This is a genomic window from Allosphingosinicella sp. (genome assembly GCF_036570505.1).
In the GTDB taxonomy this organism is placed as follows: Bacteria; Pseudomonadota; Alphaproteobacteria; order Sphingomonadales; family Sphingomonadaceae; genus Allosphingosinicella.
In genome coordinates, this window is the sequence record NZ_DATCYB010000042.1 from 1 (window position 1) to 43534 (window position 43534).

The following is a 43534-nucleotide window of genomic DNA, read 5'->3' on the forward strand; positions in this document are numbered from 1 at the left end:
GCGGCAGGGTCGTCGATCCGGGCGACATCCTGACGCTCGAAGCGGACGTGCTCAGCCCCTGCGCATTGGGCGCGATCCTGACCGAGGAGAGCATCGCGGCGCTCAACGTGCCCGTTGTCGCCGGCGCGGCCAACAACCAACTCGCCACCCCTGAAGACGGTGACCGGATCGCGGCGCGCGGCATCCTCTACGCGCCCGATTACGTCATTAACGCGGGCGGCATCATCAACGTCTCGTCCGAGCATCTGGGCGACGCCGACGAGGCGGGGGTCAAGGCGCGGATCGAGAAGATCCCGGGCCGGCTCGAATCGATCTGGGAGGAGAGCGCCTCGTCGGGCCGCAACCCTGCCGAAGTCGCCGACGCCATGGCCCAGCGGCTCATCGGGCGGGGCGAGTAGCCCCACCGAAGGTTACATTGGGGGAATCCACTCCATCATCATCGCAAAAGTCATTGCGACAAGCAGTAAAAGAGCTGAGACCGCGACAACTCCCGCTCCAGCAAGAACTCTAATAGCGAGCGCGCTGTTTGGCAGGAAATACCACGGAATAGCTACTGCCAACGCCAAGATGAGAGTGGGCACGAAGAGGTATGGGTCAGCCACATTGCGAGATTGAACGCCACTGAGGGCATTCGCAAGTTCTCCTGATCGTCGTTCAAAGCGCCTCGGCCCGTGGCTTCTCGCGCCCGAGTTTGTGCTCGCGATAGAGGGTGTAGAGTCCGCTGGAGATGATCACGGCGGCGCCGATCCAGGTGCTGGCCGGCGGCCGGGTTTCCCAGATGATCCAGCCGAGCAGCACGGCCCAGAGGAGCTGAACATAGTCGAACGGCACGATCACCGGCACCGGCGCGAAGCGTAGGGCGGCGGTGAGGAGAAGCTGGGCGATCCCGCCAAAGGATCCGAGCGCGAGCAGGATGGCCCAGACTTTCAGGGTGTGGGCTTCCGCGAAGAACGGCATCAGCGCGCCGACGGCGAGCATGGACAGTCCCGTGAACCAGAGGACGGTTGTCTGGGTCGATTCCGTCCGCCCGATCTGGCGGATGGTGATGGTGACCGAGGCGACGCCGAAGGCCGACAGCCCGGCGATGGCAAGACCGATCGCCGGCAGGCCGCCGCCCTGCGGCTGCATCACGATCAGAACGCCGAGGAAGCCGACCGCGACCGCGCTCCAGCGGTGCCGTCCGACATCCTCCTTCAGGACGAGCGCGGACAGGATGACGGCGAAGAGGGGTGCGGCGAAGCCGATGGTCGTCGCCTCCGCCAGCGGCAGGTAGCTCAAGGCGGTAAAGGCGAGGACCATGGTAGTGAGGCCGAGGGCGCCGCGGACGACATGGGCGAGAGGGCGTCGGGTGCGCCACGCTCCGAAATTGCCGGACCAGGCGATCCAGGCGAGCAGCGGCGGCAGGCCGAAGGCGAAGCGGTAGAAAACCAGCTCGGGCGTGCTGACCCCGGCTTCATAGCCGAGCTTGATCATCGCCGCCATGAACCCGAAGCAGGTGGTCGCGCCGAGGCGCAGGCCGATGCCCAGGAGGCGGTTCTGCTGTGGGCGGCGGGAGTCGTGCATGTTTGCGGCCGCCTTAGGCGAACCGCGGTTGTTTGTCCTCCCCGCCGCTTTGGGCCGTCATTGCGAGGAGCGGAGCGACGCGGCAATCCAGTCGCGTGCGCTGGATTGCTTCGCTACGCTCGCAATGACGAGGGAGATTAACGCGGCGGAGGCACCGCCTCGGGCGTTGTTCCTTCCGCCGCGGCGCGCATGTTGGCGAGGCCTTTTTCGAAATCCTTGCCGACCATCTTGTCCATACCGCCGAACAGGCTCATCGCCTTGGTCATGAACGGGCTGGGGCCGTACATTTCCCAATTCACCTCGGTCGCCCTGTCTTTCGGCTCCAGCGTGAATTCGGTCGTGTTGTGGGATTCAAACGGCTTCAAGAAGTCGAGCTTGATGAGAATCTTGGAGGGCGCGAAGGAATCGACGATCTCCATTCTCCCCTGACCGACCTTCTTGTTGCCCTGCCACTCGTAGATAGAGCCTTTGCCCGATTCCGGTCCGCTGAACCGGCGCTGGAGGGCGGGATCGAGCTTCTCCCAGGGGGACCAGACCTCCCAGCGGTGGAAGTCGTTGATCAGCGGGAAGACTTTTTCTGGCGGCGCGTCGATCATCGCGGAACGCCTGACCCGGAACGTGTTCGGCCGGGTCATGATGTAGATGAGCAACGCGGCCAGGATGACGAGGACGATGAGGATGATCTCTGTCATGGTTTCCTCCAACGCATGCGGCGCCAAATCTGCTTACGTCGTTCCCGCCCGTTTTACCATGTCGGCTTAGGTCTTTGCCGCGCGCTCGCGCTCGGCTAGAGCGGATTCCTCCATGCACGCTCTCGCTAACCCGGCCCGCTTCCTGAAGATCGCTCGTCCGCTTACTCCCTGGCTGGGCTGGGGCGGAGCGGCGCTGATCCTGTTCGCGCTCGCGTTCGGTCTTTTCATCGCCCCGAGCGACTATCTCCAGGGAGAGAGCGTCAGGATCATGTACGTGCATGTGCCCGCCGCCTGGCTCGGCATGGGCGGTTGGACCGGCATCGCCGTCGCCAGCTTGATGCAGCTCGTCTGGCGCCACCCGCTGGCGAACGTGGCGGCGCGGGCGATCGCGGTGCCCGGCGCGCTGTTCACGGCGATCTGCCTCGCCACCGGCTCGCTGTGGGGGCGCCCGACCTGGGGCACCTATTGGGAATGGGACGGGCGGATGACGTCGATGCTCGTCCTCCTCTTCCTCTATATTGCCTATATCGCGCTGGCCGACGCCGACCGGGAACGGGGCGGGGAGGGGCGGATCACCGCCATCTTCGGCCTGCTGGGAGCGATCAACATTCCGATCATCCATTATTCGGTGCTGTGGTGGAACACGCTCCACCAGGGGCAGAGCATCAGCTTCGTGCGCGGCTCCTCGACGATCGACGCGTCGATGCTGTGGCCGTTGATGGGCTCGGCGCTCGGTTTCTCGCTGCTGTTCGGCGCGATCGTGCTGATGCGGATGCGCGCCATCCTCGCCCGTCAGAAGGTCGAGGCGCGGCTGAGGAGGATGGGATCGTGAACCATTGGTCCTTCATCATCGCGGCCTATGCGCTGACGATCGTCGGGACACTCGGCGTCACCTTGTGGAGCTTCGCCGCGATGCGCCGCGCCGAAGCGGAAGCCGATGCGCTGAGAGGCAAGCGATGAAGGCCAAGAACCAGCGCCTGACCCTGCTCATCCTCGCCGTCGCCGCCGTGCTGGGGGCGGTGCTGCTGGGCATGTCCGCGCTGAAGGACCAGGCCGCCTATTTCTACGCGCCGGCCGATGTGACGCGCAAAGGCGTCCCGCTCGATCAGGCGGTGCGGATCGGCGGCATGGTCGAGGAAGGCTCGATCCGGCACGCGGAGGATGGAGTCACGATAGACTTCGTCGTCGGCGACGAGACGGAGGCGACCATTCCGGTCCGCTTCACCGGCATCGTGCCGGACCTCTTCAAGGAGGGTAGCGGCGTCGTCGCCGAAGGGCGGTTCCTGCCGAGCGGACTGTTCGTCGCCAGCGAGATACTCGCCAAGCATGACGAGAATTACATGCCGCCCGAGCTGGCCGGCGACAAGCACAAGATCGAGACACTGGAATGATCGCGGAAGGGGGGCTTGCGGCGCTCTGGCTCGCGGCGGCGCTGTCGCTGCTTCAGCTCTGCTTCGGCGTGTTCGCGCTGCGGCCGGGCGGCGAGGTGCTGTTGCGCACGGTGCGACCGGTGGCGGCGGCGCAGGCGGTGCTGGTGGCGATTGCCTTCCTGTGCCTGATACTCCTGTTCCTGCGCACCGACCTTTCGGTGGCACTGGTCGCGGCGAATAGTCATGCGGCCAAGCCCTGGCTCTACAAATTCGCCGGCGCCTGGGGGAATCATGAGGGCTCGATGCTGCTCTGGGTGACCGTGCTCGGCATCGCCGGCGGCGCGGTGGCGCTGTTCGAGCGGAAGCTGGAGCAGCGGACCCTGATCGCGACCCTGGCGGCGCAGGCGGCGATCGGGCTCGGCTTCTACGCCTTCCTCCTCTTCGCCTCCAATCCGTTCGAGCGCCTCAATCCGGCGCCGGCGGTGGGGCAGGGACTTAACCCGCTGCTCCAGGACCCGGGCCTCGCCTTCCATCCGCCGACGCTCTACTTCGGCTATGTCGGCATCTCGATCGCTTTTTCCTTCGCGGTCGGCGCGCTCGTCACCCGCGACGTCGGCGCAGCTTTCGCGCGGGCGATGCGGCCCTGGGTGCTCGCCGCCTGGATCTTCCTCACGCTCGGCATCACGGCGGGCAGCTACTGGGCCTATTATGAGCTCGGCTGGGGCGGGTGGTGGTTCTGGGATCCGGTCGAAAACGCCTCGCTCATGCCCTGGCTGGCGGCGACGGCTTTGCTTCATTCGGTGACGGTGCTGGCGACGCGCGACGCGCTGAGGGCCTGGACCGTGATGCTGGCCGTGGTCGCATTTTCCATGTCGATGGTCGGCACCTTCCTAGTGCGCTCGGGCATCCTCACCAGCGTTCACGCGTTTGCAGTCGATCCGCAGCGCGGCTTCTTCATCCTCATTCTGCTCACCCTTTATATCGGCGGTGCGCTGGCCCTGTTCGGCCTCCGCGTCGGCACCGTGCGGGAAGGTGCGACCTTCGAGCCGGTGAGCCGTGAGGGCGCGCTGGTGCTCAACAACCTCCTCCTCTCGGCCATTCTCGGCATCGTGCTCGTGGGAACGCTCTATCCACTCGGGGTGGAGGCCGTGACGGGGGAGAAATTGTCCGTGGGCCCGCCTTATTTCAACAGCGCCGCCGGACCGATCGTACTGGTGCTGGTCGCCGCCATGGCGATAGGGCCGCTCATCAAGTGGCGGCGCGACAAGGCGCGCGAAGTGCTGAACCGCGTCGCTATCCCGATCCTGATTTCGGCCATGGCGCTGTTCGCCCTTATTCTCTTCGCGCCCGGCATCGGCCTCTTTCCCCTCCTCGGGCTCACCTTGGCGGCGGGCGTGGCGGCGGCGAGCGTCGCGCCGCTCTGGAACCGCAACCTGCGCCGCACGCCGCTCTTCACCTGGGGCATGGTGATCGCCCATCTCGGCATCGCCGTCAGCCTTGCCGGCATGGCGTCGGAGACGGCGTTCACCGAAGAGACGCTGGTCGCGGTGCCCGTCGGGGAGACGGTCGAGGTCGGCCCCTATTCGATCAGGTTCGATGCGGTGCGGCCGATCGCCGGACCCAACTGGACGGCGATCGAGGCGACGCTCACCGCCCGCCGCGGCGACGGCGATCCCTTCATCCTCCGACCGCAGGCGCGCATGTTCAGCTCGCCGCCGACCGAGACGAGCGAGGCGGCCATAGAAACGCAACTCGACGGCCAGCTCTACACGGTGCTGGGCAAGGGCGACGCGCAAGGACGCTGGCAGCTCCGCCTCTGGTGGAAGCCGTTCGTGACGCTCATCTGGTTCGGCGGCGCCCTGATCGCGCTTGGCGGATTGTTGTCGCTGATCGGCCGTGTCCGGCGCGAGCGGAAGGTCCAGCTTCAGGAGGCCTGGGCATGAAACGCCTCATCCTCTGGGTGCCGCTGGTGGTTTTCCTCGTATTCCTGGTGACGGTCGCGGTCGGTCTCTACGCCCCGTCGGATCGCAAGATCCAGTCGCAGATGGTGGGCAAGTCCGTCCCCGCTTTCTCGCTGCCGCCGATGCTGCCCGACCGCCCCGGGCTCGACAGCGCCGATTATGCCACGGGCGAGCCGCGCATCGTCAACGTCTTCGCGAGCTGGTGCGTCCCCTGCATCGCCGAAGCGCCGCAGCTCGAAGCGATCGCCGAACGCGGCATTCCGATCGATGCCGTCGCCGTGCGCGACCGGCCGCAGGACGTGGCCGAATTTCTCCGCCGCTGGGGCGACCCCTACGCCCGCATCGGCTCGGACGCGAACAGCCGGGTGCAGATCGCGCTCGGCGCCTCGGGCGTGCCGGAAACCTTCATCGTCGATGGCGACGGGATTATCCGATATTATCATTTCGGGCCGATCAATCCGCTGGACGTGCCCGACGTCGTCGCGGCCTATGAGGCGCTGAAGTGATCCGCAACTCGCCACCGAGGTTGTTCGTGGCTTTGGCGCTGCTCATTCCCGCTCCAGCCGTTGCCGACTCCCTCCTGCCACCCGCCGAATATGCCTACACGCAGCTTCCCGATCCGGAACAGGAGGAGAAGGCGCTGGCGTTGATGGAGACGCTGCGCTGTCTCGTCTGCCAGGGCCAGTCTATCGCCGACAGCGATGCCGAGATGGCGGGCGACATGCGCGCCCTCGTGCGGCAGCGCATCGCCGCGGGTGAGGAGCCGGACGCGATCCGGGCCTGGCTGATCGAACGCTACGGCAATTGGGTTAGCTATGCGCCGCCGCTGGAGCCGGTGACGTGGCCGCTCTGGGCGGCGCCGATCCTGCTGCTCGCCGCCGGTCTCTGGCTCGCGCGCGGGCGTTTCAGGCGGAGGAAGCGCTGATGGGCTGGGTGCTGATCGTCCTGATGGCGGCGTTGGTGTTCGTCGCGCTATGGCGCTTCGGCCGGTTCGACAAGGCGGCGCTACAGTTTCTCGGGGCCGCGCTGCTGATCGCGCTCGCCGGTTACGCCTGGCAGGGCCGCCCTGGTTTGGAGGGCAAGCCAGTACCGCCGCCCGTGCGCGAAAAGCTGCCGGATACCGCCTTCGCCGAGGTGCGGGGCGACATGCTGGGTGAATTCGACGTCGCGGCGCACTGGCTCACCATCGCCGACAGCTATCATCGGAGGGGCGATACGCTGAACGCGGCGGGCGTCATCGGTTCCGCCCTCCGGGAGCATCCGAACAATGCCGACCTCTGGGTCGGTCTTGGCAATGCGCTAGTCCTCCACGCCGACGGCATGATGACGCCAGCGGCCGAACTCGCTTTCCAGCACGCCGCCGCGATCGCGCCGGACCATCCCGGCCCCAAATTCTTCTACGGCCTCGCGCTGGCCCAGGGCGGCAAGTTCGACGAAGCCGAGGCGATCTGGCGCAATATCCTAGCCACCGCGCCGCCGGGCGTGTCGTGGCGGCCGATGATCGAGGAACGGCTGATGATGCTGGATCAGGCGCGGGCGATGGGGATGGTGCCGTAATCTCCCCTCCCGTAAACGGGAGGGGAGGCTGGTCAGAACGCGACATATTCCTCGCCGAGCGCCTCGGCGACGGCCCGGTGGCGGATCTTGCCGCCCATCACGTTGAGGCCGTTGGCGAGGTGCGGGTCGGCCTTCATCGCGGCTTCGGCGCCTAGGTTCGCGAGCTTCAGCGCGAAGGGGAGGGTGGCGTTGTTCAGCGCGAAGGTCGACGTGCGCGCGACGGCGCCCGGCATGTTGGCGACGCAATAGTGGATGACGCCGCCGATTTCGAACACCGGATCGTCGTGGGTGGTGGGCCGCGAGGTCTCGAAGCAGCCGCCCTGATCGATGGCGATGTCGACCAGCACACTGCCGCGCTTCATCGTCTGAAGCATGTCGCGGGTGACGAGCTTGGGCGCGGCCGCGCCGGGGACGAGCACCGCTCCGATGACAAGGTGCGCGTTCGCCACCGCGTGGACGATGGCGGCCTTGCTGGCATAGGCCGTCTTGATCTGGCTGGAGAAGAACATGTCCAACTCGGCCAGCCGCGCATTGTTGATGTCGTAGATGGTGACGTCGGCGCGCATGCCGACCGCCATCTGCGCGGCGTTGATGCCCGAGACGCCGCCGCCGAGGATCGCGACCTTGGCCGGCGCCACGCCCGGAACCCCGCCCAGCAGAACACCGCGGCCGCCCTGTTCCTTTTCGAGATAATGGGCGCCGACCTGCACCGACATGCGGCCCGCAACCTCGCTCATCGGCTTCAGGAGCGGCAGCGAACGGTCGTTCGCCGTCACCGTCTCATAGGCGATGCAGGTCGCGCCGGACTTCATCAGGCCCTTGGCCTGCTCCGGATCGGGCGCGAGGTGGAGATAGGTGAAGAGGAGGTGGCGCGGCTCGAGCAGGGCGATCTCCTGCGGCTGCGGCTCCTTCACCTTCACGATCATGTCGGCCTGGGCGAAAGTCGAGGCGGCGTCCGGCGCGATGCGGGCGCCGGCGTCGATATAATCCTGGTCTTCGAAGTCGATGCCGCCGCCGGCCTTCGTCTCGACGATGACCTCATGGCCGGCCGCCACCAGTTCCGTCACCGAAGGCGGGGTGAGGCCGACGCGATATTCGTGATTCTTGATTTCCTTAGGCACGCCGACGCGCATCTCAAGACTCCATGGAGAAGGTTGATCGCGGGTCTATAGTGCGGCCGAAACGCTTTGTCGCCATTGCGGTGCGGATGGGCGCCATGCTAAGCGCCGCGGCTTCCGGCCGTGCCGGCGAAGTTGAACAAGGGATCAAGGGGCGTTCCTCGCCCGCCTGGAAATGACCGACACCGCCGCAGCATCGGAGCTCCCTGACTCGCGTCCCGCCAGTCACGGGCACACACAGGGCAGCCTGGCCAAGCTGACCCTCGGCGCCATCGGCGTCGTGTTCGGCGATATCGGCACCAGTCCGCTTTACGCCTTTCGCGAGACGTTCGCGGGCCATCACCCGCTGACACTCGACGAGATCCACATCTACGGCGTCTTGTCGCTCGTCTTCTGGTCGATGATGCTGGTCGTGACGCTCAAATACGTCATGATCCTCATGCGCGCCGACAACAAGGGCGAGGGCGGCAGCCTCGCTCTCCTGGCGCTCATCTCCAGAAGCGGAAGCGGCGGTAGCGGCGGCAAGAGACGATGGACGGCGGGAATCGTCCTCCTCGGCGTCTTCGCCTGCGCGCTCTTCTACGGCGACAGCATGATCACGCCGGCCATTTCGGTGCTGGGCGCCGTCGAGGGCCTGATGGTCATAGAAACGAGCCTTGAGCCGCTGGTCGTTCCGATCGCCGTGGTGATCCTGGTCGGCCTGTTCCTCATCCAGAAGGCAGGGACCGCCCGCGTCGGCATCCTGTTCGGGCCCGTCGTCACCATCTATTTCGCGACCATCGCCGTGCTCGGCACGATGAGCATCATGCGCGATCCAACGGTCCTGTGGGCGCTCAACCCCTATTATGCGGTGAACTTCTTCTTCATCGACGGGTGGAAGGCGTTCCTGGCGCTGGGCTCGGTCGTTCTGGCGGTTACTGGCGCGGAGGCGCTTTATGCCGACATGGGGCATTTCGGCCGCCGCCCGATCCGCACAGCCTGGATCTACTTCGTCCTGCCGGCGCTGATGCTGAACTATCTTGGGCAGGGGGTGTTGCTGATCGGCGACCCGGAGGCCATCCAGAACCCCTTCTACAGGCTCGCGCCCGACTGGTTCCGCCTGCCGCTGGTGATCGTCGCCACGCTGGCCGCCATCATCGCCAGCCAGGCGGTGATATCGGGTGCCTTCTCGGTGACGCAGCAGGCGATCCAGCTTGGCTTCATCCCACGGCTCAGCATCCAGCACACCAGCGCTGCCGCAGCGGGGCAGATCTACATCCCCGTCATCAACTGGGCGCTGATGGTGATGGTGATCCTGCTGGTCCTCTTCTTCCAGAATTCGAGCAACCTTGCCGCCGCCTACGGCATCGCCGTCACCGGCGCGATGCTGATCGACACCTGCCTCCTGACGGTCGTCCTCTTCTCGCTATGGAAGTGGAAGCCTTGGATCGCCGTGCCGCTGCTCGCCCTGTTCTACGTCGTGGACACGGCCTATTTCGCGGCGAACCTGACCAAGGTGCCCGACGGAGGCTGGTTCCCGCTGTTGATCGGCCTCGTCGCCTTCACCTTGCTCACCACCTGGGCGCGGGGGCGGCAGCTGATGCTGGCCCGGATGCGCGAAGCCTCGATGCCGGTCGAAATCTTCGTCAAATCGGCCGCCAACAGCGCCACGCGAGTCCCCGGCACCGCCGTGTTCATGACCACCTCGCCCGACGGCGTGCCGCACTCGCTGCTTCACAATCTCAAGCACAACAAGGTCCTGCACGAGCGGGTGATGCTGCTCACGGTGCGGATCGAGGACGAGCCCTTCATTCCCGACAATGAGCGCGCCGAGATGACCAGCCTTGGCAGCGGTTTCTACCGGCTCGTGCTGCGCTACGGCTTCATGCAGGATTCGGACGTTCCGGCGGCGCTGAAGCAGGTCGAAAGTTGCGGGCCCGAATTCAAGATGATGGACACCAGCTTCTTCCTCGCCCGCCAGACCCTTCTCACCGGCGGATCGAAGCCCGGCATGGCGCTGTGGCGTGAAAAGCTTTTCTCCTGGATGCTGCGCAACGCCGAAAGCGCGATGGAGTTCTTCAAGCTCCCGCCCAACCGGGTGGTCGAGCTCGGCAGCCAGGTGGAAATCTGAGCGGCCCAAGCGCTCCGATCATCGTCACCGCGCTGTTCGGCGACGGCGACAATGGCTGGCTGCAGGACTTGCGGCGCACGCATTATCCGCCCGAGCGCAATCAGGTTCCCGCGCATCTTACCCTGTTTCACCATCTGCCGCCGACGGTCGAGGCGGAGCTGGGCGCGCGCCTAGCCGCCTATGCCGCCCTGCCGCCCCCAAGGGCGCGGTTGTCAGGAGTCATCGATCTGGGGGAGGGCACGGCCTTTCGCGTGGAAAGCGAGGACATGGAGGACATCCGCCATGATCTCGCCGAAGCGTTTCGCGGCCTGCTAACGCCGCAGGACCAGGCGCCCTGGCGACCCCATGTCACCATCCAGAACAAGGTCGAACCGCGCGAGGCGAAGCGGCTGCAGCAGCAAATCCGCGCCACGTTCCAGCCGCGCCCGCTCGCCGTCAAGGGGCTGGCGTCATGGCGCTATCTCGGGGGTCCCTGGGAGCCCATCCGGAGATACAGCTTCCGCGGCTAGTCGATCTGCCCGACGCCCTCGCAGCTGTAATCGAAGGCGGCGAGGCCCGATTCGAGGTGCGCGGCGACGAGCGGCATGTCCATCAGCTCGTCGATCGCCCCCTCGCTGTCCTCCTCTACGCTGTCGGCAGCTTCCTGGAAGGCGTCATCCCATTCGCTCGCATCATAGGTGCCGCGCCCCACCCAGGCGAGGGCCAGCGCCTCGGCCAGCTGGTCGTCGGCCAGATCGTCCAGGGTGGCGCGGATCTCCTCCTCGACACCCGTGTTGAGCTCGTCCTCCAGGGCGGAGAGCGCCTCACCGCTCTCGTCGTCGTCCAGATCGTCGACATTGTCGGCATCCTCATCCGGATCGGTGGCGGGCACCTGCGCCTCATTTTCGCGGGCGCGCAGGATGAGCCTGCACAGCGTATCAAGCGGGGTCAGCAATTCCATCTGTCGTCTCCGTGGGCCGTCGACCCTTGTCTCGTGAACGACAGGAAAGGCAGCGGGTTCCGGCCGACATTCCGGGCCAGTTGACCGGTGCGGCGTCGCTGCCTATAGGCCCGGCACGCCCGCGCACCTGCGCCGGCGTCCGCGCCATGGGGCGGAGTAGCTCAGCTGGTTAGAGCAGCGGAATCATAATCCGCGTGTCGGGGGTTCAAGTCCCTCCTCCGCTACCAACTCTCTTGGTGACTCAACGACCGAGCAACATGCGCAAATGGCCTAGCACGTCTGATCTACGCTGGATCAGTCCGTAATCGGTTCACGGCTTCTTTCCGGAAGGAAGAAGAGGCCGATGACGACCGTCAGCGCGGCGACAACGACCGGATACCAGAGGCCGTAATAGATATTGCCCTGTGCCGCGACGAGCGCGAAGGCGGTGGTCGGCAGGAAGCCGCCGAACCAGCCATTGCCGATATGGTACGGCAGCGACATCGATGTGTAGCGGATGCGCGTCGGGAAGAGCTCGACCAGCAGCGCCGCGATCGGGCCGTAGACCATGGTCACATAGACCACGAGCAAGGTGAGGATGGCGACGACCAGCGGCTTGTCGATCGCTGCCGGGTCGGCCTTGGGTGGATAGCCGGCCGCGGCGACTTCGGCGGCAAGCGTGTCCTGGAACGTCCTGATCGCGGCCGCGCGATCGTCCGTGGCGATTTGCGCGGGATCAGGCACCGCGATGGCCTGGCCGCCGATGATCACGCGTGCCGCCGAGCCAGCCGGCGCTTCGACATTGTTGTAGGAGACGCCCGAGCGCGCGAGCCAGGCCTTGGCGACGTCGCAGCTCGTCCGATCGAAGCGGCTTCGGCCGAGCGGATCGAACTGGACCGAGCAGGTGTCGGGATCGGCGACGACCGAGACGGGCGCGGCCTGCTGGGCGGCGTAGAGCGCCGGGTTGGCGGCCTTGGTGAGCGCGCCGAACAACGGGAAATAGGTCGCGGCGGCCAGCGCGCAGCCGGCGAGGATGATGGGTTTCCTTCCGATCCTGTCCGAAAGCCAGCCGAACAGGATGAAGCCGGGCGTCGCGATCGCGAGCGCGATGGCGATCATGATGTTGGCGGTGGCGCCGTCCACGCGCAGCGTCTTTTCGAGGAAGAAGAGCGCGTAGAACTGCCCCGCATACCAGACCACCGCCTGCCCGGCGACCGCGCCGAACAGGGCGATGAGGACGATCTTCAGATTGCCCCACTCGCCGAACGCCTCGCGGATCGGTGCCTTGGACCGACGCCCTTCCGCCTTCATCTTTAGGAAGGCGGGGCTTTCGGCGAGCTGCAGGCGGATCCAGAGCGAGACGCCGAGCAGCACGATCGAGATCAGGAAGGGAATGCGCCAGCCCCAGGCGGCAAAGGCTTGCTCGCCCATCGCCGTGCGGATTCCGATGACGACGAGCAGCGCCGCGAACAGGCCTAGCGTCGCCGTCGTCTGGATGAAGCTTGTGTAGAGGCCGCGCCGGCCCTCGGGCGCATGCTCGGCGACATAGGTGGCCGCTCCGCCATATTCGCCGCCGAGCGCCAGTCCCTGCACGAGACGCAGCAGCACCAGCAGGATCGGCGCGGCGACGCCGACGGCGGCGTAGGAGGGGAGGAGGCCGACGGCGAAGGTGGAGGCGCCCATCAGCCCCATCGTCACCAGGAAGGTGTTCTTGCGGCCGACAAGGTCGCCGAGCCGGCCGAAGACCAGCGCGCCGAACGGCCTTACCGCGAATCCTGCGGCGAAGGCGGCGAGCGCAAAGATGAAGCCGGTGGTCTCGTTGACGCCGGAAAAGAATTGCGCGGAGATGATCGTCGCGAGGAGGCCGTAGAGGTAGAAGTCATACCATTCGAACACCGTCCCCAGCGACGAGGCGGCGATGACCAGCCAGTCCTTCTGCCGTACCTCTTCGGCCTCCGCCTCCGCTGCTATCGTGCTCACCGACATTTCTCCCCTTGCGCCTTCTGTTGAGGCATGGGGCGATCTAAGCAGAGTGACGCCATGAGGGCCAGCCGGGAGCGCGAACGGACATGAAGATAGGGATATTGGAGACGGGCGGGCCGCCCGGCGGGCTGGCGGAGCGGTTCGGCGACTATCCGGACATGGTGAGGAGGCTGCTCGGCGACGGCCATGCTTTCACAACCTATGATGTGGCGAGAGACGAGCCCCCGGCCATTCCGGAGACGCAGGATGCCTATGTCATCACCGGGTCGCCGGCGGGGGTTTATGATGGCCTGCCCTGGATCATGCGCCTCATCGAGTGGCTGCGGGAGGCCAAGGGGAGGACGAAGCTCGTCGGCATCTGCTTCGGGCACCAGGTCATGGCGCAGGCGTTCGGCGGAAACGTCGCGAAGGCCGACAAGGGCTGGGGGATCGGTCTCCATCGCTATGACGTGCACGAGCGGGCCTCCTGGATGGACGATGCCGCTTCCTTCGCCATCCCCGTTTCCCACCAGGACCAGATCGTCGAGCCGCCGCCCGGCATCCGTTTGCTCGCCGGCAGCGACTTCTGCCGCTTCGGCCTGATCGCCTACGAGGATCAGCCGGCGATCTCGCTCCAGTGCCATCCGGAATTCGAGCCCGCCTTCGCCCAAGCCTTGATCGAGGCCCGCCGCGACCGGCTGCCCGATCCCGACGCGGCGATCGCCTCGCTCGATCAGCCGAACGATCGGGCGCGGCTCGGTCGGTGGATCGGCGGCTTCCTCGCCGGCTAGCCGGCTTCGGAACAGGAACGAGCGCGCGGGCGTCTTGTCTCTTTCCGGAGACCGCCATGCCGCTCACCGCCATCGCCCTCAATTGCAGCCTCAAGAGCAAGAGTGACGAGCATTCCTCCACCGACAAGATGATCGAGGTCATCGCGAAGGCGCTCAGGCGTCATGACGTCACGTTGAGCGAGACGATCCGCATGGTCGACCATGACGTGAAGGCGGGCGTGACGTCGGACGAGGGGGAGGGCGATGCCTGGCCACCCATCCGCGGCCGCATCCTGGAGGCGGATATCCTTATTTTCGGAACGCCCGTCTGGCTCGGCCAGATGTCGAGCGTCGCCAAACGGGTGCTGGAGCGGATGGACGCCTTCCTGAGCGAGACCGACGACAAGGGCCGGATGCCGAGCTTCTCGAAGATCGCCGTCGTCGGAATAGTCGGCAACGAGGACGGCGCCCACGCCATCACCGCCTCGCTCTACCAGGGGCTCGGCGACATGGGCTGGACGATCCCGGGCGGCGGCGCCTGCTATTGGGTGGGCGAGGCGATGGGCAACATCGATTTCAAGGACTTGCCGCAGGTCCCCGAAAAGGTTCAGCAAACGGCCGACATGCTCGCGTCCAATGCCGCCCACCTCGCGGGGCTGCTCAAGAAGCAGCCCTATCCGGGCGTTTCCAAATAACCCAGCGAGAAGGTCAGGCTGCCAATCCGACGGCATCGCACACGAGCATCTTCGCATAGCTCGTCCTCCGCTCGCAATGACCGGCACCTAACTCAGTTCCACGCGCTAGCGGCGATTTGATAGGCGAGCGCGCTCGCTGTCTGCAGGATGGGAAGAGCTGTTTCTCCGACCCGAGTCTCGGCGACGGCAAACGCGACAGCCCCTGGCACGGCGAGCGCCAGCAGAAGATGCTTCCATCGATCGGAACGCTGCGCGCGCCAACCATCCTCAACGGCGCCTCGCTCCTGCGGCCGGAGATAATTTAGATATTTGAGCATGTTCTTGCCGAAAATCGAATCGGGAGTAGGGCTCGCCGCCAACTCTTTCGCAAGACCCTTGGCGATCCTGGCATCGCCCCTCGTGTAGAATCGAAGCGCGCTGTTCCAGAGCAGCAGGGTGTCGCCGCCTGGCGGACGCACGCCGCCCCGCGCATTTCGGACGATCGCCATCGGCGTCAGGATCAGGCCCGGCAAGCTCCACCATCCGAAACAGGCGGAAATCAGCGTTGCCCGCAGCGAGGCTTGTCTTGCGCATGGCGTGCAAAACATGCCCGATTTCGGGTGTCGGCTGGCGTAGACCAGATTCGAGACAACGCTCCAGTAGATGGTGAAGCGCGGTCGAACGGTCGGCTTGCGACAGAACTGGCAGCGCAGCGGGCTGGCATTTGGTCGGGATCCAAACTCCGGAAATGTCGTGAAGGTCTGCATAACCCCGACCTTCGAGGCATCATAGGCGAGCCGTAGATGAGGATTCCGGAGAACCCGGTAGGCTTCGTTGAGGCGCTGGAACTCGCGAGTAGAGTCGCTCGATGGGTTCGCGTCGGGATGAAGTTTTTTGGCCTGTCGTCGATAAGCGCGTCTGATGTCGCCCAGTGGGGCATTGGGCTCGATGCCCAACGCGGAATAAGGGTCGAGACTCATACTGGCTCTCTGACTGGCGCCGCTTTAACTACGCATGGCGCGCATCTTCATGCAACTCCGCGCCAGAAATTCGAGAGGCAGCTTGAAAGAGAGCGCGTACGGGTGGCCCGATCCTTTTATCAGACTTGCCCCTCATGCCTCCGCCTTCGCCGGGAGGACGCCGCGGCGGATCTGGTCGAGCTCGATCGATTCGAACAAGGCCTTGAAATTGCCCTCGCCGAAGCCCTGATTGCCCTTCCTCTGGATGATCTCGAAGAAGATCGGGCCGATCATGTTCTCGGTGAATATCTGGAGCAGCAGGCCTTCGCCGGTCTCGGGCGAGCCGTCGATCAGGATCTTGCGCTTCCTCATCTCGGCGACGTTGTGGCCGTGGCCGGGCAGGCGCTCGTCGATCATGTCGAAATAGGTGTCCGGGCTGTCCTGGAACCTGATGCCGTTGGCGCGAAGCTGGTCGACGGTGGCGAAGATATCGTCGGTGGCGAGCGCGATATGCTGGATGCCCTCGCCTTTATATTCGCGCAGGAACTCCTCGATCTGGCTATGCTCGTCCTGGGATTCGTTCAGCGGAATCCGTATCTTGTCGTCCGGAGCTGTCATTGCGCGTGAAAGAAGCGCGGTCTGCTTCCCTTCGATGTCGAAATAGCGGATCTGGCGGAAGTTGAAGATGCGCTCGTAGAATTGCGCCCAGTGATCCATCCGGCCGCGGTTCACATTGTGGGTGAGGTGGTCGAGCGTGTGAAGGCCGGCGGCGTTGTGGTCGCGGACGGCGCCCTCGACCGGCTCGAAGTCGACGTCGTAGATCTGCTCGGCGCCATAGCGGTCGACCAAATAAAGGAGCGAACCGCCGATGCCTTCGATGGCGGGGATATCGAGTTCGTCGGGCCCGCGCGGCGTCGCGACCGGCGTGGCGCCGCGCTCGACAGCCATTTCAAGGGCTCTCCTCGCGTCCTTCACGCGGAACGCCATGGCGTTGGCGGAGGGACCGTGAGCGCCGCGGAAGTCGGAGGCCTGGCCGCTCGGCTCCATGTTCAGGATAAAGTTGATGTCGCCCTGGGCATAGTGGCGGACATTCTTCGTCTTGTGGTTGCCCATGTGGGTGAAGCCCAGCGCGGTGAAGAGACCGGCCAGCGCCTCGGGGTCGGGGCCGGTGAATTCCACGAATTCAAAGCCGTCGAGGCCAAGCGGGTTGTCGTGCGCGGTCATGGGAACGAACCTTCATATTGGGGATGAAACTGTGCCGCCTCTCTACCAGCGCGGTCGGCCCGCCGCAAATGGAGCGGGAGGTTGCGCTGGGGCTATCAGAGCCCCTATCTCCGGGGCCTAACCACTTCATCCTTTCTCGAAAGACTCGCATGGCCGCGACCCACTCCACCCGCATGCTCATCCTCGGTTCCGGCCCCGCCGGCCTCTCCGCCGCCATCTATGGCGCCCGCGCCGGCCTCGCCCCGATCGTGGTGCAGGGCATTCAGCCCGGGGGGCAGCTCACAATCACGACCGACGTCGAGAATTATCCGGGCTTCGCGGACGTCATCCAGGGCCCCTGGCTGATGGAGCAGATGCAGAAGCAGGCCGAGCACGTGGGCGCACAGATGATGTGGGACACAATCGCGCAAGTGGACTTCTCCCAGGCCCCGTTCCGTCTGATCGGCGACGGCGGCACCGTCTATTCGGGCGATACGGTGGTGATCGCCACGGGAGCGCAAGCGAGGTGGCTCGGCATTCCCAGCGAGGAGCGGCTACAGGGCAAGGGCGTCTCCGCCTGCGCGACCTGCGACGGCTTCTTCTATCGCGGCAAGAAGGTGGCGGTGATCGGTGGCGGCAACACAGCGGTCGAAGAGGCCATCTACATGACCAATCACAGCCATGACGTCACCCTGATCCACCGCCGCGACAGCCTGCGCGCCGAGAAGATCCTTCAGGAGCGGCTGTTCGCGCATCCCAACATCAAGGTGCTGTGGAACAAGGAAGTGGCCGAATTCGTCGGCGGTGGCGAACCCGAGGGGCTGGTCGCCCTCGATCTTCGCGACACCCGCACCGGCGAGATCTCCCGCCTCGATGTCGAGGGCGGCTTCGTCGCCATCGGCCATTCGCCCGCGACCGACCTGTTCAAGGGTCATCTCAAGCTCGACCGCGACGGCTATATCGAGGTCGAGACCGGCGGCACGCGCACCAGCGTGCCCGGCGTCTTCGCCAGCGGCGACGTGATGGACAAGATCTACCGCCAGGCCGTCACCGCCGCCGGGACCGGCTGCATGGCCGCGCTCGACGCGGAGAAATATCTGGCCGAAGCGGATTTCGAAGCCGCGAACCAGGCGAAGGCAGTGAACGCCTAACGCAGCCCTTTGACTCGAGCGAAGGTCAGCAAAGAACCATAGGTTTCAAGCATATCGGCGTCGACTTCATGATCCTCTATGAGGATGCCGAGCCGCTCTTCCAGCTCCGTCAGCAGGCCCGCGACGGCCATGGAGTCGAATTCGGGGAGGGCGCCGAATAGCGGCGTCACTTCGGTGAAACCGGCGACCCGCGTGGCGTCGAGGCCAAGGACGTCGACGAGCACCGCCCGCAGCGTCATGTCGATATCGCCCGCATCGTCCAGCGCCACCGGCATTTCCTTGTTCGCCCCCGTCATCGCGCCGCCGCCTAGACGTTTCGGGGCCGACGGACAAGCGTCGAAGGCGGTTCCGCCCGGACCGGCGAGACGCTATGCCGCGCCACGAAGGAGTAAAGCGTGGAAGGCCCTGACCCCAACCCCCGGCCGCTGGACCATCTGACGCTGCGGGGCGTTTCCAATGCCCAGGCGCTGCTCACCCGTGAAGGTCCCCTCGATTATGCCGGATTGGAGACAGCGGTCGGCGCGGTCGCCGGGGCGCTGAGGGCGAAAGCGTTAAAGCCGGGCGATCGGGTAGCTAGCTGGCTCCCCAAGACGCGCATGACCAGCATCCTGCCGCTTGCCTGCGCCCGGGCGGGCGTCATCCACGTGCCGATCAATCCGCTGCTCAAGCATGCGCAGGTCGCGCATATCCTTTTCGACAGCGGCGCCTCGCTCCTGATCAGCGGCGCAGCGCGGCTCGCGACCCTGGCCGAGGGCGATCTGCCGGCGGATTGCTCGGCCGCGGAGGAAGAGGAGGGGGCGGCAATGCTGGGGGGGAAGGATCGGCTTCCGCCCTCCGACGCCAACCCGGATGACGTCGCGGCGCTGCTCTATACCTCCGGATCAACGGGCCGGCCCAAGGGCGTGGTGCTGAGCCACGCCAACCTCTGGCTCGGTGCGATCAGCGTCGCTTATTATCTGGCGCTCGGTCCCGACGACCGGACGCTCGCCGTGCTGCCACTGAGCTTCGACTATGGTCAGAACCAGCTGCTTTCCACCTGGGCGGCCGGGGGGGAGGTCATTCCCCTCGAATATCTGTCTGCACGCGATGTAATCCGCGCGGTCGAACGTCATGACGTCACCACGCTTGCGGGCGTGCCCCCGCTCTGGGTGCAACTGGTAGAGGCCGTCTGGCCGCCACAGGCCGCGCTTTCGCTGAGGCGGCTCACCAATTCGGGCGGGCGCCTTCCCATGTCCGTGCTCCGCCGCATGCGCGAGATGTTTCCGGCGGCGGAGATTTTCCCCATGTACGGCCTCACCGAGGCCTTCCGCTCGACCTACCTCGATCCGGCCCTAGTGGACGCGCATCCGGATTCGATCGGCACGGCGGTTCCCTTCGCCGAGTTGATGGTGCTGCGCCCTGACGGAACCGAAACGGCCGCGGAGGAAGGGGGGGAATTGGTCCATGCCGGGCCGCTGGTCGCCAAGGGTTACTGGAACGATCCCGAACGCACGGCCGAGCGCTTTCGGCCGGCGCCGCCGGCGTCGCGCTATGGCGGCACCGCCGTCTGGTCCGGCGATACCGTGAAGCGCGACGAGCAGGGCCTGCTCTATTTCGTCTCCCGCGAGGATGCGATGATCAAGACGTCGGGCAATCGCGTCAGCCCCACCGAAGTCGAGGAAGCGGCCATCGCCAGCGGCCTGGTGGCCGAGGCGGTGGCGATGGGCGTGCCCGACGACCGGCTTGGCCAGGCCATCGCCCTCGTCGTCCGTCCCGCGCCGCCCAAGGGCCGGGAAGTAGAGGCGGACCTGCGCAACTATCTGAAGCGCGAGCTGCCTAATTTCATGCAGCCGACTCATGTTCTCTGGCGCGCCGACATGCCGAAAAGCCCGAACGGGAAACTCGACCGCGATGCGCTGAAGCAGGAGTTGATGGCATGAAACCGATGGGCGCGATCCCGGCCGACTTCCGGGCGGAGGGGGCGTCACTCCTGATCGGTGGGCGGTCCGTCGACGATCTGATTGCCGAAGCCGGCGGCACCCCGCTCTTCGTCTATGACTTCGGCATTGTCGCCCGGCGGATTGCCCGTTTCCGGGGCGCCTTTCCCAGCGTCCAGCTTCATTATGCCATAAAAGCAAATCCCTATATCCCACTCCTGAAGTTCATTTTTAAAACTGTTAACGGCCTCGACGTCGCCTCGGCGGGTGAGCTTCGCATGGCACTGGGGGCGGGCGCGAACGCCCGGCACCTCTCCTTCGCGGGGCCAGGCAAGCGGGATTTGGAGCTGGAAACGGCCATTCGCGCCGGGATCACCCTCAACGCCGAGTCGGAAGGCGAAGTGGATCGGGCCTTGCGGATCGCCGATCGCCTCGGCCTCCGGCCCCGCCTGGCCGTTCGCGTGAACCCTGAGTTCGAAATCAAGGGCTCGGGCATGCGCATGGGCGGCGGCGCCAAGCCCTTCGGCGTCGATGCCGAGCGAGTGCCGGCGTTGGTCCGGGCGATCCTCGATGGCGGCGCGGAATGGCGCGGCTTCCATATCTTCGTCGGCTCCCAGGCACTCAGCGCCGACGCGTTGATCGAGGCCCAGCGCGCGACGCTCGCTTTGGCTGACGGGCTGGCGGGAGCCGTCGGCGAGGTGCCGCCGCTGGTCAACCTCGGCGGCGGCTTCGGCATTCCCTATTTCGCCGGCGAACAGCCGCTGGACGTGGAGGCGATCGGGCGCGCGCTGGACGAGGCGCTGGAGCCTGTTCCGCCTTCGCTCGCCGGCTCGGCCTTCGCCATCGAGCTTGGACGTTGGCTGGTGGGGGAGGCGGGAGTCTACCTGACGCGTGTCGTCGACCGGAAGGTCAGTCACGGCAAGACCTTCCTCGTCACCGACGGCGGCATGCATCATCAGCTCGCCGCCTCCGGCAATTTCGGCCAGGTCGTGCGCCGCAACTATCCTGTCGCCATCGCCAACCGCATGGACGAGTCCGCGACTGAGGAAGCGAGCATCGTCGGGTGCCTCTGCACGCCGCTCGACCGCCTTGCCGATGACGTCATGGCGCCGCGCGCGGAGGTCGGCGACATCGTCGCGGTCTTCATGGCCGGCGCCTATGGTCTTTCGGCCAGCCCACAGGCCTTTCTCGGCCAGCCTCCGGCGCTCGAAATGGCTGTCGGCGGAGGGGATTAACCCGCGCGCTTTCGCCGGTCCCAAAGCGGGACGGGCCCTCCCGGCCCACTTGTTCCTAACCGTAATTTTACCTCTTGAAGGCATAGCAGACCCAAAGCTGCGCCCAGTCTGCCCGGTCCGCCGGGAAGGCGCGGAGGGAAACGATTGCCAAGAGGATCAAGCCATGCGCGCACTCGCCCAGTCCAAACTCGCCCTCGCCATCGGCGCCTGTGCGCTCGCGCTCGGCGGCTGCGCGACGGGGGGATCGAGCGGCAACACGCTGCCGCCGGCGACGTTCGTCGGCAACGACGCCGCGGTCACCGACAAATACATTATCGGCGCCCTCGATACGCTGACCATCTTCGTGTGGCGCAATCCAGAGCTTGGCGCCAAGGTGCAGGTGCGCCCCGACGGCCGCATCACGACGCCGCTGATCACCGACATGCAGGCGGTCGGCAAGACGCCGGCCGAACTCGCGGACGACATCAAGGCGGCGCTGGTCGAGTATATCGAGGACCCGCTGGTGTCGGTCATGGTCGACAACTTCCAGGGCACGTTCGGCCAGCAGATCCGCATCGTCGGGGCGACTGAGAAGCCCGCCTCCATCCCCTATCGCGCCAACATGACCTTGCTCGACGCCATGATCGCGGTCGGCGGCCTCTCTGAATATGCCGCCGGAGACAAGGCGCGCCTGGTCCGCCAGGATCCGTCGACCGGACGTCAGAAGGAATATGACCTCGAGATCGCCAGCCTGCTGAAGCGGGGCGACACGCGCGCCAATGTCCGCCTCGAGCCGGGCGACGTCATCATCATCCCCGAAAGCATGTTCTGACGATCAGACCCGCGCTTAGCCCAAGGACAACGGCGTCGATGGACGGACTCTACGAACAGTTTCGGATAGCGCTGCACTCGGTCTGGAGACGCCGGTGGCTGGCGCTGGCCGTCGCGTGGGGACTGTGCCTGGCCGGTTGGCTCGTCATCGCGCTCATTCCCAACATCTACCAGTCGAGAGCGCGGGTCTTCGCCCAGATGCAGTCGATCCTGCCCGAGCAGATCGGCATCACCGCGGCCGAGCGGCAGCGCGACCTGCTTCGCGTCAAGCAGACGCTGACCTCGACCGAGAATCTGGAGAAGGTGGTCCGCCGCACCGACCTCAATCAGCTGGTGGCCTCCGACCGCGACCTCGCCGCTCAGGTCGAGGCCTTGCGCGAAAATATCGACATCGTCGCCCAGCAGGACAATCTGTTCGAAATCAGTGCCACCTCGGGGATTGCCGGCTTCTCGAACGCCGAGAACGCCAGGACAGCCGCCGCGATCGTGCAGAACCTGCTCGACCTGTTCGTCGAGGAGAATCTTTCCGGCAACCGCGCCGAAACGGGCGAGACCCTGGCCTTCCTCGACGAGGAGCTCCGCCAGCGCCAGAGCGAGCTTCAGCAGGCGGAACAGCGGCGCATGGAGTTCGAAGCCCGGTTCCTCGCCGCGCTCCCCGGCCAGGGGTCGATCGCCGAGCGCGTTTCGGCGGCGCGGGTCGAGCTCGCCGGGATTGAACAGCAACTGGTCGCCGAACGCAACGCGCTGAACGCGATCCGGAGCCAGATGGCGGGAACGCCGCCGACCATCGCCATGCCCGGCTACGCGTCCGCCGGCGGTCCCGGCTATGCCGGTGCACAGATCGCGGCTCTGGAAGGACAGCTCACCCAGTTCAAGGCCAAGGGCTGGACCGACAGCCATCCCGACGTTCTCTCGGTCCGCTCCCAGATCGCCCGGCTGCAACAGCAGGCGGCAAGCGACGGAGTCGGCGGGTCCGGCGCCGGCAGCACGCCCAATCCCGCTTATGTATCGATGGGGTCGATGGCGGCCGAGAAGGAGGCGCGGGTCGCCGCCGCCTCGGCGCGCAAGGCCCAGCTCGAAAGCGGCCTGGCGCAGATTTCGTCCCTGCAGACGTCGCAGCCCGATGCCGCCGCCGAGCAGGCGCGGCTCGACCGCGACTATGAGGTGCTGAGGCGCCAGTATGAGGAACTACTCGGCAAGCGCGAGCAGGTGAGCCTCAGGAGCGACGTCCAGACCAAGACCGACGCGATCGATTTTCGCATCATCGACCCACCGTCGAGGCCGGCGGTTCCCGCCGCGCCGAACCGGCCGCTGCTGCTGTCCATGATCCTACTCGTGGCGATCGCGGGTGGCATCGGCACCGCGTTCGCCAAGGCGCAGCTGCAGACGACCTTCCCGACGCAGAACCGCCTGGAGCAGGCCACGGGCCTCCCGGTCCTCGGTTCGGTGCGGGAAATATTCACCGCCGAAGCGCTGGCGGGGCACAGGCAACGCCTCAAATGGTTCGTGGGCGCCGGCGGCGCACTCGCGGCGAGTTACGCACTGCTGATGCTCGTCGAATTCTGGCAGCGCAGCACGGTGGCTTGAGGGGCGGACATGACACATAACAATGCCCTCAAATCCGGCGGATCGCTGCTCGAACGAGCGGCGGAGATTTATGATTTCGGCTCGGGCCTCCGCATAGCTCCGGCGGCCGTACCGCCCGCGCCGCTCGCGCCGGCATCTGCCGACGAGCCAGCTGCCGGAGTAACGCAACCGACGATGGAGAAGACGTCGGCGGCGCCTGCCTCGAAGCCCGCCGCGACAAAGCGTCCGGCGCCTGGGGGGCGGTTCGGTGAGGTCGATCGGGAAGCGCTGCGGGAGGCGGGCTATATCCTGCCCGGAGCGCCGGTGACCGGCCTTGCCGAAGAGTTCCGCATCATCAAGCGCCAGCTGCTGCTGGGCGTCAGCGGCGACCATATCGCCCAGGACAAGCGCCGGACGATCCTCATCTGCTCGAGCCAGCCGGACGAGGGCAAGACGTTCTCGGCGGTCAATCTCGCCCTGTCGCTCGCGACCGAGAAGGATCTCGACGTCCTCCTCGTCGACGGCGACGTCAACAACCCCGAAGTCCTGACGACCTTGGGGCTGGAGACCGGCCCCGGGCTGATCGACGCCATCGCCGATCCCGGCGCGGACGTCGACGCTTTCGTGATCCGCACCGATATCGAGGGCCTGTCCGTCCTCCCGGCCGGCACGCACGCCCATAACGTCACCGAGCTCCTCGCCTCGGAGCGGACCCGCGAGGTGCTCGCCGACCTCACCCTTCGCCATCCCCGGCGCATCGTCCTGTTCGATTCGCCGCCCGCGCTCGCGGCCTCGCCCGCGGCGGTGCTCGCGACCCATGTCGGGCAGGTGATGATGGTGGTGCGCGCCGATGTCACTACCGAAGCCGATTTGAGGGAAGCGGTGGGCCTGCTCTCGGGGTGCGATCACCTCGGCCTCATGCTGAACGCCGCCGGTTTCGCGGCGACCGGACGCCGCTTCGGCACTTATTACGGACTGGGCGAATGACGGCGGCCGCTCCCCTCACGCGGCTGGCCCGCTTAGTGGCTGGCCTAGCCTGTCTTGCGGCCGCCCTGATCCTTGCGCCGTCGCCGGCCTCGGCTCGCACCGACATTGCGCCCTATCTGGAGGTCCAGCAGGTCCTCAGCGCCGATCTCAACGACAGCGATGTGCTGACCTACACGGCGGCCGTGGCCGGCATCGACGGCCGCGTCAGCACCAGGCGGTTCAAGGCCCAGATCAGCTATCGCTACGAGCACCGCTTCGCGTGGGACGACGATCTCTCCGATGACGACATCCACACCGGTGTGGCCCAGGCGCGGCTCGAAGTCGTGCCGAACCTCTTGAGCTTCGACGCCGGCGCGCTCGCGGCGCGTTCTCGCGTCGACCCGCGCGGGGCGATCTTCGGCTTCAACACCGTCGACAATCCCAATGTCGCCGAAGTCTACAGCGCCTATGTCGGCCCGACCGTTTCCACGCGGATGGGAGACCTCGACGTCGGCGCCAGCTACCGTCTCGGCTATGTCCATGTCGACGACCACAGCCTGGCCGGCGTGCCCGGCCAGCCGGCCTTCGACTCCTATGACAGCTCGGTCGTCCACAATGCCAACGCCAGCGTCGGCATGGGCCCCGGTCGATTGCCGTTCGGCTGGACGATCGGTGCCGGCTATGTCCACGAGGACGTCGACCGCCTCGACCGGGAGTTCGACGGTGCCTTCGTGCGGGGCGACATCGTCGTCCCGGTCTCCGATACCCTCGCCCTGACCGCGGGGGTCGGCTATGAAGATATCAAGGCAAGTCAGCAGGATATCCTCCGCGATCCGAACGGCGTACCCATAATCTCGCCCGGTGGCGAGCTGGTGCCCGATCCCACTAGGCCGCGCCTGCTCACCTACGACGAAGACGGGCTGATTTACGACGCCGGCGTCATCTGGCGGCCGAGCCGCCGCACCGAACTTCAGGCGCGGGTCGGACACCGCTATGGCGGAACGACCGTCATTGGCTCCTTCCGGCACGAGCTCAACAACGCCTATGGCATCTATGCCAACGTCTACGACAGCGTGTCGACCTTTGGCCAGCTTACCATGACTAATCTCAATGGCTTGCCGGATGAATTTAACGTCAATCCTAACCCGTTCAATCCTGGCATCGGCGGCGTCGGCGGCTGCGTCTTCGGCGAGGAGGGCGGCTCGGGCGTTTGCTTCGACGATGCCTTCCAGTCGATCGACAGCTCCAATTTTCGCATCCGCGGCGCCAACATCCTCTTCTCTGGCGGCCGCGGGCCGTGGAGCATGGGGCTGGGGGCCGGCTATGCCCAGCGCCGCTATCTCGATCCGGACCTGACAATCGACGGCTTCACCTTGGACCGCCGCAAGGACCACAGCTTCACCGTCAACGGCTATATGAGCCGCGCGCTCAGCCGCACGTCGAGCATCAATGTGAACGCCTATACGGCTTGGTTCGACAGCGATGCTCCGGGCGTCGACGCAAGCTTCGGCGCCGGGATCAGCGGCAGCTACTACCGCACGCTCTGGATCGACCATCTCCAGGGCTATGCCGCAGTAGGTCTCTTCACCAGCGACAGCGGCGATTTCGACGGCGACTACAGCACGGTCGCCTCCGGCCTGATCGGCCTCAGATACACTTTCTAGCGGAGCGGCCGATGTATACCGACCATTATGGCTTCACCGACCAGCCCTTCCAGCTGACGCCCGATGCGCGCTTCTACTTCGACAGCCGCACCCACAAGAAGGCGATGGCCTATCTCGGCTACGGCCTGGCGCAGGGCGAGGGCTTCATCGTCATCACCGGCGATGTCGGCGCCGGCAAGTCGACCCTCGTCGCCCATCTCCAGGCGACGATCGACCGTGCCCGCCTCAACGCGCTCAGCATCGTCTCGACCCAGGTCGAAGGCGACGACATGCTCCGCCTCGCCGCGCAGAAGCTCGGCATCGCCACCGACGGCGTGCCAAAGGCCCGCCTGCTCGACCTCGTCGAGGAGCGGCTCGCCGAGGAAGCGCGCTGCGGCAAGCGCACGCTGCTGATCGTCGACGAGGCCCAGAACCTGCCCCACTCCGCACTCGAAGAGCTGCGCATGCTCTCCAATTATCAGGCGGGCGGGCGGGCGCTTCTCCAGATCTTCCTGCTGGGTCAGCCCGAATTCCGCGACGAGCTCGCCCATTCGGAGCGGCTGGAGCAGCTTCGCCAGCGCGTCATCGCCACCCATCACCTGGACCCCATGGAGGCGGGCGAGATCGAGGCCTACATCCTCCACCGCCTCCGCATCGTCGGTTGGCAAGGCCGCCCGCGCTTCGACGTGAGCGCCTTCGACGCCCTCTATCGACACACCGGCGGCATTCCGCGCCGCGTGAACCAGCTCGCCAGCCGGCTGCTGCTCTTCGCCGCGATGGAACAGCTGGAGACGATCGGCGCGGAGGCCGTCGAGACGGTTGTCGCCGACATGGCCTCCGACAGCCCGCGGCCTGTCCGGCGCGAGGAGCCGGTCTTGCCACTGCGCGCCTCGGCCGACTCGTCACCCGAGCCCGCGCCGCAGCCCGCCCAGCCCGCGCACGATCTCGCGCTGGAGCGCCGCGTCGCCGATCTCGAGGCACGGCTGGAGGAGCAGGAAAACGCCATCCGCCGTGTCCTCACCTTGCTCGTCGATTGGGTCGAGAATGGCCAAGGACCGCCGGACTATCGTCACCGCGCGGCCTGAGGCCGCCATGCTGAATGCGCTTTCGGTCGACGTCGAGGACTGGTTCCAGGTCGGCGCCTTCGAAACGGTGATCGCGCGCGACGACTGGGACAGCCTGCCCCACCGCGTCGAACGCAACAGCGACGCCGTGCTGGCGCTGTTCGAAAAGGCTGACGTCAAGGCGACATTCTTCACGCTTGGCTGGGTCGCCCAGCGCTATCCCGCTCTCATCCGCCGCATTGCCGAAGCCGGTCATGAAGTGGCGAGCCACGGCTGGGACCATAAGCGCGTCTTCACTCTGAATGCCGCCACATTTCGTGCCGACCTGGAACGCGCCCGCATCGTCATCGAGGATGCCTGCGGTCAGTCGCCGACGGGTTATCGCGCTCCGAGCTTCTCGATCGACGCGCGGACGCCCTGGGCACACTCAGTGCTGGCGGAGGAGGGTTATGCCTATTCCTCGAGCGTCGCTCCAATCCGGCACGATCATTATGGCTGGCCAGAAGCGCCGCGTTTCGCGCACCGGCCGCTGCCCGATGCCGATCTGATCGAGCTGCCCGTGACCACCGTAGAGCTGGCGGGCTACCGCATGGCGGCGGGCGGTGGGGGCTTCTTCCGTCTTTTGCCTTATGGCCTCTCGAACTGGGCGGTTCGGCGCGTCAATGGACATGAGGGCCGGCCAGCGATCTTCTACTTCCATCCCTGGGATATGGATCCGGGCCAGCCGCGTGTCCGAAACGCACCCGTGCGTTCGCGCCTTCGCCATTACACCAGATTATCCGCTATGGAGGGTAAGCTCCTGAAACTCCTTGACGCTCATCAGTGGGGTCGCACGGATGAAGTCGTCGCACGCGAGCGGTCGCGGCTGCCATGAATGTAGTTTCTCCTGTTGCCGGGCCCGCCGTCCGCACCGCTGATCTGCGCGATCAAGGGGAGCGGAAGCGGATAGAGTCCTTCATCGATGGGCACGCCGAGGCGGAGCCGTTTCATCGTCCCCAATGGAGCCTTGCCGTCGAGCGAGGCTGCGGCCAGCGGAGCCATTATCTGTTGGTCGAGGATCGGTCGGGCATTCTCTCCGGCCTGTTGCCCCTGACGGAGGTGCGATCCGCTTTGTTCGGAACGGCGCTGGTCTCGACCGGCTTCGGCGTCGGTGGCGGGATTCTAGCGCTCGACGACGCTTCGGGCGAAGCGCTCGCCGAGGGGGCCCGGACGCAAGCGCGGCGTCTCCAATGCCCGACTGTCGAATTGCGCGGCGGATACCTGCCTGCGGGTTGGAGTCGACGGGAAGGCGTTTACGCCAGTTTCTCACGCGACCTGGCTCAGGACGACGAGGAAATCCTCCTTTCCATCCCGCGCAAGCAGCGGGCCGAAGTTCGCCGGGCTCTTGGCTTCGAGCTGGACGTCTCGGTCGGGCGGGAGACTCGCGACCATTATCGCGTCTATTCCGAAAGCGTCCATAACCTCGGCACGCCGGTCTTCCCTCGCGCCTTGTTCGAGGCGATGCTGGAGGCTTTCGGCGACGACGCCGATATTCTCACCATCAGCAGGGACGGCCGGCCGCTGTCCAGCGTCCTCAGCCTATTTTCCAAGGGAACCGTCTATCCCTATTGGGGCGGCGGAACGGGCGAGGCCCGAGCATCGCGCGCCAACGAGCTCATGTATTACGAGCTGATGCGCCACGCCGCGCGGCGCGGGTGCACGCGCTTCGATTTCGGCCGCTCCAAGCTCGGCACCGGCGCCTTCGCCTTCAAGAAGAATTGGGGTTTCGAGCCCCGGCCGCTGGTTTACGCGACCCGCACGGCCGACGGGGCGCCGCCGCGTGAGATCAATCCGCTCGATCCCAAATATCGCCTTCAGGTCGCGGCCTGGAAGAAGCTGCCGCTCTGGCTTGCCAACCGCCTCGGCCCGCCCATCGCGCGAGGGCTCGGCTGATGGACGAGATTCTCTTCCTCGCCCATCGCATTCCCTATCCGCCGGACCGGGGCGACAAGATCCGCTCCTGGCACATGCTGAAGCATCTGGGGGGGCTCGCGCGCGTGCACCTCGCCTGTTTCGCCGATGACGAGGGGGATGCGGCGCATCTCCCGGCCCTGAGGGAGGCGATGGGCGGAAGCCTCGGCGAGGCGCATGTCGAAGTGAGACGCACCGGCCGCCTGAAGGCGGCAGCCCGTGCGGTAGCGGGAGGGGGCTCCATCTCGCTTGCGATGTTCGACAGCTTTTCCGTGCGCACGTTCGTGAACGGCCTCCTCGGTGGCGGCCGTATCGGCACGATCTTCGCCTTCTCGGGCCAGATGGCGCAGTTCGTACCCGAAGGAGCGCGGCAGCGTTTCATCATGGACTTCGTCGACATGGATAGCGCCAAGTTCGCCGCCTATGCGGATAAGGGCGGAGCCCTGGCCTGGCTCTATCGGCCCGAAGCGGAAAGGCTGTTCGCCTTCGAACGCGTGACGGCCGCCCGCGCCGATTCGAGCCTGTTCGTGAGCGAGGTCGAGGCCGCGCTGTTTAGAAGCAAGGCGATGCTCCCGGCGCCGACATTCGCGCCATCCAGAACGGCGTCGACCTCGCTTTCTACGATCCGTCCGCCGACTTCCCGAGGCTGGAGCCCTTGGCCGGCCCGCTGATCGCCTTCACCGGGCAGATGGACTACCCTCCCAATGTCGAGGCGGTCACCGCCTTCGCGCGGGACGTATTTCCGCTGATCCGCAAGGCCCGGCCCGATACGCATTTCGCCATCGTCGGCCGCAACCCGGCGGATGAGGTGAAGCGTCTGGGGCAGGGGGGTAATGTCATCGTGACCGGGGCCGTGGCCGATATCCGCAGCTGGCTCGCTGCCGCCGATGTGGTCGTGGCGCCGCTTCGTATAGCCCGCGGCGTCCAGAACAAGGTGCTCGAAGCGATGGCGCTGGCCTGCCCGGTCGTCGCCTCGCCAGCCGCCTTCGAGGGCATTGAGGCCAAGCCCGGCCGCGACCTCATCGTCGCCGACGGAGCGGTCGCCCAGGCGGAGGCCGTGCTGACCCTTCTCGATCCCGCAATCGCGCAAGAGATTGGCCGCGCGGCGCGCGCCCGGATGATGAAGGCCTATCACTGGGAAGCGCAGCTCGCACCTCTGACTGACTTGGTATCCGCAGCACGCAGGTGGGCGGCCGCATGACCGCGATCCTCCCTATCCGGAAAGCGGCTTCGCGCGGCGAGGCTGGGGATCACGGCTGGCGTTGGCACCTCGGCGCGCTCGGCCTTGTCTCCGCCGCGATCCTGCTGCTGCTCCACCGGGACGTCATGGGCCTGGTGGAGGTCTGGCTTTCCCGCTCGACCTACAATCATTGCGCGCTGATCCTGCCGATAATCGGTTGGCTGGTCTGGCAGCGTTGGCCGGAGCTGAGGCGGCTCACGCCTCGCGCCTGGACGCCGGGCCTGGTGCTTGTCGGCGCGGGCGCCTTCCTCTGGTTGCTGGGAGAAGCGGGCTTCGTCGCGATCGCCCGCCAGGCGGGGCTCATCCTGATGCTGCAGGGCGCCGTCATAGCCTGCCTCGGCAAGGCGGTATGCCGCGGGCTCGCCTTTCCGATCTTCTATACGCTCTTCATGATCCCGATCGGCGACGAGCTGATGCCGGCGATGCAGACGCTCACCGCCGAAATGTCTATGGTCCTGCTCGGCCTCGTCGACATCCCTGCGCATATCGAGGGCATCTTCATCACCACGCCCACCGGTTATTTCGAGGTGGCGGAGGCCTGTTCGGGCGTTGAGTTCCTAATCGCGATGACCGCCTTTGGCGCGTTGGTAGCCAATGTCTGCTTCTCCTCGGGCAAGCGCCGCGCGCTGTTCATGCTCGCGGCGATCGTCATTCCAATTGTCGCCAACGGCATCCGTGCCTTCGGTACCATCTACATCGCCCACCTCACCGACATCGATTTCGCGGCGAGCTTCGATCATGTCATCTACGGCTGGTTCTTCTTCGCCTTCATCATCGCCCTGCTGATGGGCGCCGGCTGGCGATTCTTCGATCGTAAAATCGGCGACCCTTGGTTCGATCCGGAAAGACTTCAGGCGCCGGGCACGAAAGCCGGTTCGAGGTCCGCCCTTCTTGCGATTCCAGGCATCGCGCTAGCTCTGGCGGCCACCCCTTTGATCTGGTCGACCGGCAACGCGTCAGCCAGCGAGCGCCAATTACCCGCTGCCTTCGCGCTCCCACAGGTCCCCGGCTGGGAACGAATGTCGCGAGAGAGTGGCCGGACGTGGCAGCCGCACTTCGAGGGCGCCGATCGAGTCCATGTCGGCCGCTATCGCGATGCGAACCGACGGGAGGTCGATCTCATCGTCGCCATTTTCTCGCGGCAGGAAGAGGGGCGGGAGATTGTCGGCTACGGCCAAGGCGCTATAGGTCCCGACAGCAGTTGGGCCTGGACGGCCGAAGCGGCGCCTCCGCCGAGCGGACGCGCGGACCGGATCGCCTCGCATGGGACTGTCCGCGAAGTTGCGAGCTTCTATCGGATTGGCTGGATTCTGACGGGGAGCGAACGACGGGTGAAGCTGGAGACGATGAAGATGCGCCTGCTGGGCGGCCCTCGGCAGGCGGTGTCGGTGCTCGTCTCCGCCGAGGCGCCGGCGGAAGGCGCCGATCCGCGCCCGACCATCGACGCCTTCCTCGCCGATCTCGGCCCGATCGCGCCGCTCGCCGACCGCGCGGCGGGGCTCTAGCCATGTGCGGCATCGCCGGCATCTTCCATCCCGACGTGCCCAAGCCGATCGATCGCGCCCGGGTGAAGGCGATGGCGGACGTCCTCGCCCATCGCGGCCCCGACGGCAGCGGCGTCTGGACGGCGCCGGGCGTCGGTTTCGGCCACCGCCGCCTCTCGATCATCGACTTGCGCGGCGGCGCGCAGCCGATGCTGACGCCGGACGAGAAAGTCGCGATCACCTTCAACGGCGAAATCTACAATTTCCGGGAGGTTCGCACCGAGCTGCTGGTCAAGGGCCACGCCTTTCGCACCGAGAGCGACACCGAAGTCATTCTCGCGGCGTGGAGGGAATGGGGGCCGGACTGCCTCTCCCGCCTCCAAGGCATGTTCGTCTTCGCGCTCTACGACGCGGCGGCGGACACGCTCTTCCTCGCTCGCGATCGCCTCGGCGTGAAACCGCTATACTATGTCGAGCTCGCCGACGGCGCCCTCATCTTTGCGTCGGAACTAAAGGGCCTCCTCGCCCATCCGAGCCTCCGCCGCGGCATCAGCGCCCAAGCCGTCGACGACTATCTCGCCTTCGGCTACGTGCCGGACGACGCCTGCATCGTCGAAAGCGTCCGCAAGCTCCCCGCCGGCCATTATCTGCTCGTACGCCGGGGCAGGGACGTTCCCAAGCCCGCCTCCTGGTGGGACGTGGACTTCAGCAACCCCCTCACGGGCAAGGCGGACGCGCTCGCCGAAGAGTTGACCGATATCATGCGGACGGCCGTCCGCTCGCGCATGGTCGCCGACGTCCCGCTTGGCGCCTTCCTCTCCGGCGGTGTAGACAGCTCCTCGGTCGTCGCGCTGATGGCCGAAGCGAGCCGGAGCGCGGTCGAGACCTGCTCGATCGGCTTCGACGAGGCCGACCATGACGAAACCCGCCATGCAAAATTGGTCGCCGACCGCTTCGCCACCCGCCACCGCAGTCGCACTGTCGCCGCTGACGATTTCGGTCTGATCGACACGCTCGCCGACGCTTTCGACGAACCCTTCGCCGACGCCTCCGCCCTTGCCACTTACCGTGTCAGTGAGCTGGCGCGAGAGAAAGTGACGGTCGCCCTCTCCGGTGACGGCGCCGACGAGGCTTTCGCCGGCTACCGCCGCTACCGCCTCTTCGCCGCCGAGGAGCGGGCGAGGGCGCTTCTGCCAAGCGGAATGGGAAAGGCGCTGGGCCGCCTCGGCGACGCCTATCCCAAGCTCGATTGGGCGCCGCGTTTCCTCCGCGCCCGCACGACGCTACAGGCCTTCGGCAAGGAAAGCGGAGAGGCCTACGCCGAGGCAGTCGGAGTCACTCCGCCCGCGCTTCGTTCTCGGCTCTACAGCCAGAGCATGCGCACGGCGCTCCAGGGGCATCGTGCCGAGGCGCGATATGTCCAGGCCATGAAGGAAGCGCCAGCGAACAATCCGCTCTCCCGCGCCCAATATGCCGATCTCAAGATATGGCTGCCGGGCGACATCCTCACAAAGGTCGACCGCACAAGCATGGCCGTCAGCCTGGAAGCGCGCGAGCCGCTTCTGGATCACCGCCTCGTTGAATTCGCCGCACGGGTGCCAGCGAACATGCGCCTTCGGGGCGGCACCGGCAAATGGCTGATGAAGCGCGCGATGGGCCGCTACCTTCCCGACGAAATCCTCCACCGCCGCAAGATGGGCTTCGTCACCCCGATCAGCGTCTGGTTCCGCGGCCCTCTCGCCGAAGAAGCCGCCGCCATCGCACGCGGTTCGGCCCTGGCGGAGTTGGGATGGTTCGATGCCGGAGCCATCGCACGCCTCACCACCGACCATCGCTCAGGCAAGTCGGATCATGGGCGCCTGCTCTGGCAACTCCTCATGCTCGACAAGTCGCTTCAGCGGTTGTTCGGGCTCGGGACGTCCTCCGGATATATGGCGGCCGCGAAATAGAGGCCGTCAGGCGGAGCGTTGAAGCCGAGCGCATGCCGATCCCGAGCCTCCAGCGCCGCCTTCAAATCCGCCGCGCTCCATTTTCCGCACCCGACCAGCTCCAGGCAACCCACCATCGACCGCACCTGATGATGGAGGAAGGAACGGGCGGCGACGTCAAACAGGATGGCCTCGCCCTCACGCCTGACATTGAGCCGATCCAACGTCTTCACCGGGCTCTCCGACTGGCAATGCGCAGAGCGGAAAGTCGTAAAGTCGTGCAGCCCCGCCAGGCACTGCGCCGCCTCGTGCATCGCTTCGGCGTCGAGTATCACCGGCACCCGCCAGGCCCGCCCAACCTCCAGCGCCAGCGGCGCCCGCCGGTTTACGATGCGATAGAGGTAGCGCCGGCCCACGCAGCTGAAACGCGCGTGGAAGTCGTCAGCCGCTACCTCCGCCTTCAGGATCGCCACCGGCTGCGACCGAAGCTTCGCGTTGAGCCCGTCCATCAGCCGAAACGCCGTGATAGGCTTGTCGATATCGACATGCGCCGTCATCGCCAGCGCGTGCACGCCCGCATCGGTTCGCCCGGCGGCATGAAGTGTGACGTGCTCGCCGGTAATGCCTAGCACCGCCTCCTCGATCGCCTGCTGCACCGACGGGCCATGCGCCTGCCGCTGCCAGCCCATGAACGGCCGTCCGTCAAACTCAACGGTAAGTCGAAAGCGCGTCATCCGAGCCTGGCGCCCGCGGGGACGGGAAAGCCCCTCAGTAGCTCCGATGGCGTCATGACGCCACGCCCCGCGCGCTGGACCAGGCTCGGCACGATCGCACCAGTCCCGCAGGCGATCTCCAGCCCATGATCGATGGTCGTCCCTGGTACGCCGGCGCGTCCATTCACGTCTGCCGCCAATAGCTTGATGCGCTCGCCGCCATATTCGAAGAAGGCGCCGGGGAAGGGATTGAACGCCCGTATCTGCCGCTCGACCTCCACGGCGCTCCGGCTGAAATCGAGCCGCGCCTCCTCCTTCTCGATCTTGGCTGCATAGGTCACGCTTTCCGCTGGCTGCGCAGTCGGGGTGATGTGGTCGAGGCGTTCCAGCACCTCGACCATCAGCGCCGCGCCGATTCCCGCCAGTTCCTCGGTCAGCCCGCCCGCCGTCTTGCCGTCGACCGGCGTCTCCCGCGTCGCGAACATCGGCCCAGTATCGAGCCCGCGCTCCATGCCCATGATGGTGACGCCCGTCATTTCGTCTCCGGCCAGGATCGCCCGCTGCACCGGCGCCGCCCCGCGCCAGCGCGGCAGGATCGAGCCATGAACGTTGAGGCAGCCATGCCGAGGCGCCACCAGGATCGGAACGGGCAGGATGAGACCGTAAGCCGCCACGATTGCAGCATCGAGATCGAGCGCGGCGAAATCCGCCTGAGCCCCGGCATCTCGAAGACTGACGGGCGTCCGGACTTCGATGCCGAGTCCCTCCGCCCGCTCATGAACAGGCGAAGGCCGCCGCGCCTTGCCTCGCCCGGCCCGGCTTGGCGGCTGCGAATAGACGGCGGCGACGTCATGGCCCGCCGCCGCCAAGGCATCGAGCGTCGGCACGGCGAAATCCGGAGTTCCCATGAAGGCGATACGCATGGCGACCGCTCTATCCCCTGAAATCCGCTTGGCAAGCCGCGCGGCCGCGCCTTATGCCCCCGTCATGGCTTCCACCGAGATCGACGCCCTTACCCAGGCGCTGGCGCGGCTTCCCGGCCTCGGCCCGCGCTCGGCCCGCCGGGCGGTGCTGCATCTCATGAAGAAGCGCGAGACGGCGATGGTGCCGCTTCTGCGGGCGCTGGAAAGGGTGAACGAGCGGCTGACCGTCTGCTCCATCTGCGGCAATGTCGACACGACCGATCCCTGCGGCATTTGTGCCGATCCCCGCCGCGACACGCGCCTGCTCTGCGTCGTCGAGGAAGTCTCGGATCTTTGGGCGCTCGATCGCTCGCGGCTTTTTCCCGGTCGATTCCATGTCCTTGGCGGGCGTCTTTCAGCCTTGGAAGGGGTAAGGCCCGAAGACCTCGGCATCGACAAGCTCATCAGCCGCGTCGCCGGCGGCGGTATAGATGAGGTCGTGCTGGCGATGAACGCGACACTGGAAGGCCAGACCACCGCTCACTATCTCGCCGAACGACTGGAGGGCTTTCCCATACGCCTCACCCAGCTCGCTCACGGCCTTCCCGTCGGCGGCGAGCTCGACTATCTCGACGAGGGAACCCTCGCCCAGGCGCTGAGGGCGCGGCGGCCGGTCTCCTGAGCTTGACGCAAGGGCCGACGCTTCCTAGCTGAATCGAAATGGCCCTGCTTCCGATCATCGAGACTCCCGACCCTCTGCTTCGGCAGATTTCGACGCCTGTGGAAGTGGTGGATGACGATATCCGCAGGCTGGTCTCGGACATGTTCGACACCATGTATGCCGCCCCCGGCATCGGCTTGGCGGCGATCCAGATCGCCGTTCCGAAGCGGCTGCTCGTCATCGACCTGCAGGAGCCGGAGGAGGAGGGCGGCGATCCCGTCCGCGATCCCCGCGTCTTCATCAATCCGGAGATTATCTGGGCCTCCGACACTCTCCAGACCTACAGCGAGGGCTGTCTCTCGGTCCCCGATCAATATGCCGAAGTCGACCGCCCCGACCACATCCGCGCCCGTTGGCTCGACGAACAGGGCAAGACGCATGAGGAAGAGCTGGACGGCCTCCTCGCCATCTGCCTCCAACATGAGATGGATCATTTGGAGGGCATTCTCTTCATCGACCATCTCTCGCGCCTGAAGCGGGATATGGTCTTAAAGAAGCTCGCCAAGATGCGGAAAGAGATGGCGAAACGCGCCGCCTGATTCTGAGGACTTATTCCGCTCCGTCCAGCGGACCGCAGTAGATCAATCCCGCATCGGCGATGCTGTCGGCTTCGAAAAGCATGGCCTGGGCGGACTCGGCGAAGCGAATCTTCAGCATATCGTCCACCGGTGGCCCTTCGGATGTGCAGCGCGTCGAAATGTCGTAGCCCCCGCTCATCGGGGTCGCGTTGACGAACTTGCAGACCGATCCGGCAGGCGTCTCTAGGCTTTCGCGCGTGAACCGCCAGGCGGTGTCGGCGCACAGGTCCGCTTCGGTTGCCCAAAGGCCGACAAAGCGGAACGCACCAGGCGGCGGCAGCAGGGAATCGCCGGCGCCGGCTTGCGCATCGGGCGTTGCACCCTGCCCATTTGCTTCCGTCGGCTCGGGTTCCGGCAGAACCGGCACATCCGCTCCCGAAGGCGGCATCGACGCATCCTCCTGGATCGTGTTTTGAACGACCTCCTCCCCGCCACAGGCGGCAAGTGACGTCATGGTGGCAAGCACGGCACAGGCCGGCATGAACAATCTACGCTTGGTCATGCCGTTACAATGCACCGACCCGAGATCGGGTTGCGTGCGAGCTCCTCGCCCAGGCAAAGTGGTCAGAAGGTTTCAAGCGCCGCGCGGCAATCGGTCCCGCACTCCCGGCACATTTCGGCGCAGAGCCGGCAATGGTCATTGTCGTGACGCGCGCATTCCTCGGCGCAGATGTCGCAGGCCGTGATGCAGAGCTGCAGCATTTCCTGAAGCAGCAGCTCGTTGTTGCCCGTGCGCCGGGTCGCGACCTTGTAGGTGGCATCGCAGATGTCCGCGCAATCGAGGCAGGCGCGAATACATTGCCGCAGGTCCATCTTCTCGGCGACGCAGGCGTCGGCGCAGCTCGTGCAGATGGCCGAACAGAACATGGCGTGCCGCACCGCGAGCGCCAGCGGCTCGTTGAGCTTCCCGGCGACATCGGGATGGGCGGCGATCATCTGGACGATGGACATGACGGCGTCTCCTGCAAGGGGGCGCATGAGGAACGGGTTTTTCGGACCGGGGGTTCCTCAAGGGCTTGAGCGGCGGCGGCGCCTGCTTTAAGTTCGCTTTTCGTTCCGAAGGGGGAATTTCCATGGACCCGATCATCCTTGTCGTGGTGGCGCTCTTGGCCGGCCTTGGCGTGGGCTGGTTCCTCGGAAGCCGCCAAGCCGCCGTCTATCGCCAGGAACGCGACGCGTTACAGACCCGGGTTGGACAGGTGGAAATCGCGGCGGCCGGCGCCGAAGAACGCGCGAAGGCCGGCGAACTGCTGCGTATGACTTTGAACGAGGTGACCAAGGAGCGTGACGACGCCCAACGGCAACTCGCTGGCCTTCAGGCCGATAGCCGCAATTTCGAACTGCGGCTGAAGGAACTTGCCGAAGCGAAGGATTTGCTGGCAGCCCAATTCAGTGAAGTGGGCGCGAGGCTGCTTCAAGAAGCACAGAAGAATTTCCTCGAGCGGGCGGAAGCGCGGTTCAAGCAGTCGGAAGAGATTGCAGGCAAGGGATTGAAAGCGCTCCTCCAGCCGGTCAACGATCGACTGCAGCGTTATGAAGAGGGCGTCGCCAAGGTCGAGGCTGAACGGCGTGATTCTTTCGGCAATCTCGTCGGTCTTATCGAGTCGATGCGAGTCGGGCAGGAAAAGGTCAGCAGTGAAGCTGCCAAGCTGGTGAATTCCCTCCGCAATGCCCCGAAATCGCGCGGTCGCTGGGGTGAGCAGCAGCTCAAGAATGTCCTGGAAACCTGCGGCCTTACTGAGAATTGCGATTTCCAGACCGAAGTCAGCGTGGATGGCGACGACGGAAGGCTCCGACCCGACGTAATCATTCGGATTCCAGGCGGGCGCATGCTCATCATCGACGCCAAGGTTTCACTCAATGCCTATCAGGACGCCTTCGGCGCCGTCGATGAGGCCGAGCGACAGATCGGACTCTCGGCGCATGCCGCGGCAATGCGCGCGCACGTCAACACGCTCGGCAACAAGGCCTATCAGACGCAGTTCGGTAACAGCCCGGATTACGTGATCATGTTCGTGCCCGGCGAACATTTCCTATCGGCGGCGCTTGAGCACGACCCGACCCTGTGGGATTTCGCGTTCGACAAGAAAGTGCTTCTCGCCACGCCGACCAACCTGATTGCGATTGCACGCTCGGTCGCCTCGGTCTGGCAGCAGGAAGCGCTTGCCAAGAACGCACGCGACATCGCCCTGCTCGGCAAAGAACTTTACGATCGCCTAGCCAAGGTGGGGGAGGATTTGCGCAAGGTTGGAGCGGGGCTCAACAGCGCCGTTACAAACTTCAACGCGTTCACCAACTCCTTCAATAGCCGACTCGTGTCGACCGGTCGCAAGTTCAAGGAATTGAATATCGAAACCGGCTCTCGCGAACTGGATGATGTCGGAGCCGTGGAGGCGCTGGCCAATGTCAGCGGGGGCAGTCACGCGGCGCTCACGGATCGACGCGGTGACGACACCGCAGAAGCCGCCGAATAGGCTCACATATCCCAGTCGGGCCGCCGCTCGCCGCCGCAGCCGTGGACGGTCTTGCCGTCGGCGATGACCATCACCGTGTCGGCGTAGCCGTGGCCGCTCATCGTGTCGTTGCAGCGAACGTGCGTGGCATCGACGATCAGCCGTTCCGTCTCGTAACGGTGGCCGTTGAACGTGGCACGGGGATCAGGCCGCGGCACGGTGATCCGCGTCTCGCCATAGTCGCCGGCATAGTCGATCCGCTCACCGGTGATTGTCACGGTCCAACCCGGCTCCTGGCCGAGCGCGCGATAGACGCTCTCTTCCCCCGGCGGCGGGTTAGTGGCGGCGGGATAAGCGCAGGCCGTCGTCGCGGCGAACAGGAGCCCGGCGGGCCATTTCGGCATGGTAACGGCTTTCATGGCCCGAACAGCGCGCGAGCGACTCAGATGTTCCCCGCGTGCCGCCACTGGTTGATGACCTCATAGGCCATTACAGCCGTCGCCACGGCCGCGTTGAGGCTGTCCGCACGACCCAGCATCGGCACCTTCACCAGCATGTCGCATTCCGCTTCATAGGCTGCGGGGAGGCCCTGGGCTTCGTTGCCGACCAGGATGAAGGCCGGCTTTCGATAGCGCGGCTCCTGGTAGTCCCGCGTGGCGTTAAGGCTTGTGCCTATCAGCTCGCCCCGGCCGGCGCGAAGCCAGGCCAGGAACTCGGCCCATGAAGCGGTGGCGATCTTCTGGGTAAAGAGCGCGCCCATCGTCGCCCGCACCGCCTCGACCGAAAAGGGATCGACGCATTCGTCGACCAGGATCAACCCGCCCGCTCCAACGGCGTCGCCGGTGCGCAGGATCGTGCCGAGATTGCCCGGATCGCGCAGCGCCTGGGCGACGATCCAGAGGTCGGCCTGGGCGCGGTCGATCCGTTCGAGGCCGATGTCGAAGGCGCGATAGACGCCGAGCACAGTCTGCGGATTGTCCTTACCGGACAGCTTGTGGAGGATGTCCGCCGTCGTCTCGATCGCCTCGCCTCCGGCAGCCTCGGTTTCGGCAATCAGGCGCTCGAGAAGGGGATGCCGATCGCCCCCAGCCGTGAAGAACAGGATCTCGGGCAGGAAACCCGCCTCCCGCGCCTCGGTCAGGATGCGCAACCCTTCGGCGATGAACAGGCCCTCGCGACGCCGGTTCTTCTTGTCGCGAAGGCCGCGAACCTGCTTCACCAGAGGATTGGAAAAGGCGGTGACCTGGCGCGGCACGATACGCCCTAAATCGTCACGCCAGTGAAGGCTGGCATCCAAGCTGCGGGAAGGGCCTCAAATGTCGTATGGACCCCAGCTTTCGCTGGGGCGACGGAGAACGAGGGTGTCATTCCTCGCCGAACTTGGTCTCGACCAGCTCCACGAGCGCGGCGACCGCGGCTTCGGCGCCGTCGCCCACCGCGCTGATGGTGATCTGATCGCCCATCGCGGCGCCGAGCATCATCAGCCCCATGATCGAGGTACCGCAGACGCGTGACCCGTCCTTTTCGACTTCGATGGCCGCGGGAAGCTCGGAGGCGAGGGTGACGAATTTGGCGCTGGCGCGGGCGTGGAGGCCGCGCTTGTTGGTGACATCGACCGTGCGACTCGCCACGATCAGGCCGCTTCGCCCAGGATTTCGGAAGCGACGGAGATGTATTTGCGGCCGGCCTCGCGCGCCGCGGCGACGGCGGCCTTCACATCCATCGTCTTGCGCGCGCCTTCGAGTCGGATCAGCATCGGCAGGTTGACCCCGGCGATCACCTCGATCGACTCGGATTTCATCAGCGAGATGGCGAGGTTGGAGGGCGTGCCGCCGAACAGGTCGGTGAGGATGATCACGCCCGCTCCTTCGTCAACCTTGGCGATGGCCTCGGCGATGTCGTTGCGTCGCGCTTCCATATCGTCCTCAGGGCCGATGCAGATTGCCTCGATCCGCTGCTGCGGCCCAACCACATGCTCCATGGCCACGACGAACTCGGCTGCGAGCCGCCCGTGCGTAACCAGCACCAAACCGATCATTTGAACACCTTGGCTAGTCTTCCATCTCCGCGCGCTGGTCCCCCCGGACCGGCCCACCCTCGACCGGATCGCGGGGCCGGGATGCGAGGTCGCGATGTTCGACCGTGGGCGAAAATCCCGCTTCGCGCAACCGTGACGCTACGCGCTCGGCGACATGCACCGAACGGTGACGCCCGCCGGTACAGCCAAATGCGATCGAAACATAGGATTTTCCCTCGCTGCGATAGCGCGGGAGGAGCATCAGCAGCAGCTCCTCGATCCGCGATACGGCCGGCTCATAGCTCTCGTCCGTCGCGATATAGTCGCCGACGGCCTTATCGAGGCCGGTCAAGGGACGAAGGGCATCCTCCCAGTGCGGGTTCTTGAGGAAGCGCACGTCGAACACGCTGTCGGCGTTGCGCGGCAGGCCGCGGGCGAAGCCGAAGGACATGATGTGAAGGTAGGGCGCACGGCTGCCGCCGAATCGATCGCGGATCTGCTGCTGCAAGGCGTTCGAGTCGGTGTCCGTGGTGTCGATGATATAGTCGGACCAGCGCCTCAGCGGCTCCATCAGGTCGCGCTCGGCGGCGATACCGTCGGTCGCCGGGCGATCGAGGGCGAGGGGATGACGGCGGCGCGTTTCCGAATAGCGCCGCAGGAGCTCCGACCCGGCGCATTCCAGGAACAGCGTCTCGATCGGATAATGCGATTCATCGGCGAGCGCCTTGATCTGCTGGACAATTTTCTTCGCATCGAAATCGCGGGTGCGGCTGTCGATGCCGATCGCGAGCGGCCGCCGGCGCCGCGCGCTGCCCTTGGAAAGCGGCGTCGACAGCAGATGCTCGAGCAATGAAAGGGGCAGGTTGTCGACCACCTCCCAGCCACTATCCTCCAGCGTGCGGAGCACCGTCGACTTGCCGGCACCCGAAAGCCCCGTGACCAGCAATATCCGTTTCGGGGTGGCGCCGTTTTTCACTCTTATTCGAGTCCGAATTGGGCAAGGGCCAGTTCAACCTTCACCGGCGCCGATGGTTCGAGCCCGTTGAGGCCGATAACCGGGACCTTGATGCCCGCGACGACCAGGGGATCATGCATCTCCGGCAGCCGCTCCACGTCACGGTCCAGATCGACGGCGAGCGAGACGGGAATGTCGCTCACCGACTCGACCTTGACGAGGCCGACGCCGCGAACCTCCATCTGGCCTTCGATATTGCGGGGGGCCGCGGCAAGCAGCTTGCCGCTCACCCGCCGCACGACGGTATAGTCGTCGCTGACTAGGACCGCGCCCCGATCGATGAGACGGAGCGCGAGGTCGGACTTTCCGGCGCCGGACCGGCCGGCGATCAGGATCGCCCGTCCGTCCTTGGCGACGCAGGAGACGTGCAGCGTTTCTGAGGAAAGGGATGGTCCGGTCATGCGATTACCCCTGGAAAGCGTATCACGAAACGAGCGCCCGTTCGCCCGTCATGACGATCCTCGACCACGATCCGGCCATCATGACCCTCGATGATCGCTTTGGCGATGGCGAGGCCCAGGCCGGAATGACGGCCAAAGGCTTCGCCTTCGGGCCTGATGCTATGGAAGCGGTTAAAGATCGCCTCACGCGCACCCTCTGGAACGCCCGACCCTTCATCCTCCACGCTGACCACGACATCGCTCTCGATCCTGGCGGCGGCGATCTCGACGAGGCCGCCCTCGGGCGAGAATGAGATGGCGTTGTCGACCAGATTGTCGAACACCCGGGCGAGGCGCGATTCCCCGCCGAGGACGACGGCCGTCCCGGCGCGGGGCCGGGCAAAGGCGATTCGGACATTCCGCTCCGCCGCGCGCGGCTCCCAAAGGCCCAGCAACGATTCAATCACCCGGCCCACATCGACGGGCTCGAAGCGGGCGCGGGAAAGTTCGGCGTCGAGGCGCGATACTTCAGCAATGTCGACCACCAGCCGGTCGAGCCGGACGACATCGTGACGCACCACGTCGAGCAACTTGCGGCGCAGCTCCGGATCATCGACATTATCGAGGCTGTCGACGGCCGAGCGGAGGGAAGCGAGGGGATTCTTGAGCTCATGGGTCACATCGGCGGCGAACGCCTCGGTCGCGTCGATCCGATGGCGCAGCGACTGCGTCATGTCGTGAAGCGCGCGGGCCAGGAGGCCGATTTCGTCGCGGCGGGCGGGAAGCCGCGGCACCGCGACCTCCCGTGCCCGGCCCAAACGGACACGCAACGCGGCGCGCGCCAATCGCCGGAGCGGGCGCGCGATTGTCCGCGCCAGGAACAGTGAGAGGAGTACGGAGAGAAGGATCGTTCCGGCGATGATGAAACCGAGCGTCAGCCGCTC

At 65.8% G+C, this 43534-nt stretch carries 45 protein-coding genes, 1 tRNA gene and 2 pseudogenes; 29 read left to right on the forward strand and 19 right to left on the reverse strand.

The features are described from left to right. Positions 1-398: pseudogene (locus VIR62_RS03635) on the forward strand (amino acid dehydrogenase); the annotation flags it as partial. A gap of 256 nt (positions 399-654) precedes the next feature. Here the strand turns inward: VIR62_RS03635 and VIR62_RS03640 are convergent. Continuing rightward, complete coding sequence (locus tag VIR62_RS03640) at positions 655-1563, reverse strand: DMT family transporter (protein WP_431868772.1); 909 nt, start codon at positions 1561-1563, stop codon at positions 655-657. Positions 1564-1700: 137 nt separating this feature from the next. Further along, entirely contained in the window at positions 1701-2255 is a 555-nt protein-coding gene (locus tag VIR62_RS03645; RefSeq protein ID WP_431868773.1) for an SRPBCC family protein, read from the reverse strand. A gap of 112 nt (positions 2256-2367) precedes the next feature. Here VIR62_RS03645 and ccmC point away from each other — a divergent pair, with 112 nt between their 5' ends. Genes ccmC through VIR62_RS03680 form a run of 7 tightly spaced genes read left to right on the forward strand, consistent with a single transcriptional unit; the run spans position 2368 to position 7143 of the window. After that, positions 2368-3087: a heme ABC transporter permease CcmC gene (gene ccmC, locus VIR62_RS03650; RefSeq protein ID WP_431868775.1), complete on the forward strand. Its 720-nt coding sequence runs from the start codon at positions 2368-2370 to the stop codon at positions 3085-3087. Continuing rightward, positions 3084-3215, forward strand: coding sequence for a heme exporter protein CcmD (ccmD, locus tag VIR62_RS03655; protein WP_431868776.1), 132 nt, complete (start codon positions 3084-3086; stop codon positions 3213-3215). The genes ccmC and ccmD overlap by 4 nt, the downstream gene beginning before the upstream one ends. Next, complete coding sequence (ccmE, locus tag VIR62_RS03660; RefSeq protein WP_431868777.1) at positions 3212-3646, forward strand: cytochrome c maturation protein CcmE; 435 nt, start codon at positions 3212-3214, stop codon at positions 3644-3646. Before ccmD ends, ccmE begins: the two co-directional genes overlap by 4 nt. Further along, entirely contained in the window at positions 3643-5568 is a 1926-nt protein-coding gene (locus VIR62_RS03665) for a heme lyase CcmF/NrfE family subunit (protein ID WP_431868779.1), read from the forward strand. Before ccmE ends, VIR62_RS03665 begins: the two co-directional genes overlap by 4 nt. Then, on the forward strand, positions 5565-6092 hold the full coding sequence (locus tag VIR62_RS03670; protein ID WP_431868781.1) for a DsbE family thiol:disulfide interchange protein: 528 nt from the start codon (positions 5565-5567) through the stop codon (positions 6090-6092). Before VIR62_RS03665 ends, VIR62_RS03670 begins: the two co-directional genes overlap by 4 nt. After that, positions 6089-6511 carry a cytochrome c-type biogenesis protein gene (locus VIR62_RS03675; RefSeq protein ID WP_431868782.1) on the forward strand — a complete coding sequence of 141 codons (423 nt, stop codon included), beginning with the start codon at positions 6089-6091 and terminating at the stop codon, positions 6509-6511. The genes VIR62_RS03670 and VIR62_RS03675 overlap by 4 nt, the downstream gene beginning before the upstream one ends. Next, positions 6511-7143 carry a tetratricopeptide repeat protein gene (locus VIR62_RS03680; protein ID WP_431868783.1) on the forward strand — a complete coding sequence of 211 codons (633 nt, stop codon included), beginning with the start codon at positions 6511-6513 and terminating at the stop codon, positions 7141-7143. Before VIR62_RS03675 ends, VIR62_RS03680 begins: the two co-directional genes overlap by 1 nt. Positions 7144-7175: 32 nt before the next feature. Here VIR62_RS03680 and ald read toward each other — a convergent pair whose 3' ends face one another. Then, positions 7176-8276: an alanine dehydrogenase gene (gene ald / locus VIR62_RS03685; RefSeq protein WP_431868785.1), complete on the reverse strand. Its 1101-nt coding sequence runs from the start codon at positions 8274-8276 to the stop codon at positions 7176-7178. Positions 8277-8436: 160 nt separating this feature from the next. Here ald and VIR62_RS03690 point away from each other — a divergent pair, with 160 nt between their 5' ends. Together VIR62_RS03690 and VIR62_RS03695 are read left to right on the forward strand one after the other, a co-directional pair. Beyond that, complete coding sequence (locus VIR62_RS03690; protein ID WP_431868787.1) at positions 8437-10371, forward strand: potassium transporter Kup; 1935 nt, start codon at positions 8437-8439, stop codon at positions 10369-10371. Positions 10372-10439: 68 nt separating this feature from the next. Further along, complete coding sequence (locus VIR62_RS03695; protein ID WP_431868788.1) at positions 10440-10880, forward strand: 2'-5' RNA ligase family protein; 441 nt, start codon at positions 10440-10442, stop codon at positions 10878-10880. Here the strand turns inward: VIR62_RS03695 and VIR62_RS03700 are convergent. Beyond that, positions 10877-11311 (reverse strand): DUF3775 domain-containing protein, encoded by a 435-nt coding sequence (locus tag VIR62_RS03700; protein ID WP_431868790.1) that lies wholly within the window; start codon positions 11309-11311, stop codon positions 10877-10879. The genes VIR62_RS03695 and VIR62_RS03700 overlap by 4 nt on opposite strands. Positions 11312-11461: 150 nt before the next feature. Here VIR62_RS03700 and VIR62_RS03705 point away from each other — a divergent pair. Further along, positions 11462-11538 (forward strand) — tRNA-Met (locus VIR62_RS03705). A gap of 67 nt (positions 11539-11605) precedes the next feature. On the opposite strand, the gene VIR62_RS03710 is transcribed toward VIR62_RS03705, so the two are convergent. Further along, positions 11606-13270, reverse strand: a complete 1665-nt coding sequence (locus VIR62_RS03710) for an MFS transporter (RefSeq protein WP_431868791.1) — start codon at positions 13268-13270, stop codon at positions 11606-11608. A gap of 89 nt (positions 13271-13359) precedes the next feature. Between VIR62_RS03710 and VIR62_RS03715 the strand changes: the two genes are divergently transcribed. Further along, on the forward strand, positions 13360-14043 hold the full coding sequence (locus tag VIR62_RS03715) for a type 1 glutamine amidotransferase (protein WP_431868793.1): 684 nt from the start codon (positions 13360-13362) through the stop codon (positions 14041-14043). Between the two features lie 56 nt (positions 14044-14099). Next, the gene (locus tag VIR62_RS03720; protein WP_431868794.1) at positions 14100-14717 is read left to right on the forward strand and encodes a flavodoxin family protein; all 618 of its coding nucleotides are present in this window, start codon (positions 14100-14102) and stop codon (positions 14715-14717) included. Positions 14718-14809: 92 nt separating this feature from the next. On the opposite strand, the gene VIR62_RS03725 is transcribed toward VIR62_RS03720, so the two are convergent. Together VIR62_RS03725 and hppD are read right to left on the reverse strand one after the other, a co-directional pair. Further along, a complete protein-coding gene (locus tag VIR62_RS03725; protein WP_431868796.1) occupies positions 14810-15676 on the reverse strand; it encodes a J domain-containing protein in 867 nt (288 codons plus the stop codon). A 132-nt stretch (positions 15677-15808) separates the two neighbouring features. Beyond that, complete coding sequence (hppD, locus tag VIR62_RS03730) at positions 15809-16879, reverse strand: 4-hydroxyphenylpyruvate dioxygenase (protein WP_431868797.1); 1071 nt, start codon at positions 16877-16879, stop codon at positions 15809-15811. Between the two features lie 149 nt (positions 16880-17028). Here hppD and trxB point away from each other — a divergent pair, with 149 nt between their 5' ends. Continuing rightward, positions 17029-18009, forward strand: coding sequence for a thioredoxin-disulfide reductase (trxB, locus tag VIR62_RS03735; RefSeq protein ID WP_431868799.1), 981 nt, complete (start codon positions 17029-17031; stop codon positions 18007-18009). Here trxB and VIR62_RS03740 read toward each other — a convergent pair. Further along, positions 18006-18305 carry an acyl carrier protein gene (locus tag VIR62_RS03740; RefSeq protein WP_431868801.1) on the reverse strand — a complete coding sequence of 100 codons (300 nt, stop codon included), beginning with the start codon at positions 18303-18305 and terminating at the stop codon, positions 18006-18008. The genes trxB and VIR62_RS03740 overlap by 4 nt on opposite strands. A gap of 99 nt (positions 18306-18404) precedes the next feature. Here VIR62_RS03740 and VIR62_RS03745 point away from each other — a divergent pair, with 99 nt between their 5' ends. The 12 genes and pseudogenes from VIR62_RS03745 (at position 18405) to VIR62_RS03800 (ending at position 33832) form a co-directional block, all read left to right on the forward strand. Next, positions 18405-19928, forward strand: a complete 1524-nt coding sequence (locus tag VIR62_RS03745; RefSeq protein ID WP_431868802.1) for an acyl-CoA ligase (AMP-forming), exosortase A system-associated — start codon at positions 18405-18407, stop codon at positions 19926-19928. Beyond that, positions 19925-21160, forward strand: a complete 1236-nt coding sequence (locus VIR62_RS03750) for a pyridoxal-dependent decarboxylase, exosortase A system-associated (protein WP_431868804.1) — start codon at positions 19925-19927, stop codon at positions 21158-21160. Before VIR62_RS03745 ends, VIR62_RS03750 begins: the two co-directional genes overlap by 4 nt. Positions 21161-21323: 163 nt before the next feature. After that, positions 21324-21971 (forward strand): XrtA/PEP-CTERM system exopolysaccharide export protein, encoded by a 648-nt coding sequence (locus VIR62_RS03755; protein WP_431868806.1) that lies wholly within the window; start codon positions 21324-21326, stop codon positions 21969-21971. 38 nt (positions 21972-22009) lie between these two features. Next, entirely contained in the window at positions 22010-23557 is a 1548-nt protein-coding gene (locus tag VIR62_RS03760) for an XrtA system polysaccharide chain length determinant (RefSeq protein WP_431868807.1), read from the forward strand. A 9-nt stretch (positions 23558-23566) separates the two neighbouring features. Then, entirely contained in the window at positions 23567-24523 is a 957-nt protein-coding gene (locus tag VIR62_RS03765) for an AAA family ATPase (RefSeq protein ID WP_431868808.1), read from the forward strand. Then, a complete protein-coding gene (locus VIR62_RS03770) occupies positions 24520-26166 on the forward strand; it encodes a hypothetical protein (RefSeq protein WP_431868810.1) in 1647 nt (548 codons plus the stop codon). The genes VIR62_RS03765 and VIR62_RS03770 overlap by 4 nt, the downstream gene beginning before the upstream one ends. An 11-nt stretch (positions 26167-26177) precedes the next feature. Beyond that, positions 26178-27230, forward strand: a complete 1053-nt coding sequence (locus tag VIR62_RS03775) for an XrtA/PEP-CTERM system-associated ATPase (protein WP_431868811.1) — start codon at positions 26178-26180, stop codon at positions 27228-27230. 7 nt (positions 27231-27237) lie between these two features. After that, positions 27238-28083, forward strand: coding sequence for an XrtA system polysaccharide deacetylase (locus VIR62_RS03780; protein ID WP_431868837.1), 846 nt, complete (start codon positions 27238-27240; stop codon positions 28081-28083). Beyond that, positions 28080-29141, forward strand: coding sequence for a FemAB family XrtA/PEP-CTERM system-associated protein (locus tag VIR62_RS03785; RefSeq protein ID WP_431868812.1), 1062 nt, complete (start codon positions 28080-28082; stop codon positions 29139-29141). The genes VIR62_RS03780 and VIR62_RS03785 overlap by 4 nt, the downstream gene beginning before the upstream one ends. Further along, positions 29141-30360 (forward strand): annotated as a pseudogene (locus VIR62_RS03790) (TIGR03087 family PEP-CTERM/XrtA system glycosyltransferase). Before VIR62_RS03785 ends, VIR62_RS03790 begins: the two are co-directional and overlap by 1 nt. Continuing rightward, on the forward strand, positions 30357-31904 hold the full coding sequence (gene xrtA / locus VIR62_RS03795) for an exosortase A (protein ID WP_431868813.1): 1548 nt from the start codon (positions 30357-30359) through the stop codon (positions 31902-31904). Before VIR62_RS03790 ends, xrtA begins: the two are co-directional and overlap by 4 nt. Before the next feature lie 2 nt (positions 31905-31906). Then, positions 31907-33832 (forward strand): XrtA/PEP-CTERM system amidotransferase, encoded by a 1926-nt coding sequence (locus VIR62_RS03800; RefSeq protein ID WP_431868815.1) that lies wholly within the window; start codon positions 31907-31909, stop codon positions 33830-33832. Here VIR62_RS03800 and truA read toward each other — a convergent pair. Both truA and fmt read right to left on the reverse strand, forming a co-directional pair. Then, positions 33778-34545: a tRNA pseudouridine(38-40) synthase TruA gene (gene truA, locus VIR62_RS03805; protein WP_431868817.1), complete on the reverse strand. Its 768-nt coding sequence runs from the start codon at positions 34543-34545 to the stop codon at positions 33778-33780. The genes VIR62_RS03800 and truA overlap by 55 nt on opposite strands. Further along, on the reverse strand, positions 34542-35447 hold the full coding sequence (gene fmt / locus VIR62_RS03810; protein ID WP_431868819.1) for a methionyl-tRNA formyltransferase: 906 nt from the start codon (positions 35445-35447) through the stop codon (positions 34542-34544). Before fmt ends, truA begins: the two co-directional genes overlap by 4 nt. Positions 35448-35511: 64 nt before the next feature. Between fmt and recR the strand changes: the two genes are divergently transcribed. Beyond that, on the forward strand, positions 35512-36108 hold the full coding sequence (gene recR / locus VIR62_RS03815) for a recombination mediator RecR (protein WP_431868839.1): 597 nt from the start codon (positions 35512-35514) through the stop codon (positions 36106-36108). 38 nt (positions 36109-36146) lie between these two features. Further along, a complete protein-coding gene (gene def, locus VIR62_RS03820) occupies positions 36147-36686 on the forward strand; it encodes a peptide deformylase (protein WP_431868820.1) in 540 nt (179 codons plus the stop codon). Between the two features lie 10 nt (positions 36687-36696). Here the strand turns inward: def and VIR62_RS03825 are convergent, their stop codons facing one another. Both VIR62_RS03825 and VIR62_RS03830 read right to left on the reverse strand, forming a co-directional pair. Further along, complete coding sequence (locus VIR62_RS03825) at positions 36697-37212, reverse strand: hypothetical protein (RefSeq protein WP_431868822.1); 516 nt, start codon at positions 37210-37212, stop codon at positions 36697-36699. 77 nt (positions 37213-37289) lie between these two features. After that, positions 37290-37676: a four-helix bundle copper-binding protein gene (locus tag VIR62_RS03830; RefSeq protein WP_431868823.1), complete on the reverse strand. Its 387-nt coding sequence runs from the start codon at positions 37674-37676 to the stop codon at positions 37290-37292. A 122-nt stretch (positions 37677-37798) separates the two neighbouring features. On the opposite strand from VIR62_RS03830, the gene rmuC reads away from it, so the two are divergent. Then, on the forward strand, positions 37799-39199 hold the full coding sequence (gene rmuC / locus VIR62_RS03835) for a DNA recombination protein RmuC (RefSeq protein ID WP_431868824.1): 1401 nt from the start codon (positions 37799-37801) through the stop codon (positions 39197-39199). Positions 39200-39201: 2 nt separating this feature from the next. Here rmuC and VIR62_RS03840 read toward each other — a convergent pair whose 3' ends face one another. The 7 genes from VIR62_RS03840 to VIR62_RS03870 form a co-directional block, all read right to left on the reverse strand. Continuing rightward, positions 39202-39582 (reverse strand): hypothetical protein, encoded by a 381-nt coding sequence (locus VIR62_RS03840; protein ID WP_431868826.1) that lies wholly within the window; start codon positions 39580-39582, stop codon positions 39202-39204. A 38-nt stretch (positions 39583-39620) separates the two neighbouring features. Further along, entirely contained in the window at positions 39621-40433 is an 813-nt protein-coding gene (locus VIR62_RS03845) for a TrmH family RNA methyltransferase (RefSeq protein WP_431868827.1), read from the reverse strand. Positions 40434-40542: 109 nt separating this feature from the next. After that, a complete protein-coding gene (locus VIR62_RS03850; RefSeq protein WP_431868829.1) occupies positions 40543-40809 on the reverse strand; it encodes an HPr family phosphocarrier protein in 267 nt (88 codons plus the stop codon). Positions 40810-40811: 2 nt separating this feature from the next. After that, entirely contained in the window at positions 40812-41216 is a 405-nt protein-coding gene (locus VIR62_RS03855) for a PTS sugar transporter subunit IIA (RefSeq protein ID WP_431868830.1), read from the reverse strand. Positions 41217-41229: 13 nt separating this feature from the next. Then, positions 41230-42171, reverse strand: coding sequence for an RNase adapter RapZ (gene rapZ / locus VIR62_RS03860; RefSeq protein WP_431868832.1), 942 nt, complete (start codon positions 42169-42171; stop codon positions 41230-41232). A gap of 2 nt (positions 42172-42173) precedes the next feature. Beyond that, a complete protein-coding gene (locus VIR62_RS03865; RefSeq protein WP_431868834.1) occupies positions 42174-42611 on the reverse strand; it encodes an HPr kinase/phosphorylase in 438 nt (145 codons plus the stop codon). After that, a partial coding sequence (locus VIR62_RS03870; RefSeq protein ID WP_431868836.1) for a sensor histidine kinase occupies positions 42608-43534 on the reverse strand: 927 nt, incomplete at its 5' end. The genes VIR62_RS03865 and VIR62_RS03870, both read right to left, overlap by 4 nt.

What these genes read in the sequence shown, in the direction of transcription:
- truA (WP_431868817.1), bottom strand. Translation starts at nt 34,545, where the DNA reads ATGACGCGCTTTCGACTTACCGTTGAGTTTGACGGACGGCCGTTCATG.
- VIR62_RS03755 (WP_431868806.1), top strand. Translation starts at nt 21,324, where the DNA reads ATGCGCGCACTCGCCCAGTCCAAACTCGCCCTCGCCATCGGCGCCTGT.
- VIR62_RS03640 (WP_431868772.1), bottom strand. Translation starts at nt 1,563, where the DNA reads ATGCACGACTCCCGCCGCCCACAGCAGAACCGCCTCCTGGGCATCGGC.
- VIR62_RS03715 (WP_431868793.1), top strand. Translation starts at nt 13,360, where the DNA reads ATGAAGATAGGGATATTGGAGACGGGCGGGCCGCCCGGCGGGCTGGCG.
- ccmC (WP_431868775.1), top strand. Translation starts at nt 2,368, where the DNA reads ATGCACGCTCTCGCTAACCCGGCCCGCTTCCTGAAGATCGCTCGTCCG.
- VIR62_RS03760 (WP_431868807.1), top strand. Translation starts at nt 22,010, where the DNA reads ATGGACGGACTCTACGAACAGTTTCGGATAGCGCTGCACTCGGTCTGG.
- VIR62_RS03680 (WP_431868783.1), top strand. Translation starts at nt 6,511, where the DNA reads ATGGGCTGGGTGCTGATCGTCCTGATGGCGGCGTTGGTGTTCGTCGCG.
- VIR62_RS03765 (WP_431868808.1), top strand. Translation starts at nt 23,567, where the DNA reads ATGACACATAACAATGCCCTCAAATCCGGCGGATCGCTGCTCGAACGA.
- VIR62_RS03720 (WP_431868794.1), top strand. Translation starts at nt 14,100, where the DNA reads ATGCCGCTCACCGCCATCGCCCTCAATTGCAGCCTCAAGAGCAAGAGT.
- VIR62_RS03725 (WP_431868796.1), bottom strand. Translation starts at nt 15,676, where the DNA reads ATGAGTCTCGACCCTTATTCCGCGTTGGGCATCGAGCCCAATGCCCCA.
- fmt (WP_431868819.1), bottom strand. Translation starts at nt 35,447, where the DNA reads ATGCGTATCGCCTTCATGGGAACTCCGGATTTCGCCGTGCCGACGCTC.
- VIR62_RS03865 (WP_431868834.1), bottom strand. Translation starts at nt 42,611, where the DNA reads ATGACCGGACCATCCCTTTCCTCAGAAACGCTGCACGTCTCCTGCGTC.
- VIR62_RS03740 (WP_431868801.1), bottom strand. Translation starts at nt 18,305, where the DNA reads ATGACGGGGGCGAACAAGGAAATGCCGGTGGCGCTGGACGATGCGGGC.
- VIR62_RS03770 (WP_431868810.1), top strand. Translation starts at nt 24,520, where the DNA reads ATGACGGCGGCCGCTCCCCTCACGCGGCTGGCCCGCTTAGTGGCTGGC.
- VIR62_RS03665 (WP_431868779.1), top strand. Translation starts at nt 3,643, where the DNA reads ATGATCGCGGAAGGGGGGCTTGCGGCGCTCTGGCTCGCGGCGGCGCTG.
- VIR62_RS03645 (WP_431868773.1), bottom strand. Translation starts at nt 2,255, where the DNA reads ATGACAGAGATCATCCTCATCGTCCTCGTCATCCTGGCCGCGTTGCTC.
- VIR62_RS03830 (WP_431868823.1), bottom strand. Translation starts at nt 37,676, where the DNA reads ATGTCCATCGTCCAGATGATCGCCGCCCATCCCGATGTCGCCGGGAAG.
- VIR62_RS03670 (WP_431868781.1), top strand. Translation starts at nt 5,565, where the DNA reads ATGAAACGCCTCATCCTCTGGGTGCCGCTGGTGGTTTTCCTCGTATTC.
- VIR62_RS03690 (WP_431868787.1), top strand. Translation starts at nt 8,437, where the DNA reads ATGACCGACACCGCCGCAGCATCGGAGCTCCCTGACTCGCGTCCCGCC.
- VIR62_RS03750 (WP_431868804.1), top strand. Translation starts at nt 19,925, where the DNA reads ATGAAACCGATGGGCGCGATCCCGGCCGACTTCCGGGCGGAGGGGGCG.
- recR (WP_431868839.1), top strand. Translation starts at nt 35,512, where the DNA reads ATGGCTTCCACCGAGATCGACGCCCTTACCCAGGCGCTGGCGCGGCTT.
- VIR62_RS03780 (WP_431868837.1), top strand. Translation starts at nt 27,238, where the DNA reads ATGCTGAATGCGCTTTCGGTCGACGTCGAGGACTGGTTCCAGGTCGGC.
- VIR62_RS03785 (WP_431868812.1), top strand. Translation starts at nt 28,080, where the DNA reads ATGAATGTAGTTTCTCCTGTTGCCGGGCCCGCCGTCCGCACCGCTGAT.
- VIR62_RS03840 (WP_431868826.1), bottom strand. Translation starts at nt 39,582, where the DNA reads ATGCCGAAATGGCCCGCCGGGCTCCTGTTCGCCGCGACGACGGCCTGC.
- ald (WP_431868785.1), bottom strand. Translation starts at nt 8,276, where the DNA reads ATGCGCGTCGGCGTGCCTAAGGAAATCAAGAATCACGAATATCGCGTC.
- trxB (WP_431868799.1), top strand. Translation starts at nt 17,029, where the DNA reads ATGGCCGCGACCCACTCCACCCGCATGCTCATCCTCGGTTCCGGCCCC.
- rmuC (WP_431868824.1), top strand. Translation starts at nt 37,799, where the DNA reads ATGGACCCGATCATCCTTGTCGTGGTGGCGCTCTTGGCCGGCCTTGGC.
- hppD (WP_431868797.1), bottom strand. Translation starts at nt 16,879, where the DNA reads ATGACCGCGCACGACAACCCGCTTGGCCTCGACGGCTTTGAATTCGTG.
- xrtA (WP_431868813.1), top strand. Translation starts at nt 30,357, where the DNA reads ATGACCGCGATCCTCCCTATCCGGAAAGCGGCTTCGCGCGGCGAGGCT.
- def (WP_431868820.1), top strand. Translation starts at nt 36,147, where the DNA reads ATGGCCCTGCTTCCGATCATCGAGACTCCCGACCCTCTGCTTCGGCAG.
- ccmE (WP_431868777.1), top strand. Translation starts at nt 3,212, where the DNA reads ATGAAGGCCAAGAACCAGCGCCTGACCCTGCTCATCCTCGCCGTCGCC.
- VIR62_RS03700 (WP_431868790.1), bottom strand. Translation starts at nt 11,311, where the DNA reads ATGGAATTGCTGACCCCGCTTGATACGCTGTGCAGGCTCATCCTGCGC.
- VIR62_RS03775 (WP_431868811.1), top strand. Translation starts at nt 26,178, where the DNA reads ATGTATACCGACCATTATGGCTTCACCGACCAGCCCTTCCAGCTGACG.
- VIR62_RS03800 (WP_431868815.1), top strand. Translation starts at nt 31,907, where the DNA reads ATGTGCGGCATCGCCGGCATCTTCCATCCCGACGTGCCCAAGCCGATC.
- VIR62_RS03855 (WP_431868830.1), bottom strand. Translation starts at nt 41,216, where the DNA reads ATGATCGGTTTGGTGCTGGTTACGCACGGGCGGCTCGCAGCCGAGTTC.